Below are 57,671 nucleotides of genomic sequence, written 5' to 3'. Positions count from 1 at the left end.
GCAGCAGTATCATGCCCACCAGATTGGCGGGAAGCGGCAGATGCAGCCATTGCACCAGGTATTGCGCAAAGATAAACAGCCCGGCATAAAGCAGCACCTGAACCGGAACCTGCAAGCGGCGCACAAGGGCAGGCGTAACACGGCTTAACGCCACGTCCATAACGATTTTCCATCAAATAAGCAGGCGGCCAGTATAGAGAGCCCCAATGCGCTACTGAAATGAATTAAACTCATCGCATACATAGTTCTAAGGAATAATTATGGACATCAGAACGCTGCGCTATTTTGTGGAGGTGGTACGCCAGCAAAGTTTCACCCGCGCGGCGGAGCGCCTGTTTGTGACGCAACCGACCATCAGCAAGATGCTGAAAAACCTTGAAGATGAGCTGAACTGCACGCTGCTTATCCGCGACGGGCGCAAACTTTTACTCACCGACACTGGCCGTGTGGTGTATGAGCGCGGCATCGCCATCCTCGCGGAGTTTCGCCAGTTAGAAACCGAACTTGGCGACATCAACCACCTGAACAAAGGTATTTTGCGCCTCGGCATTCCGCCGATGGTCGGTATGTTGATGGCCGGGCCAATCAACCTCTTCAGCCAGCGCTACCCCGGCGTGGAGCTGAAAATTGCCGAATTCGGCGGTCTGACCGTGCAGCAAGCCGTGAGTAATGGCGAACTGGATGTGGCGATGACCGCTCTGCCGGTTGAAGAAGAGAGTGGCCTGGCTACCCTGCCGCTGTTCAGCCATGCGATGTGCGTGCTGGTGCCGCGTTCCGGCAATTGGCTTGAGCGCGACGTCGTGACGCCGGAGGAACTCGCTGAACAACCGCTGCTGATCTACAACGAAGATTTCGCCTTGAGCCGCCAGCTCATGCTGCTGTTTCAACAGCATGACGTGAAGCCGCGTATCGCTGTGCGTAGCGGTCAGTGGGATTTTCTCGCCGCCATGGTGCAAGCAGGCGTAGGCATTGCCATTTTGCCGGAGCCGGTCTGCCAGCGGCTGGATAAAACCACGCTGCGCTGGCTCCCGCTGCAGAGTGACTTGCGCTGGGAACTGGGGATGATTTGGCGCGAAGGCGTTTACCTTTCGCGCAGTGCGCAGGCATGGCTGCAATGTTGTAAAGGGTTCTGGCTGGATGAGAAAAGCGAGTAGCGGGGTTAACTGACCGGGCAGCGCATAAACGGCTGCCCGGCGCAGGGTTTACTTATTCTCTAACAGCAGCGCTTCCAGCAGGTCGAGATCGTGCAGCAGTTTTTGCAGCGTCTCGTTGCTTATCTGCCGGGTTGCGCGCAGATGGTAAAGCTCGGCGCGCTCTGAGCGCAGTGCCGCCAGGCGGAAACGGCGTTCCAGATTCTCTTCCTGCAGGGAACTCTCAACGTTATTACGTCCGTCTGCGCGGCGGCGCAGGTTACCAATTACCCGCGAACTCACTTCCGTGAGTAACTGGTTATCGATGTTCTCTTCGGTGTCTGCCGCCAGGCGCTCTTCCATCTTCTGAATCGCCACAATCGCCACGTCCGCCGTTGCCGCGCGCGCCATCCGTTCCTCTTTGTACTGCTGCGCGTGGTCGCGCACTTCAACATGCTGCAACAGCGCAGGCAGCGCGATTACGCCAACAAACAGCGAGAACAGAATCACCCCGGCGGCGAGGAACACCAGCTCATAGCGCGCCGGAAAGACATCGCCGCTCGGCAATAACAGCGGAATGGAGAGCACACCGGCAAGTGTTATCGCCCCGCGCACCCCGGCAAAGGTGGCAATCAGCAGCTCGCGGTCGCTCCACGAGGCGAACTCCATCGGTTTTTTCACCAGGAAACGCTGGCTGAATCTCTTCATCGTCCACAGCCAGCCAAAACGCACCAGCATCAGCGCGGCGTAAATCAGCACAATATCGGTAAACAACATCCAGGTTTCGACATTTGGATCGGCTTCTGCCGCCACCAGCGAAGACTCAAGAATGCCCGGCAACTGCAAACCTAACAGCAAGAACACCATGCCGTTAAAGACGAACTCCAGCATCGCCCAAGTGCTGTTGGCGCGCAGACGCATCGCCAGCGGCGCGGTGCGCATCACGCCGGAACGGGTGATGGTCATCCCCGCCGCGACCGCCGCGAGGATGCCGGAAAAGCCGATATGTTCCGCAATCAGATAGGAAGCAAACGGCAGCAGAAACAGCAGCACGATTTGCGTTGCTGGTTCATCGCCGCCCCAGCGGCTGAGAAAACGCAGCGAGCGGCCATACAGCCAGCTCACGACAAACCCGGCCAGCAGACCACCAATCGCCACTTTGAAAAACTCGAGCGTTGCGCCGCCCACGGTGAACACCATGGTGCCCATCACGACCGCCACGGCGAATTTCAGCGATACCAGGCCCGAAGCGTCGTTCATCAGCGCCTCGCCCTGCAAAATGCCCATGATTTTCTTCGGAATGCGCCCTTCCCCGACAATGCCGGAAAGCGCTACGGCATCGGTTGGCGACAGCACGGCCGCCAGCGCAAAGGCGGGCACCAGCGGAATGCCCGGCACCATCCAGTAAATTAAGAAGCCGATCCCGACCACGGTGACCACCACCAGAGCCAGCGCCAGGCCAAAGATTTCGCGGCCATGCTCGAGAAATTCGCGCGTGGGTGTTTTCCAGCCGTCGGCGAACAGCAACGGCGGAATAAACAACACCAGGAACAGTTCCGGGTCGAACTCCACATGCAGGCCAAAGGTGGGAAAGGCGAGCAACGCGCCGATGGCGATTTGCATTAGCGGAAGCGGGATTTGAAATGGAAGAACACGAGTCACGACGCCAGAAAGCGAGACGACAAGGGTCATGATGAGAATGGTAAAAAATATTTCCATGCGTTCCCTGTTTGCGATGTGTTGTTATAAAGGCCTCAGACCTTGATGCCAGAGCCTTCAGCTTAACGCAAAGAAACCGGGCTGTGGGCAAAAAAATGGGCAACCGAAGCTGCCCATTGTGTAAAGATTTACGCTCAACGTCCTCTACCCACAGGAAGAGGAAACGCGATGTCAGATTGCCCAGCCGCCCGCATAGAAAGCCACCAGCGCGATGGCAATCACCACGGTACCGATGTTCAGCTTGCGCCACTCACCGGACACCACGCGGCCAATCACCAGCGAAGCAAAACCGATCATGATGCCGGTTACGATGTTGCAGGTCAGCACGATAAACACGGCAGTAATCAGGCCCGCCATCGCGTCGACGAAGTCGGCAAAATCGATTTTCGCCACGTTGCTCAGCATCAGCAGACCCACATACATCAGCGCCGGTGCCGTTGCGTAAGCCGGCACCAGGTAAGAGAGCGGAGAGAGGAACAGGATCAGCAGGAACAGCACGCCCACGGTGATCGCCGTCAGGCCGGTTTTACCGCCTGCTGCCGTACCTGCCGCAGATTCGATATAGACCGCTGCCGGTGCCGCGCCCACCAGACCGGAGAAAACGCTGCTCAGGGAATCGGTGGTCAGCGCTTTGCCGCCATCAATAATCTGGCCGTCTTTGCCCAGCAAGTTTGCCTGGCCCGCTACCGCACGGATGGTGCCGGTGGCGTCAAACACCGCCGTCATCACCAGCGCCAGCACGCTTGGCAGCACTACCGGGTTCAGCGCGCCCATGATATCCAGGCTGCCGATCAGCGAGTTGCCTTTGTCATCGCTCAGCGATGGCATGGCGAAGATGCCAGAAAAATGCACGCTCGGGTCGAAAATCAGACCGACAATCGACACGCCGATAATGGTCAACAGAATGCCGCCCGGCACTTTCAGTTTTTCCAGACCGATAATCACCGCCAGACCAATCAGCGACATGATCACCGGGAAGCTGGCAAAGTGACCGAGAGTCACCGGCAGGCCATCCAGCGGGTTCTTGATAACCAGACCCACGCCGTTCGCGGCGATCAGCAGCAGAAACAGGCCGATACCAATACCGGTACCGTGCGCAACGCCTTGCGGCAGGTTGCGCAGGATCCAGCTACGAATGCCGGTGGCAGAGATAACCGTAAACAGCACACCCATCAGGAACACCGCACCAAGGGCGACCGGTACGCTGATATGCTGGCCCAGCACCAGGCTGAACGCGGTAAAGGCGGTCAGAGAGATAGCACAACCGATAGCCAGCGGCAGATTCGCCCACAGACCCATCACGATGGAGCCAACACCGGCTACCAGGCAGGTGGCGACAAACACCGCAGCCGGCGGGAAACCGGCTTTACCCAGCATGCCAGGTACGACGATGACCGAATAGACCATCGCCAGAAACGTGGTTAAACCGGCAACGATTTCCTGACGAACAGTGCTGCCACGGGCAGAAATTTTAAACAGTGCGTCAAGCGAACCGCCGGTACGCGCAGAAGGCGTAGACATAGAAACATCCCCTGAGAATTTTATTGTGCGTTGGCATGCGTGGTGGACAGTCCACTGCCGGTTAAACGTCATCTCCCTGTGCTGCGTTGTGACAAGGGGCCACAAAAAAGCAAACGTTTAACTCCGCGCATACAACGGTTGGTCAAAAAAAGGCAAACGATTATCCAGCGTTTATATGGCGCTTTTCAACTGAACTTTGCCGCTTTTCGCTAAATTTCGCGCGAAGCGGCGAAGAAGTGGCCGGCGGATGCGCAAACGTTATCGTCGGTGCGCAACTTTGCAACATTTGCCGATCATTTTTAGCTGCCAGGCAGATCAAATGGCCCACCCTGCACAATGGCGCGCTGCCATGCCGGACGCATCTCGACCCGTTTTTTCCACGCACGTAAATTGGGCAAATTCTCCACGCCGCCGCGAGCCAGCAGCGCGAACACCGGAAAACTCATCTGAATATCGGCCATGCTCAGTTGGTCTCCTGCAAACCAGCTTTTCTGCGCCAGTTCACCTTCGATAAAGCGCGCATGGTTTTCAATTTGCTGTTTCAGGAACGCTTTATCGACCCCCTTCGCGAGGAGTTTGCCAACACTGCGTATCCCAAACGGCACCGGAGGTTTGCCCAGGCTGCTCATCACCAGTTTCATTAATAGCACAGGCATCAGCGAACCCTCGGCATAGTGCAGCCAGAACCGGTAATCCAGCTTCTGTTTTGTCTCCTGCGGTTTAAAGCGCTGCTGTGGATCGTACGTTTCCTGCAAATATTCGAGGATTGCCCCGGATTCGGCGAGGATCAGCCCGTCATCTTCCACCACCGGCGACTTGCCGAGCGGGTGCACTTTTTTCAGGGATTCCGGTGCCAGCATCGTTTTTTCTCGCTGGTAACAGACAATTTGATACGGCACGCCCAATTCTTCTAAAGCCCAGAGCACGCGCTGGGAGCGCGACTGATTAAGGTGATGCACCGTAAGCATATTTTTCTCCAGAGAATTCATACACATTAACTATAGAAAACCCACACTTGCAGCGGTGAAAAAAAAGACAAAAATAATTGCTCAAAAAAGTAGCAGTTTCGCGATACTGGCCTACACTAAAAGTGTCAGCACAACCCGGAACCTCCAACATACTGAGGGGTGCTGGTGTCGGGGGAAACCCTCCCGTAACAGAGCGGGATAGAGAGAAAGACAAAGACCGGAAAACGACTAAAGCGCCCCAACGGGCGCTTTAGTTTTTTGTACGTTTCAGTCATCTTCCAGCAAGCGCGCGCCGGTGCCCTGCTGCCCAAGCTGGTCTCCGGGGTTACGCAGCGGACAATCGCTACGCGACAAACAGCCGCAGCCGATACAACCATCCAGCTCATCACGTAATGCCACCAGCGTGTGGATGCGCCTGTCCAGCTCTTCGCGCCACTGTGACGACAACTGTTTCCACTCTTTCTTGCTTAGCGTATGCCCTTCCGGCAGCACACCAAATGCGTCGCCAATGGTCGCCAGCGGAATACCAATGCGCTGAGCAATTTTGATGATTGCCACATAGCGCAGCACATCACGCGTATAGCGCCGTTGATTGCCGGTATTACGGGTACTTTTGATTAAGCCTTTGCTCTCATAAAAGTGCAGCGCAGAGACGGCAACCCCGCTGCGCTTCGCCACTTCACCGGGGCTGAGTAAGGCTTTAATACGTGGCGTTTTCTTTTCCATAAAACCTCTTTACCTCAAGTTAACTTGAGGAATTATACTCGTTCCCAGACAAAACGACGAATCGGGAAATGAGGAAGCCATATGTCCCATCAGCAAATTATTCAGACACTTATTGAATGGATTGATGAACATATCGACCAACCAATGAACATTGATGTAGTCGCCAGAAAGTCAGGTTATTCGAAGTGGTATTTACAGAGGATGTTCCGCACCGTGATGCATCAAACATTGGGTGACTACATTCGCCAGCGCCGTTTACTGCTGGCAGCGGAAGCGCTGCGAACAACGCAGCGGCCTATTTTTGATATCGCGATGGATTTGGGATATGTCTCGCAGCAGACATTTTCACGCGTCTTTCGCCGGGAGTTTGATCGCACACCCAGCGATTACCGGCACCAGGCCTGATGGCCTATTACTTTAACGAAGGCGGCTGCTGTACCCAGCGTTTAAATTCCTGCGACGGCAGCGCCTTTGCAAAGTGCCAACCCTGACAAAACTGCACGCCGCGTTTTAACAGCCACGTGACCTGCTCCGCCGTCTCAACCCCTTCCGCAATAATCTTCAGACGCAAGCTCTGCGCCATCTCAATAATGTGTTCAGCAATCAGATGACTGGTGCTGTTAGTCGTCAGCGTATCAATAAAAGATTTGTCGATTTTCAGGATATCGACATTCAGCGAGTAGAGGTTGTGCAAATTGGAATAACCGGTACCGAAATCATCAATCGCCACTTCGTAACCCGCCTGGCGAAACGCCTGAATAACCGGCGTGGTTTTCGGCACATCAATAAACCCGCGCTCGGTCACTTCAATCTTAATCTGCTCAGCGCGCACCGCATGCATTTGCGCTTTATTGGCAATCAATGAGATCAGTCGCGAGGAGTGAAAATCAGCGGCGGAGAGGTTAATCGAGATATAAAGGTGCGGCACCATTGCCAGGAAATCGCCCAAATCGCTGAACAATTCATCGACGACATAATCAGTAATACGCTCAATCATGCCCTCTTTTTCTGCCAGCGGAATAAACTCCGCCGGGCTCATGACCGGCCCATTAAACCCCGGCCAGCGCAACAACGCTTCCGCGCCAACGCAGGTGCCATTTTTGATATCGATAATAGGTTGGTAATGAAGGCGAAGCTGGCGTCGGGTTAACGCCCGGTGGAGCATACGGCGTGGAGAGTTAAACTCCTGCCGTGTTCGCGACCATATTAATAGCAGAATAACGCTACCAATCACGCCCAGCGGCAGCGTTAATGTGGCCTGGTGATAAAGAGACTGAAAATAGTGGTCACTCGATGTCGAAACAATAATCGCGATCGGACGATTCTCCGAACGCGCAATGGTATAAAAGCGCTGATCTTGCTGGAATGTTAAATCGTCGGTGCGTAACAGCGTAGCTAACTTATCAAGGTGGGCATTCTGGCTGACAGAAAAAAACTGTCGCGTAACGGTGTCGTAAATACCGTAAGCCAGATCAGTATTGTCTGATGCCACATCGCTGTAAGTGAGCGGATTAATCACCGCGACATAATTTCCGCGCTGCATGTACACCATCTTGTAGCCTGCGTAAAAAGGCGTATCACGATAGTAATAAATGGCGATATCGGGCGCGCGTTTATAATCCGCTGGTGAAATAGCATACGATTGTGTGGGCGTTATTACGCTCGAACATAAAAAGTGATCGCCACGAGCATAAATTAAATCCGAAACATACATGCTGCTGCGGACGATATTGAGCATGGCCGCGCGATGTTCCGGCGCACAAATTTGTCCGTGGTATTTTTCCGCCGCGCTACGAACTGTATCAACTTGCTGGATAACGCGTTCCGTTTTATTTAGCGCTAATTGGGCAAACGATTGAAGCTGGGCACTCGTTTCTTTCACCGCACGAATATGCGCAAACCATAGCGACAACACCAGCGGTAGAAGAACTACCGTGATGAGCACGACGACGCTGAGCATCTTGCGACGCACGCTATGATTCATGTCCGCCTATATCCATGCATTTAAAGTGCCTTTTTAATGTTTGGCAGGATGCTTTGATAAACAGGTGATTACGTTGCATGAATCAAACGACATTAGCAACTGACTTTTCTCATTAAAAACCTAATATTTGGTTATGACCGAAATACGCGACCATAAAGCAAACTCAGAGTGTGCCCAATGTTTATATTAAGGAAAATATTAATCCATTCGTATGGGGGTGTTTTAAGTTAATACAACAGAGTATCGTTGATTAAGCCAAACTGGCCGCAGGATAAAAAAAAGGTGCGCCATTCGGGTATTTTTTCATCTGTCGTTGAGAAGTCTTCATAATTTCTTCTTTATTTATAAAAAAGCGCCAACCACCACGGTTTTACTGCGTCCTGCACGTTTCGCATCGTACAAAGCGTTATCCGCAAGCGTAAGTAAAACTGAAGTATCGGACTCTTCACCGGTGACGAATACTAAACCAGCGCTAAAGGATAAGGCTATCTTTTCACCATTGCTAAACAATGGATTTCGCGCCAGTGACGCGCGAATCTTTTGGCTAAAACGCAGCGCCATTTTACTGTGGGTATGCGGCATTAAAATCAGAAATTCCTCACCGCCTAAACGACCAAAAATATACGATGGATCGCAATGTTCGCGGATCTGATCGCAAAAATGGATCAGTGCGGCGTCGCCCGTTAAATGCCCCCAGCGATCGTTGATATTTTTAAAATAATCCAGATCCAGCATCAGCAGGCTGAAGTGGCTGCGCGGCTCGTCCGGCCGACACGCCACCAGCGCCTCTTTTAACTTCCTCAGCATGGAAAAACGATTATAGCAGCCGGTCAGATCGTCAATGGTGGCTTTCATTTCCAGTTGTCGCTCCGCTTTTTTACGCTCGGTAATATCAAGCCCGATGCTGAGAACCGAGTGATCTGGCAGTTGAATATTCGACCAGAGTACCGTCAGCACCTGGCCATCACGGCGTACCGGGTGCCATTCGTGCATGTCGACGCTCGGCGATGTATTAACCGAAGCGCGAACTTTTTGCCGAACCTCGGGATCGGGGAAAAATAACGCTAATGGATCGGCCTGCTGATTGAGCTCATTGATGTTCCAGCCAAATACGCGTTCGCACTCACCATTCCATAATACGCAGCGGTTACTTTTATCAAAAGAGTTCATTAAAACCGGAGCGCGTTCAAATAGTGCTTTATATTGTGTCACTATGCGCTGCATCTCTTTTGCTGTGCGTTCTCGGGCGACAATTTCAGCAAGATAGTTTTTTAGTTTTTCGACCAAAACAATAACGACATTTTTCACAATCGATAAAGAGCTCAAGGGCTGCAAAAATGCCAAAAAGAAATAACCTTCGAGCCCCGACTCTTTATAATGCAGCTTACACAAAATACCGCTGCGTAATTTTCTGGCGGATATTTCTTGATGCGGAAATAATAAATCGCCGGCATGCCGTCGCCAGCAAATGACTCGCCAGGCACGCTGATGTCGTTGCAGTTGAGACTGTTCAAGAAAGGTTTGTACATCCTGCAACGTGCAGCCTGGCGCACCTGCGCTGACGAGCTGCCACGCGTCATCCTGCCGGATAACCACCCACGCAAGCGTGGATCCAAGTGCCGCATTGATTGCGCGTAATATCTCTTCCATCGAACGTTGCGCGGTGAGCCAGGGCATCAGCCTTACCAGAACCGACAACGCCGCATCGGCATCCTCCGGCGGCACGGCGGAATTTTCTATTTTCATATTTTTTCATTCGCAGGTTATAAGACGCGAAACCAGCTTCAAATGATGTCATCAGGAAAAAAGAAGAGGCGGCCATCAATTCAGTTAGCGCAACTGCACGCGCAAATATCTTCCTCACGCATGAGAAACGTGATGAAAAGAATATATCGATAAAGATCAAAACCCTGAATCATCATTCACAGGCTAATAAGATTTTCCTCAAAAGCATAATATATGCGACACAAGCTGTAAACGTTGTAGCAATTAGGATGCTAAATATCACTCAAATGTATCAGATGGGAAAAACATTAATTCCTCCGCACGCATAAATATATCGGCAATATATTTACGAATGAAACACAACTATCACGATGCAAAAAGCACGCTTTTTGCACTGGCGAATAAATCAACAAATGTGATATAGTTCACATATTCTTGAAACGAAAAACACCGTTTCAATTCGTTGTGTTATTCGCGGATGTTCAGCATTGCCACTCGCGCAACATGCTTGTCCGCCCGGTATTCGGTTCTTTCTGAGGATGGTTTGATGGCTACCTTTACCGCCAGCGTCGTGCTTCTCCGCTGGCAGTTGCTGAGTGCAGTGTTGATGTTTATGGCCAGTACGCTGAACATTCGTTTCCGTCGTGCTGATTATATTGGCCTGGCGGTGATCAGCAGCGGCATGGGCTTAGCGGCGGCATGCTGGTTCGCTACTGGTTTGTTGGGCATTACGGTGATAGATCTCTCCACGACCTGGCACAACCTGCTCGTCGTGATGGAAGAGATCGCGCAAAAAGCGCCACCCGAATGGCCGATGATCGTAACGTGATTGTTTAAAGCGCCTGCGGGCGCTTTTTTATTTGTCCTGGTGGTCATTTTTCTCTTCGAAGCACTTTCGCATAAATATACATAACGACTCTGCGCCAGCGGCCGATCTGTACCTGAATTGGCATAACGGCTCACCGGCGCGTAAAGAGGCTAACAGCTATTCCTTTGCAAAACGGATCGGGCGGATAAGCCGTCTTATTGCCAGCCAGGGTTGGTAAACGGGAATGCACACTCGCCGAACCAGGGCGTAAAAAAGAGATGCCCGCTAAGACTCTGCTTCGCGGGCATCTGCACTTTTACTTCAGCACCATGATTGTTTTATTCAAGGATGCGCGCTTCCCACGGTCGCCAGAGCGGGTGGAATTTCTGTGGTTGATAGTGCGTCGTTTCTCGCTTGCCGAAATGAAACAGCGCGTCCATCTCATTTTTTATCACTACCATATTTGAACCGTCCGCATGCCCGCCAACGGTGACCGAACCGTGATAGCCTTTGACCGGCACGCCGGTGTAATTCGCCAGTTTTTGTGCGAAGGAATCAATGCCGCCTTCCGCACCGTGACAGCTTAAGCAACGAATGTTCTTAAACCGCACATCGCCAGCCAGTTCCAGCGTATCCAGCGCCACATCGAACGGCGCTTTGATACCACCAGCGACCTGCATGCCGGTGGTGCTTTCGCCGTTTGGGGTAAAAATGCCATGGCCAATGATATTCAGCCGCGGCCCCCCCTTATAGCTATCGGTGAAAAACATATACATATTCGGGTCATTTAATGGGCCGTCGCGACGCACAATATTGATTTCGCCGGATAATGTCACCGCCCCCATTTCTTTTTCACCCACATCCGCGCCAACTTTAGAAATTTCAGCGAATTGTTTGATATTGAGTTTTGACGACGCCATGGGTTCGGAAAAATTTTTTCCTCCCGCTTGCGGTAATGACACCTGCAATAAGTCTGGCCCGGAGGCTTCGGGTATGGCGTGACTTAGCGGCTTACTGCCAGAAACATTCGCTTCCGTTGCTGGTTTAAATGGTCTTGCCATCGCCATCTTCGGTTCCGCAACAACGGGGTTGATCTCACCACGTAACTCTTTAGAGGCGCCGGAAGGTCTTTCAGTCAACCGCGCGGCGCCCGCACCGGAAAGTGACCGCAAGCCACCAGGGTATTCTGGCAGTGGGCCACCTAAAACTACGCCCAGAAAAACCTCCTGCAAACTTTCACCCAACGTGGGCAGCGGAATTTTTCCTTCGTCTTTCGGTATCCGGGAAGCGTCCGGTTTTTTATCACCGGTCCGCCACGAATAATGCCGCTGTTGAAAATCCTCAAAAGATTCCCTGGAAGGTGTATAGGCCGGTTCCTGCTGAACTGCCCTTTGCGTTTTGTCTTCGTAGGGTGAAATATCATAAGGTTTAAATACATCAATCGCTGCCGGGCCTTTGATATCCATACGTTTTCCTCCGACTGTTGCCGTCTTGTTTTGGCTTGTAGCTTTGCACCACAGCTATCTATTAAGTGGCCCGGCACGCGCCTTTTCGTGACGTCGTCAGATAATTATTTCCCCAGTTTCGACAGCATCTCCGGGCGCATAAATTTATGAATAACCAGCATAAACAACACCGATGGCACCAGCAGGATCAGCGCGGTAATGGATGACACCTGGTAGTTGCCCGACATACTGGCGGTATAGAGCAAAATGGGCAGCGTGGTGATATCCGGCGCGCCAACAAAAAAGGTGGCAGTAAACTCATCCAGCGATTCCAGAAACACAAAAATGCTGGCGGCAATCAGCCCGGGCGCGGCCTGCGGCAAAATGATATGGAAAAACGTGTAAACCGGCCCGGCGCCCAGGTTGCGCGAGGCGCGCGCCAGCAGCGGATCGAGTGAAGCGAACGCCGCCACGCTTATCCAGATCGAGTACATCAAGCCGTGAACGCTGTGCACCAGCACCACGCCTACAACCGTGCCGTTAAGCCCCCATTGATAAAACAGCCGCGCCACGTTCATATACACCGTCAGGTTGGGAAACGCCTGCGGGATGAGAAACAGCAGCATAAAGAAGGCGCGACACGGCATGGAGCGGTGCGACAGCGCGTAACCCGCCGGAATAGAAATCAGCAGGCAAACCAGCACCGACAGCACGGCGATCAGCACGCTAATGGAGAGCGATCCCGATACATCGCTGTAGGGGCTAAACACCTGGCTCCAGTACTTTAATCCCCACTGGCTCGGCAAGGTGTGCGGGAAAAACCAGCTCTCCGCCACCGTCCAGATAAGCAGGTTCAACAGCGGGCCAAACAGCACCAGCACCAGAAAAGTGAGCAACAGAGTTTGCAGCAGAAAACTGCCGTGGAGTTTTTGTCGAAACGCGGTCATCACTGCGCTCCTTTCGCATGCAGGCTGTGGCGTAAATAGAACCAGGAGAGCGCCGCGCAAATCAGATAGGAGATCACCCCCATCGCATTCGCCACCGGATAATCGCCGTAAGAGTTAACGCGAAACGCCATATCGACGGTCATCATGGTTGGCGTGCCGGTGCCAATCATCAGCGGCACGGAAAGCACCGACATCATCGTCACCGTGGAGAGCACCATCGCCACACCAATCGTCGGCAGCACCTGCGGCAAAATGATGTCGAACAGGATGCGTAAACGCGACGCACCGAGGTTTTTTGCCGCCAGAATATGCGACGGATCCACCGCCGACATCGCGCCGCAAATCAGTAACGTCGAGAACGCCATCTGCTTCCAGACAAAAGTAATAATGATCCCGCTCCAGCCCAGCAGCGAAGTGGTGTCCACCGGCGTTAATAGCCCGCCTGCCACCAGCACATTGTTCATCAGGCCGTTTTTGGCGAGGAAGGTGCGCATCATCTGCGCGGTAACAATAAAGGGAATAAACAGCGGCAGGCGGTATAAAAACGCCAGCGCCTTAACGATGCCGTGAAACGGCGACAGCACAATAATGGCGGAAATCGTTATCGACAGCAGCGCCAGTATTGCCAGTGAAACCAGCACGATAAGCACGGTAAAGAGAATATCGTTCGAATAGAGCGCAAAGACTTTATCAAAGTGCGCCAGCGTGAATGTCTGCGTATCACTGGTGAACGCCGAGATCAGCGAAAAGCCCAGCGGCCAGAGGAAAAAGACGGCTATCAGCAGCGTCGCCGGGCCAACCAGTAAGAAGTATTTAAAGGCGTGTCGCATGGTGAACCTGAATAATCACAGCAAAAAAAATGCCCGGGCGAAATGCCCAGGCATATCCGTCAATCAGTTAGAAACCTGGCTCTCATAGCCCTCTTTGATATCGTCAAAGTACGGCGTGATCGGGAAACTTTTGCCATATTTGGCTAAATCATCCGGCGAAATTTCCGCAAACAGTTTCTGCCAGGTCGCGGCGTCCAGCTTCTCTTTCACGTATTTCGCGTCAATACCTGGATACCAGTTGAACTGCTTCACAATCCCCTGCGCCTGCACGTCCGGGCTGGTCGCCAGCGCAATAAACTCCTGCGCCAGTTTGGCCTGCGCGGCGTGTGCCGGAACGACGTAATACATCGGCTGGCCCGGCATCCCCGGGGAGATTAACGCCAGTTTGATCGACGGCGGTACTTTGCCCTGATCTTTCCAGCTATAGAACATATCGACCCACACTGGCCCCATAGTGATTTCACCCCGGCTAAGCATATCCAGCGTCCCGGCGTTACCCGGCGTAAAGGTAACGTTTTTATTGAATTCTTTCAGTCTGGCGAACGCCTGGCTCCAGGTTTTTTCTACGCTTTTGTCATACGGCAGCGCGGAAAGACGGGCCGCGTCGGTGCCGTAAGCATAAATCCAGCCGACCACGAAGCTGACGCCGGACATGCCATTTTTAATGCCGTTATAGCCAAAGGCTTTCGGTTTTTTCTGCGACCACTGCACCAGCTCGTCGTAAGATTTCGGCGGCGTTTTAATCAAATCGCTGTTATACGCAATGGCGGTCTGGCTTAAAAACATCGGCATCACATAGCCATCAACGTTTACGCCCAGCGCGTTTTTGGCGTTTTCTGCCGTCACCATCGAACCGGTGTTGATGGACGAGCGGTATTTCTCCAGCAGCCCTTTTTCCACCAGTTGCCCCCCCGCCGCCTGGTGCACAACCGCGACGTCGATATCCCAGCTTTTCGCGCCACTCTGCTGTTGCGCCGTCAGTTTTTCGACAATCTTGTTCGAGCCCGCATCGCCCGGCCCGGTGCCGACCACCTGCACTTTCACGCCCGGATGCGCGGCTTCAAACTTTGGCCCCAGCCAGGTTTTAACGTAGTCGACCATATTTTGATCGCCCGCCGTCGCCACATTGAGCACCGTTTCGGCGCTGGCGGTGTGAACTGCACCCAAACAGAGTGCGGCGATGACAGCAAGTTTCGGTTTTACTGACATGATAATCCCCAGGAAAAGTGTGTGTTGGTTGGCTTAAGAGGTTGCAAAAACATGCAGCGCCGTTTCCGGCACATGCAAAATCACCGGCGTTCGGGCAGGCCAGAACTGTGTGGAATCGGCGAGAAAAACCTGCCCATCGCAGCGCACGCTGTGGCGATACTGATGGCCGAGAAACGCGCTCTCTTCCACCACGCCATTCAGCACCAGCCCCGGCTGCTCCGGTGGCATTAACGGGCGGTGCATATTGACGTCCGAACTGCGGAAATAGAGCGTTTCCCCGCCCGCATCAGCCCGCGTCATGCAGTTATCCGCGCCCATAAAATCCGCGACAAACGGCGTGGCCGGGCGGTGATAAATATCTTCCGGCGTGCCCATTTGTTCGATGCGCCCGTTATTCAGCACCGCAATTCTGTCGGCCATGACCAGCGCCTCTTGCTGGTCATGCGTGACGATTAACGAGGTGAATCCGAGCTTTTTCTGTAGCGCTTTGATCTCATGGCGCACGTTGAGGCGCACTTTGGCGTCCAGGTTCGACAGCGGCTCATCAAGTACCAGCACATCCGGCTCAATGGCTAATGCGCGCGCCAGCGCCACGCGCTGACGCTGGCCGCCGGAAAGCGCTGTCACTTTTATATCCGCATAATTTTCAAGGTTGACGATTTTTAATAATTCCTGCACGCGTTGCGCAATCGCCTCTTTTTTAACGCGCCGGACTTTTAAGCCATAACCAATATTTTGCGCGACGGTAAAGTGCGGCCATAAGGCGTAACTCTGAAATACCATGGTAATATTTCGCTGCTCCGGCGTGCTGTAAGTAATATCTCTACCGTTAACGGAAATACCACCAGAACGCACCGGAATAAAACCGCATAACGCATTGAGTAACGTGGTTTTTCCGCAACCAGACGGCCCAAGCAGCGCAATCATTTCGCCCTTTTCCACAGCGAGATGAATATCGTGAAGAACGATATTTTCGCCATAGCCAATTTTCAGTTTTTCAATCTGTAAATAACTCACGGGCGTTCCTTTCTTCAACTTTTCTTTCACCGATGAACACGTGTTCATTTATTTGCAAAAAAAATGCAACGTTGCACCGACATTATGTGAGCCTACTTTGTCGTCTATTTGTGACAGTTTGATTAAGTGCGCAATAATTTTGGTGGGGCGAAATGAAAATAGATGTTCTGGGCTGTGGTAGCGCCTTCTCATTGCAGCAAAACACCTCGGCAATCCGCGTTATCGATAACGAAAACCGACAGTTGCTGATCGATTGTGGCCCGACAATCCCGCGCGCGCTGTGGCAACGCGGCGGCGACGTAAACGACATCGATGCCATTTACTTCACCCACGTTCACCCGGATCACTGCACCGGGCTGACGGCGCTGCTGAATTACTGGAAAAGTTTTCAGCGCCGTAAGCCGCTGATCATCTGGTCGCAGCGCGAGCAGCGCCCGGTACTGATAAAACTGGCAAGCCTCGCTAACTGGCCGGAAAACAATCTCTGTTTCGACATTGACTGGCGCGACAGCGAAGCCGAATGGCAGTGGCAAGGCTGGCAGATGCGCACCGCGTTTACGCACCATGAACTGCCTAATCTCGCCCTGCGAATCGAAGCAGACGGCCACACCCTATTCTACAGCGGCGACGGTCGCCCAACGCCGGAAAGCATCGCGCTGATGCACAACGTCAATCTGGCATTTCAGGAGTGCGCATCGGCAACGGCACTGCCCAATGACGCCTCGCACGGTGACTTTCCCGGCTGCCTGGCGCTGTTCGAACAATTGCGCTTACCGCGCCTGGGGTTGTACCACTGCAACGATGCCGCCTTGCCCGCGATTGAGCAGGCGTGCACGGCGTATCCGGGTTTGTTTCTCAGCCACGATGGTTTCGCCACCGATCTCAGCCGCCGCGCGGAGGAGAAAGTGTGAGCCAGACGTTACGCAAACAAGCAGTAACCGCCGAAGACGTGGCGAAGCGCGCGGGCGTGTCCCGCGCCGTGGTATCACGCGCGCTCAGTAGCAACGGCAGTATTTCGCCCGCCACCAAAGAGAAAGTGCTGCGCGCCGCGCAGGAGCTTGGCTATCAGGTCAATTTCCTCGCCCAGGGGCTGAACCGCCAGCGCAGCCACCTGATTGGCGTGATTGTCGCGCGCATTGGCGACCCGTTTCGCAGCAGCCTGCTGGAAGGCTTGCTGCATGAAATTCAGCGCCGTGGTTACCAGGCGCTGGTCACGGAGATCACCGGCGAGCAGGATCTGATCACCACGTTGCGCCGTTTTACCCAGTTTCGCGTCTCGGGCGTGATCGTCACCTCCGGCCAACCGCCAGAAGCGATTGTCAACGAATGCGTCAGCCAGCGCATTCCGGTCGTCGGCATCAACCGCCACCCGGATATTCCGTTGGTCGATTTCGTCTGCTCCGACAACGTATCCGGCGCGCGCCAGGCCGCCGAGCAGCTTTATCACGCCGGTTGTCGCCGTTTTGGCTGGCTCAACAATTGCGGATCGACCTGGGCGGGTATTCAGCGCGGCGAGGCTTTTTTCCAGGCATTGCAGCAACTCGGCGTCGATACCCAGCAGCAAGTCCGTTGGTTTGACGCGCGCGAAGAGGGTTACGACGGTGGTTTTCAGGCCGCGCAGGAGAGCGATACGGATCTACCAGATGGCATATTTTGCGCCAACGCGCAGCTGGCCTGCGGTTTTCTCGACGGTATGCGCCAGCGCGGCAAATCCGCGCCAGCCGATTTTCACCTGATAGGTTTTGATAACACGCCGCAGAGCGGTCAGTTCAGTTACCAGTTAACCACGCTGCATCAGGATGTGGCGGAGATCGCGAACCGGGCGCTGACACGCCTGCTGGAGCGGGCGAAAAATCCTTTACAGCCTTCCCGCGTTGAGTGGGTTAAGGTGAAACTGATCCACCGACAAACATCGCCACAGATTGGCTAAGAGTCCAGATATGAGAGAAGAGTTTACCCAGGCGCTGTGCGCGCTGATTCGTCGTCTCGGTCAGGAGGCGAAACAGCTTCGTGATAACGGGCTAACCATCGAACAAAAAGGCCGCCAGGATTTTGTCTCCCAGGCGGATGTGTATGTCGAAACCGAACTGCGTGCCTGGCTGAAAGCCGAACGCCCGCAGGACGGTCTGCTCGGCGAGGAGCGCGGGCTGGAGCCGGGCAGCGACGGCGTATGGGTTATCGACCCGATTGATGGCACCACCAACTTTATTCTCGGCATGGATTACTGGTGTATTTCCGTCGCTTACGTGCGCAATGATGCTATCAAACTGGGGGTGATTTACGCCCCGGATCGCGACGAGTTTTTCGTCGCCGAAAGCGGCAAAGGGGCGTTCTTAAACGGTAAACGCCTGAGCCTGAGCGAGCCGGATGCCGATGCGGTAGTGCTTGGCATTGGTCGCTCCAGCCGCAGGCCACCGCGCGAATATACGCAAACCATCGAAACGTTGTTTAAACACGGCGTGGAACATCGTCGTTTTGGTGCGGGCGCGTTAATGCTGGCGCATGTTGCCGCAGGCCAGGTGCATGGTTATTTCGAAGCGCACCTGCACAGTTGGGATGCGCTGGCAGGACTGGTGATTATTAAAGAAGCGGGCGGCATGCATAACGATTTTCTTGCCAACAACGGGCTGACGCAGGGCAATAACGCCTGGGCGGCAACGCCGCAAGTGTGGCAGCGTCTGCAACCCGTTTTGCTGCCAAACGGCTAAACACGGTTTGATATGTCACAATCCGCCTTCGACGAAGGCGGTATTGATGGCGCTTTCAGAGACATTCGAAAATAAGCCCCGCCTCGCCCAGCGAGCTGCCAATCCATGCAATGCAGAGCTAAAACCGGTTGATGACCACCTTCAGCGGACAACTTTTCAATGAGCGATAAAACGGTTTCCGCGCGCCGTTATGTTTCCGGGTATGCGTAGTGAATCGCCAGCCAGATGGTCGGCGGTTCGGCCTGCGTCCAGTTCACCCGATGGCGGCATTGCGCGGGAATATTGACGAAATCGCCCACTTGCAACACCCGCTCTTGCGCTTCACCTTCCAGTTGTAAACCCGCAGCCCCCTGCACTACCAGCACCCATTCGCTTTGCGGCTGGCAGTACCAGAAATCGGGCGGGCTGGCCTGCCCGGTGGAGGTAATGCGCTCAATTTTCACATCGGGGCGCGAGAGCAGAACGTCAAATGTCTCTGCCTCGCCCGCGCTGGCAGCAGCCGGGAAATCACGCAACACGTTGGTTAGCATCGGTTTTAGCGTATTCACAGAGCGCCTCAATGGTCAGTGAGCATCCTGGCAGGTTTTATACAGAACTTTTATTACTCGCGGTGATGTGAAGATGCATAAAACCGCAAACGGCTCCGCAGAGCCGCTTGCCAGAGGTTCCTAAGACTAAAGCGTTTTTTTACCGACAACATACAATTCAGATGCATCAGTCAGCCCACCGGTGGCGTCAACCAACTCACCACCACCATTTAGCGAGATATTGCGATGAACACCATTATCTCTCACATCCGTTACCCAGCAAAAATAATCAGAAATAACGCCTGCATTCGCATACACAGAGCAGTCTCCCCATTCTGACCATAAGTATGGCCCCGAATATCGTCCCCCTGAAGAATAAACAACATCAGCCTTGGAAGGCATCTCCAGACCATTTTCCTTACACCAGGCGTCAGCATCCGCCCAGTTTTTTTGCGCCCCGCCCGCTGTAACAAACCATTTACTTACGGTAAAGGTATAGACATACCTCGCCGCCCCTGTATCAATGGGGATTGCTGTGATGGACACCGTATTATTGGTGCTGTCCGGCGTCTCAATAAAAGTGACATTGGCTTCACTGTCTATACTCACCCACGGCTGATCAACTGACCAGTGGTAAGCGCTGTTGTTTGACGCATCTCCGTTGAAACAAACCAAAAATTTCGCACCAATTATACCTGTTACCGGGAAACGAGTGCCTACATAGAACTCGTATCTGTTCACCAGGAGCTTCGTGCTAGAAGGCATCAATTCAGCGACAGGTAGAATGTGGAAAATAGTCGAAAGACCTTCAAGGACATTACCGTTAACGGCCACCGTAAGAGTAATATCACCTCGCGTTTTGCCACCTATCATCGCGTCATATGAACCATCTTTTCTGTCAGCAAACCCGGAATGAACAAGTTCAGCCATGCTACTGATAAGCTCAATGCTCTGCCCTGAGATCAAGTTGCCATAAATATCTTTTAATATCAGTGTGAGGGTTGACATGTCGTAACCCAAATCATCGATATAGCTAGGGTTTGCCACCAGTGTCGACAAGGTTGGGCTCAGGTGGTTAACATCACCCGTGAAAGTGACAGTTGCAGAAGCTTGATGACCATCGCATATAGCGTCCACCGCATATTGTCCGGCAATAGTACTGGTCACGACTGCCGTTACACTACCATCCGCCCCGGTGCTCTGCGTAAGCGGTTCAATGCTAACTTCGCTATCGCTGCTCAATGTCACAACTTTACCAGCCAAAGGATCGCCATACGGATCATAGGCTGTAACTTTGATGGTGTTGCCGCCTGTTTCACCTACTACAGCATTGTTGGCAACGATGGTTATTTCAATCCACCAGTCTGACTTAACGCCGAAAATATCATTTTCATCTTCGCTAACCACAAACCACGGCGTGTAAAGCGTGCGCCGCTGGTAGCCTTTGGCAGTTAGCACCTCTCTTTCACGTCCAAGAGGATCAAAATAGTGCGTATCGGCATATAGATCAGTGCGCGCGCTGTCGTCTTTCACCCACTGCCAGCTATTCAGAAAATAGGGTTGATAGGTGCGAATGGCCTGACCTTTGTTGTCGTACTCCGTGCGGCCACTTACCGCCCAGCGGGTGTCTGTATGTGCAGTTTCCGTGACCAACGTTCCATCACCCGCACGCTGCCAGGCGTCTCCTGCTTCAAAACGCACTGAGGTTTGCAGTAATCGCCCAAACCCATCGCTGAATTGGACGGTCTGACGGATCTGCTGCTCGTCGCTGCCTTCCCCCTGATCATACCGATCGGTCGTGAGCGTCATCACATGGGGGGGTTGTTTGGCATTCACGTCCCAGTGATTTACATATACCAAACATTGCGCCACCGGTAATGGCGGAGTTAGTGCCAGTGCTTCGTCAACATCGGCTGGCAGGTAGAAGTCCGTATCGCTGTAACCGGCTGCCACGCCGTTTTCTGTGCCGCTAAAGCGCTGACTGGTCACCCGTCCCAACCCATCCAGCGTGATTTGATGGATGTTGTTGTTCACATCGGTGATTTTAACCGGCGTTAAGAATCGCCAGTCATACTCGGCCTGCGTGGTTAGTCCGGCAGCATCCACTACTTTCGTAACAACACAGTCGTAAGCATCGCGGGTCAGGGTGATCGCTCCCGTGAGCTCAGAATCCCGCACCGTCTGCGGCAGCCAGAAATGTTCAGCCGGGCCATAGGTGGTGAGGTTACGATGCACCACCCACGCCCCAAGGAATGAGAGCCAAATATACCCGGCCTGTTGCAGTACGCTGTCGGTCAGATCCTCTTTCAGCGTCGCTACCATTTCTGCATCCAGCACAGCTGTTTCGATCAATCCGACACGTGGAGGGAAGGCTGGCAGCTCAGAAGTGGGATTGTTATTCCCGTCCAGATACCAGGGTTGGTGCCAGCCGGCAAAAGCCTGGCTGGCAGGAGCTCCCAACGGCGCGCCGGAAATACTCAGATCTTCGAGCGTTAATCCAGTTTCCGGGGCGGAGGAGTAGAGGTAAACATCGCTTCTTATCGCATCCTCCAGACCGTTAACCCAGATACCGGAAGCCATATCATCGATGCGGTACCAGTGGTTTTCCTGACGGGTCACCACTAGTTGCTGCTGTTGATCATCGTAGCTGGAATCAAACAGCGTATCGGGTAGCGTATACGGGTAGGGGCTGGTTGCCGGTTTGGCGCGGCGCGGGTAATTCAGGGTCATCACATATAACGGCTGACCATATTGATCGACGGACAAGGTTACCTGCTGGCTACACTGCGGATCGTTGCTTACCCGTTCATAGACATAGGATCGCGTTTCGGCGTTTATCGGCAAGACCACCGGATACCGGGCATTGCCTGCGGCTGTCACCAGGCGCACTTGCGGGCGCGATTCACTGACTTGATACGGAATGGATTGCAGATTGCTGTCATCAAGTGCGTATAGCTCGCTGCGTAACAACATGCCTTTCGTGGCGCGGCGTAACCAGAATGCTTCATCCTCATCCGCGGTATAAGCTTTCTCATTGCCGCTATCGCCACGGGTAAAACGGGCGGAATAATGCGCGAACGCACCGATATCGCCGGACCACCAGGCTTGCGACATAGCGTTATCAATGACTGCCATACCGGTGGCAAACCAGTTACGCGTTAAAGACGGCTGGCTAATTTCCGTCGTGGTGCCCTGGCTGGTTAGCGTGTCTGTGTCCTGTATTTCAACAAAGCCGAAACCACGGAACTCTCTCTCTTTGCCATCCCACGCCCCGGAACGGTAGCGGGCGGTGCTGACCAGTTTATTCCCCGTGATTTCATCCGTTACATCTGTGCGTGCAAGAAGATGGAGCGGAAACGGCAAATAACTGGCGGGAATGGCTTCTCCCGCTGCCGCTGCCTCTTGTTTCTCATCCAGCCAGAATTGAGCCGAACTGCGGTAGGTGAAATTATGCCGCGCCCCCATACTGTTATCCATTTGGTTCAACAACCAGGGTTTGACCGAGGCGATATTGCAAACATAGTGCCGTGGTTTTGGGTGCGGCACGGTCAGTATTATGCTCGCAATACCCGAGCCATTAATATCCGCGACATGCAGCTCGCAGGTATTGTCATAACGCACTCCATCAGGGAGTTCGAATTCAAAAGGTGGTGCGAAACTGTTACCGCTCTGATTGATTAAAATAATAAGATAATTTTTCACCGCAATAATCACATCTGATGTGCCGGAACCATCAATATCAGCCAGGAAAATATTCGCCGGTATAAACGTATCCGGACTCCACCACCCCGTCATCGTTATCGGCGCGCCAAACTGGCCATGCCCCAGGTTCGGCCAATAACGTAAACTCTCTTCTTTTATCTCCACCAGATGCTGCTGCCCGCTGCCGGCCATATCGCTAAACGCCACCAGCACCCGCTCATTGGTTCCTGGAACTGGCAGTTGAACGCCCGTGGGTTGCAGCACATTGAGTGCTTTTTCCCAACCATCGCCAGTGCCGGCGTAAAGCCGCACACTTTTCGGCCCGATTAACGCCAAATCCGCCAACCCCGCGCCGGTAATATCCGCTATCAACGCACGCGGGTGTAGGTACTCTACTGGGTAAGCAGAAAGCGGTGTGAAATTCAGCCATCCCCGCTCCGGCGTACGCGCATAGTAGCCATTGACGCCTGCGGAAGTGACGACCCACTCCATATAACCATCGCCATTAAGATCCGCTAACATGCTATCGCCACGTAACGCGGGGACAGCCGGTAATCGCGCGGGTTTATCCCAGGTGACAGCATTCTGATCGCCACCTGGCTGGCGAACCGGCGCACGGTACCACCATGCACCGCTATCATGGTACAAAATTCCGGCTATCCCTTCGCCATTGAGATCGACCATCTGATACGGCTGGCGGCTATTCATATTTGCCAGGTCTGCGCGCTCTTGCCACGTGACCGGCCATATAATCTCCCCCGTATTGGCTTCAAATCTGCTCCAGATAAATGCCGTCTCAGGCAGAGACGTGAACGTACCATCGGAATTCAGCCCCGACTGCTGTACCCATGTAAGCGTGGTTACAATGGGTGACTCTTGATAATTCAACACGAGGCGGGACACCAGTTGTGGTGTGCTTTCGCTGGTGCTGCCGCCTAATGTCCCGGTAAAGTGATAACTCAATACCTGCCGACAAAGGCGACGTGTGCGCACTTCAAAGCCATACTCCCAGCTCGAAAAACAATCCTGGCGGCGAACCCAGTCACCCGATCCAGGTGCTACCCAATCCGGAGGTGTAGCGGTATCTGTGGTGCGCTCGCCATAATCGAACACAACCATAAACAACCAGTCCGTCAGCGCGGGGGTGGTTGTCAATCCCGGTAATACGCGCCCGGCAACGCGGTTGCCATAGCAGACGGCCGCCAGGTAACGTTGGGCGGTTGCATTAGGATGCGCGGCAGTTTCTGCACCGTCGCAGCCCGTATCGTCTTCACTACGGTAAAGCCAGTAGATCTGCTCACCAGTTGCCGAAACGGATGACTCCAGCAGCCAGATGCCTGTATTCTGGGGAGTTTCGGGATGACTAACGCGCGCCTGCGCGGTGCTGCCATAGAGACACACCTGCCCATCCGGCGTGTAGAGGAGCCAAAAGTCACGCGCGCCGGTTGCTGTTCCGACCCAATACTCAAGCCGGCTAAAATCACTCTCCACGCGATAACGGTAGCGGTGAACGGTAAAGTCGCTTCCGAGATCAACACCAAGCAGCGTATTGGCAGTACGCGTTATCGCCGAACCGTCGTCGGCGAGAAACGGCACGATCACTTCGCCGTTCGGTCCAAGGAACTCATCCGTATCGTTATAAGTTGGTACCCCTTTTTTCGTACGCCTACGGATGGCCGGTGAATCCACACTCCAGCCCATACCAAAGGGGCCATTGCCGGAACGGCTGTAATAACTTAGCGCCAGGGAAGGCGCATATCCTCTACCGGCATTAATCGGTAGTGGTATCGACAGGGAATTTGCTCCATCTGGCCCGGCTCCCGCGACATCGCCTTTTAACCCGGTGATCGCGCCGCCGCCTTTGGGCAACGTGAGGGTTTCAGGTCTGACAATCTCTGTGTTTTGCATGGCTGTGCTCCCACAGGCTCCCCGCAGGGAGCCTGAAATAAAGACATCGATTTAGCCGGTAATGGTGTAGCGGATGTGCAGAACGATATCCGCCAGATTGAGCAGAAGATCCTTTTGTTCGCCCGCCACATCCGGGAAGCTGAGGGTCAGCGTGCCGCTGTCATCCACCGGGATCCCTTCAAACGGCAGGCAGCGACCATCATTAAAATCAAGCTGGAACTGGCCACTGTCGTTCATGCCGTGCGAAACCACTACAGCATTGCACCCCTGCGGTAACACCACGCTGCCGCCATAACTCAGCACAGCCTGAACATCCTCATAGGGCCCCACGGGCAATGCTAGCGTGACGCTTACCTGCCTGATACGCCGCCGCGCGCCAAGCCCGGCGGGGTAATCGTCGTGAATGTTCAGATCAGCGAGATTGACGCTGGCTTTCAACTGCCCGTCAGCTATCGACAGTGTGTTACCCCCGCTGCCGACGCTGCCCGACCCGTTGCTGACCAGGGATGAGGCCTGATCGGCGAGGCTGAACGACCCGCTGTAAAAATCTGCCAGCGAGACGGTTTTGTTCACCTCCAGCATCCGCGCATCCTGCTCGATCCACGCCTGCGACATCCGCTCCAGCTCCAGCATCAGCGTCTCCCCGGCCATAAAGCCCAGCCAGCTTCCCTGCCACGCACCCGGTTTGATAAAGGTCGTCGCCTCGTCGGCAAAGTGCAGTTGCCACGCCCGCTGTGCCAGCAGGCAGCGCGTCAGCGACACGTCATAGAACTGGTAGTAAATCGATGACAGCGTACCGCGCAGCCAGCTGTACAGCGCCTGACCGGTGAATTTGCCCTGCAGGTAATCGAGCTGCGCCTGCGTCTGCGCCAGCTGCGTTTCCACCTGCGCTTTCTGCAGCGCCAGACCCTCGCGACGGACACTCAGCGACGCCAGTTGCGCGTCCGCCAGTTTGTTCTCCGACTCCGCGTTATTACGCTGGATTTCCCACTCCTGACGACGTCGGCGGTAGTACTCCGATTGACTGACTTTATCGGCAGCAATGCGCTGTGCGTCGGAAGCAATCTGGACGCCGATCCCCACCGCCGTCAGTATCGCGCCATACCGGCTCCCCCCTACCGCGAGACCGTAGATATTGGGCAGCATATTCAGCGCCGCGGCCCCCATATGCAGGGCGTTGGCCCCTTCCGCCGTGATGGAGGCGGAGAGCTGCAGACCCATGGCCTGAATCTCCCCGGCATTGATGTTTTCGTCATACAGTTGCCGGTAGCTGTTGCGCCGCTGCTCGGCGGCGGCACGGCTTACCCGCAGCGCTTCCCTGTCAGCATCCAGCTCCGTCAGCGCATGCTCCTGTACCGCAATATTCTGGCTCAGCAGCGCCAGCCCCTGGTTCTGCAGCAGCACCGAGAGCGCCTCCGCGTCCTGGCGTTCGGTGATGGCCTGCATCGCGTTGCCGAACTGGATAAGCTGGCCCACCACCCCGCGTGCACTCTCCAGCAGCGCCGGGAAACGCAGCAGCGGCAGCGACACCGTCGGCAGCGAATCCCCCCCGCTGGCGGACATCACCGCCGCGCTCAGCAGCGCCGACGGGCTGGCCGGCGTCGCGTACACCGGCAGATACAGCGCCTGGCCATCAATCGACAGGTTATGCCGCAGGTTGTACAGCCGCTGGCGCAGCGTCCGCCAGTAGCCACTCAGCTTGTCGTTAAACTGTGGGTAGAACAGCCCCAGCAGCGAGTTCGCCGTCCGCGTTTCCACATCGTCTTCTGCTACCGTTTCGGTACGGGTCCTGAGCAGCTGCAACTGGTAGGCCTGCTGCAGCGTCTGGCTGGCCGCGGCGCCCAGCACCGGATTCGACCAGCTTCCCTGGCCGTAAACCAGCGAGTCATAGGGTTCTTCCCCCAGCAGGTTCAGCGCCTGCGCATACCACATTTTGGCTTCGTTCAGCGTGTCGCGCTCCAGCAGCCGGAAGGCCGCGTCGCCGCGCGCTATCAGCAGGTCCAGCACGCGCATAAAGATGGCGACCTTGTAGTGCATCGGGTCTGACTGGGCCACCGCGTCCGGGTCGACAGAATCGAGCGGGTTGGGGTTCCATGAAGTGTCCTCTTCCAGCGGGCGAACGTTCCACGTCCACGGCGCTGGCGCACCATTGCTGCCGTAATAGCCGGCCGGGTTCCAGATGTATTTCATCCAGGTGGTGGCTTCGTCGAACTTGCTCTCCTGCAGCAAACGCTGGAACACCATTGCCGGCACGTAGAAGAACATCTCCCAGAAATAGAGCGCGTTGGCACCGGCGAAATCCATCGGTTCGGTGCTTTGCATGGTCAGAACCGTGATGGAGACATCGCGCGTGGCATTAGCCCCCGAATCAGGTGTAAAGCCCGTCAGTGACAGGTCGGATTGCTGGATAGCTTTAAAAACACCCTGATAAAACACGCCCTTCTGGCAGGTCAGGAAAACCGCCATCCCGGTATCTCTGTTCTCCGGGAACTGAATCAGATCGCCATAACCTGTTTGCGATGTCGGAATAAACAGTTGCACCGTTATCGGATTTGCCTGCAATACCCCCGACCAGAATGTGTAACGGGTGGAGTCCGTGGACGAAGAGTTAGGAGAAATACTAAACGCCACATTCGCGTTTGTACCATGCACATCCGCGTTGTACGCCGGGAAAGTCACATTGATATAACTGCCTTGTCCCAGCTTCGGCTCCTGCAACAACTGGGTTTCCATGGACAGCACCGCGTCCAGCCCCTGGTTGGCACGCGCGACTAGCTGGCGGGCGAACAGGGTATTAATACGCACACGGTATGGCCCGCGCTGTAAATACTGCACACCGGTATCGGTTCGCGAAAGGGACATTTTACGTGATTCAGCCCCCTGATAAATTGTTAGGGTGGCGGTTTGAGCACCCAGTGATTGCCCCAGCACATTGTTTGCATGAAAGCTAATAACCAGATCCATCCTCCCGTTTTTAAATTCAGAGAGGTTAAAGGTGGTATATTGGGTAAAAGTATAAGTGGTATCCCACCCTGGCGTGGTCATTCCTGCATTACCGTTGGAATAAGCATAATGTCCGCTGGGACTTGTTATCCTAAAACCAACATCCCCAGGATTAACCAGAGTGGAATAATAAATGGGATCACTAAAGGAACTTATGAGATGCACGCCATAACCATCATATAAACCTTCTATATTATTCATGTCACTTTCAGTGGCTTTTAAAATCCACATATCAGACGCACCGCCATGCGTATAAAAACTCTCATAGTCAATCCAATCGCCACCTTTCAAGCGAATGGAAAAACAGTAGATTGGACTATTGGAATGCAGTAAATAATTCGGCCCAAAATTATTGTCATCTTCAAGCGCACCGATAACAATCCCTTCGCCGTTAAATCCCTCGTAATTATATAGAATCGGATTTTTGTAAATTACATATTTATGCCCAACCCCCTGAACTAATTTTATTAAATTAATCCACTCCCGTCTGTTATTACCAAAGGTACCTTTATCATTTCCTTCAAAAGAATAAGAGACGCTCATGGTATACACAAGCTTAACATAAGAATTATTATCTTCTAACGTGAGGTCAAGAACTCTATAACTACCGTTACGCATTATGGCCAGGTTTTCATAACCCCACTCATAATTCAGTGCTCCGGCTTTATACGTTAATGCGGGTAGAATTAAAAAATTAACCCGCTTTTGACTCTGAGTATCATATTCCCGCCAGATATAGCCGTGGTAGTAGTTCACATCCGCCATAGCCGCCAGTTTATGCTCTGCAGAGATGGTTACCCCGGATACCGTAATGTTCTGATTCAACGATTCGCTGGTTCCAGGCGTATAAAACACCACTGCAATCTGCGCGTTGTCCTTATTCGTATTCGAACAATAGAGATGTTTTGTTGACAACGCGCTGATATCCCCGGCCGGCAGGTAATCCGACAGTTTGCCGTTCAGCGGCGTGCTCCAGGTGCCGTCATGGCGCAGGTACGAGAAGCTGAGAAAGTGATCCGAAGTCTCCGTCACCGTGCCACTGTTGTCCGTCGCCGTTGGCTGCTCCGTCACCCACACCACATACAGCCGGTCGTTGAACACCACCGGATGCACCATATTGTTGTACGCCGCAATACCCGTGCCGATCTCCAGCCATTCACTCCACGCCGTCGCCGGGTATTTCCCGTCCGTCAGCATGTTCTGTTGCAGTGTGCGCCAGTAGTATTTCTCACCTTCCGCCGTGTCCTTACCGATAAACCACGTTTTCCCCTCCTCAATGCTGGCGTTGTCGTGGTACGCGCTCACCACCTCCAGGTTCGCCACCTTCTCAAACTGCGTCATGTACCCCCGGAACGCATCCCCCACCGAGTCCGAACTCAGCTCACTCTGCCCGATGGTCGCCAGCATATTGTCCATCATGCTGGTCTGCCCGGTGCGCACCGTCGGATCGATATAATTTTCCGGGTAGTACACCAGCTCCGACACCCCCGCCCACGTGCTGTAGCGCTTGTTGTACCGGTCCCAGTCCGTGAAGAACTGCCGCGTCATCACCGCCAGCTGCACCTCCGCCTCCTGGCCGTTCAGGCAACGGTTGGCATACAGCTGGATACTGGCAATCGCCTCCGCCACCCGCGTGGTGGTCACCTGCGACGACACCTGACCGTCAATCAGCAGCCACGCGTACAGCTGCTCGCGGTTGGTCACCCCCGCCGTGGCCGCTGTCTGGATGTAATAGCTGCTCAGCGCCGCGCTGGTCAGTTCGTCCAGCTGACGGTGCAGCGTCACCGTCTGCTCCGCGCTCAGCCCCGACATCAGCAGGTTGCTCACCGTCAGCCAGCCGGCATACCCCTGCGCCGTGTCCGGCCCGGTGTTGTCATATTTCAGCGCCACCACCGCCGCCACCGCCGACGGCGTGCAGTTCAGCGCCGCCGCAAAATCCAGCCACTGCAGCGTCACGTCCAGCGTTTTCAGCGAACGGATAACCCCGCCCGACCCGCTGTCCGCCAGCATCAGCGCCTGCTCCACCGCCTGCGGGGTCGCCCCCAGCGCCTGCGCCAGCAGGGCGGTGGTCAGCGTCCCCGCCTCCAGCGCCGCCAGCACCTGCTGCGCGTAATCCCCGGTCTGCAGGATACGCCGGTTCATCCGTCCCAGCAGGCGCAGCGACTCGATATCCAGCGGTATCACGCTCACCCCGCCGGCGAACCGCGACGGGTCGCTTATCAGCATCGACAGCAGGTAGTCGTTGATACTGGCCTTACGCACCAGCAGCGCCAGCTGCCCCAGCGCCTGGCAGAATGCCACCAGCTGCGCCGTCTCCGCGTCGCTGCGGTTATCCTTCAGCACCAGCGTGATAAATGTTTTCACATCCGTGCCGCCCGGCTTCAGCTGCTCCAGCCAGCGCAGAATGCTCTCCGCCCGCCCGGTCTGGTTCAGCTGCCCGGCGGCAGCCACTACCGGGGCGAGGGCGCGGACAAGCGTCTGTGTGTCCGCATCCGCCGAGCTCACCGCCCCGCGCAGGGAGGCCACCAGGCTGCTGATTTCCGGCGTCATCACCGTGCTGTAGTCCGTGGTGGTCATCAGGTACAGGTCGCTCACCGTCCAGTCCAGCTGCTTCAGCCAGCGGGTGGTGCTGTAGACAAAGTTCACCACCGCCGCGAAACCGGCGGTATCCAGCGACGACAGCGGCACGTCCTGCCACGGCGATACCGCCAGCAGCAGCGCCAGCTCAGCCGCGGAAAGATGATGAACCTCCGCCAGCAGCTGCGTGCGGTAGAGCAACGCCAGGTTATCCGCCGTGGTGGTGAATGCCGTGCTCTCCCCCGCCGCCAGCTGCCACAGCACTTTCAGGTCGGCACCGCTGGTGTGGAAACCGCGCTTGATAACGCTGGTACGGAACAGGTGGTCCACGTCCTGCGAATCCCAGTCCACCGGCGCGCCGTCAGCGGTGAAGGTCCGGTTGTTGAGTGGCGGGGTGTTGAACAGGGTGGTGAAATAACTGGCCTGACCGTTCACCCCCGCGGCGCTGATGCGCCCCCCGGCCAGTACCAGCGCATCCTCAAAGCGCAGGCTGTAGCGCTGCGAGTAGTAGTAACTGAGGAAGCTCAGCCCCAGCATACCGGTCGCAAACGGCTCCGTGCCGGGGTGGTTGTAAATCAGCAGGTACATCTGCTCCGCCGTCAGGCGGCAGGCCTTGTACAGGCGGATGATTTTGTTCAGGTACAGCAGGTACTGCTCTGCCGACAGGGTGTATTGCCGGAAGGTGGCCGAAGCATAATGATAAGAACCCGTATCGTTCCTGATCCTGGAAATACCGATGTTGACGCCCGCAGTGAGCCGTTCTGCCGTCAGTGTGACCGGGATGCTGTAATGCTGATTTTGTACAGGAGTGAGTTCCCCTTTATATAAATCTGAGCTACTACCGCCTCCGGTACCTATCTCTAAAATCGACCTGTCAGCGAGCGTTGAGTTGAAACTGAAATTCAGCAGGTAGCTGTCACCGCCCTGTGGCAGCAGCTCTATATAATTAAGCTGGTTGGTCTGACCGCTACGGACAATCTGTACCACCTCTCCGGCAGAACTGTCACTGGCTGACACCATCGTGGTCAGTATATTGTTGACGTAGTACTGCACCGGCTCGGAAAAATCATGCTGCGCCAGCAGGCTGGTCAGGGCCGTCAGATCTTCCACGCCCACATCGTAATACCCGGCCAGCATATAGGTGTTCATCAGCGCGTCGGTGGTGGTTGCGCCAAAGTTATTCGCGTACAGCTCTGCCGCATTCCCGGCGCTGATCTCCTCGGACAGGATGCGGTACAGCTCCGGCGACACATCCGCCACGATCGCCAGCAGCGAGTTGAGATCCACCTGCTGCGCAATCACCGGGTTATCTGCCAGCGCGTCCAGCATCGGATCCTGCAGCAGCACCGCCAGCCGTGCGCTTTCATACGGCAGGTGGTACGGCGTGTTGCCGGAGAAACGCCAGGCGGCGAGTTTTTCCATCACCGCATCGCTGTCCGTCCCTTCCCGGCTGGCAATGGTGTTCAGCACGATATCGTTGGCGATGGCAAGCGTGGTGAGTTCCACGTCCATATTGTCCTGGCTCAGCGCCAGGTGAGCCAGATCCGGGCGGCGTTTATCCAGATGGCGCGCATGATCGGTGGTGTGCAGGTCGCGGGCTTCGCGGTACAGCTCGGTCAGGTAACCGGCAGGCGAGAACATTGAGGCCACCGTACCCGGCGAAACGTATAATTGCGCCCGGTTGCCGAATGCAGAGTTGTAATCCCGCAGATTCTGGTTATGGGTTCCGGCCAGAGTTTGATTCTGAGAAATGCCCAGCCGGATGGCACGGGTCAGTTGCGGGTTGGCACGGCTCAGAATTCGAGCTTCGGTTTCTTTATTTTTTTTCTGAGTGTCGCGGACCACCTGGTCAAGGAACCGGGCCTCGCCCCATGATAAAACATCCTGGTAGCTGGCCCAGATCTCAGCAAATGAGCTGGGCATCAGCGAGGCGAGCAGGGAATTTTCATCCACCGAACTGGAACGGGACGTGTTGATTTTACTTAATATCGTTTCGGTATCGTAATAAGAATCGTACATAAGGTATCCCTCAACTTTTTAAATAGGGAAGGCTAGTTAGATACAGATGAAAATTTACGTTGCGAGCAGCCACACCATCATTAATTAATGCTGGCAGATATAACCCCAGATAAAGACATGCTATTTTCAGCTTACCGGGATATGCATTCAGGCGCTTCGAATGCGCTTACAATGAATTACCGTTAAATAGCCTCGTAATAAAGCGGATAGAAGAATACGCCGCCAGAGGAAGATGAAATACAGCGTAGGATATCCTTCCGCATGACTCCAGCGACAATACTCACGAGTCAAAACGCGGAAAAAAAGTGATAAACGAGAGCATTTCAAGGGGATAGAAATACGAAAGGATAAAAAACGAATGGCTCTTTAGAGTTTTATTCTGCCTTTTTTAAATAAAAAAATCGCCATAAACCGGATGTGAATTTTAAAGGAATATAAATACCTAGGATTTTTCACAAAAACATTAAAAACACAAATAGGACAATTCACGAAAAATAAAAATAACCCAGGATTCTTCATGATCATTTAGTGCTAAAATATATTTTAGAGCAGAGTAATATGGAGTAAAAATATATCTTATTTAATAATAGGGGTTATTTAGCGAGGCGCTGATTGATCTCATCTTTGCTGTGCGAGCAACTCTTTTTCATCGATTAGAAGTCCACCTGTTGTAACGTCTCAGAATCCAACAGCGGCTCTATGCTCTCGTCAAATAAGCTGCAGAATTTTATGATTTTTAACGCAAACATAGCCGGCACACGTTCAACGGAGTTTACGTCAGCAAGGAACAATTCTTCGATACTGCGATTCTTCTCAAGGACAGCGAGCCCCCGCAATGCGTTGTATTTTTCCAGATAGCTCGCGGAAAGATTATCCAGCTTATTGATTTCAGAAATAGATTTTAAATGGGGGCGATAAATCAGACTTAGCGACGACAGCGCTGGGGCGGCGATAATTCCCGCCTGGCTGGTTACTTTCGTTCTGCTGATCCGCAACGTTTTCAGCTTTTTAAATTCATTAAAATCATTACGGTCTTTTAAATAGGGCATAGTCAGTTTTTTTAACTTCGCCATACTATAAAGCGGTGAAATATCGATGTCTTTTAATTTCACATCATCAGTAATATAAAACAAGACGGTTGTGTCGTTATTGATCAATGGCGATAAATCTGGCTTTGCCGCGCTCGATTTTATAGGATTGATCAATTTTATTTGATCAAACTTTTGCTTGCGGATTACGCAATCCCCTTAGCCAATAAAAGAAAAGGAACATCCAGCTCATGACTATTTTCGTTACAGACAATATCTTTCATATATTATCTTAGCTACGAGACACAGAGGTTAATATATAAGACACGCCTGGTGAGATAAGTGTATTAAAAAGAAGTGAAGCGCAAAGTCTTCACTTCTGTAAGGATCAATGTTGTGCCAGATATTGCTGTACCAGCTCGTTACCGGCAACGCCCATCACATTGAATTGCTTGTATTCGCTCTTATCAAGCACTCTGACGTACTCATCGCCATTGTACAAATGTCCGGCACTGTGGAATATTTTCAGCTCGTTTTTCCACTCCGTCAGCGGGATATTACCGATGATTTCCCACTCACCACTTTTGAGGCTATCAACCGCCGCAAAGATCACATTGGTCATGCCCCTTGAGTTTTTAAACTTCAGAAACTCATCGTGTTGCGGAATGCTTTTATCGGCCTGAATGCTCAGCACACCAAATGCGAAAGCCTTTTTAAAACGCCCTTTCAAAGCACAGACGATCTGGCACACGGCAAACCGACCATCGGCAGTTGGGATCAGAAAGATATCACCTTCCTGGTATTTTTGACTCATAGGCTACCCCTTATGATAGACAGCGCGTCTTGTAAGATTTCTTTACCCCATGCTGAGCTATCGCCAGCGATTTTATAGGTGGGTGCGTTTTTATTTCCGGGGCGGTAAGACCGGATATCATTCAATAAATTCGTTAATGGATTCATCGATTTAGCGCCACCATGCATCCCAATAAGTTTCTCTTCCAGATATTTAGCTTCAGCTTTGGTTAAGTTGTTGTCAAAAATGATCAGCTGTTCCAGATGCGATTTACCCGGTGTTTTTGCATGGGCGTTTAAACGGGTTGGCGCATCACCGCGCCCAACGTAACGGATTTTGCCATTCTCATGCAGAATATATAACCCTTGCCCTTTGGCGCGGTTGTATTTCTTCTTCGAGCCACCTGGCGCGCGCGTGGACGGCAGTCCCAGGCAGCGCTGCAAGCCGAGCGGATCGCTCCATGCCAGCGGATTTGGCGCATATTGATACACGCTAACCCCCGCCACCATACCCACGGGATCCTGGCTGATATAAGCCGCAATATTCGGGTCGTAATAGCGGTAGCGGTTGTAGTGCAGCCCGGTTTCGGCGTCGTAATACTGCCCCTGAAAACGCAGCGGGTTGTCAATGCGGCTAGCGTAAACCTCGCCTTTCTCGCCCCAAATGCCGCTTTTCTCCGACCAGACAATCTCCCCTTGTGGCGAGGTCAATCTGACCGGCGCACCGTTGGGATCGCAGTGGTAGTGCCAGCTCTGTTTTTCTCCCCTTTCTTGCGTCAGCAGCGCCAGCGGCCAGAAACTGTCGGGATAGTAGATATATTCCCGCATCTCATTGAACAGTCTGGCCTGCGCTTTTTGCCGTTTTAACCTGCCGCCGGTATCGAAAATACTCAGCGCAGCCAGAGGTTCATGCTGCCTGGTGACCGTTTCACCCGCCAGCACATCATCCTGCCAGTAGAACCAGCGAGTTTCGTTCGCCGTCTGCTTGAATACCCGTCGACCCAGGCCGTCATAGCCATAACGCACCAGGCTGTCGCCTTTACGCACGGCGATCAACTGGCGGTTGTCATCCCAGACAAAATCCTCTTTTTCGCCTTCGCACTGGCTATCCCGGCGTTGACGTAGCTCGCCGGCACGGTCAAACACATAGCGCACGCCGTGGTGAATACCTTCGCGAAACCAACCGCCCGCGCTGTCATTCACCTCATGCGTTTGCGTCTGCAACTGATTACCGGCGGCATCCTGCACAAATTGACGTAGCGCGCCATCGGGTGCCGTGTGCGTTGTCAACCGTCCCAGCGGATCGTAGCTGTAGCGATCGCTGCCCCACAGGCTATCTTCCCGTAACGTCAGATTCCCCGCGCGATCATAAGCAAACCCGCTGGCAAACAATGGTAAATCGTGTTGCAGCACCTGCTGGGTACTGAGTCGCCCCAGTCTGTCGAAACTAAAGGTACGCAGGACATCGGCGGAGAGCTGTTCGCTCACACATCGCCCGGCCTCGTCATAGGTGAACAGAATGGGCGCATCGTCGTTAAGCTGTATCTGGCTGAGCCGTTCATGCTCATCAAGGTGATAACGCACCTGGTGACCACTGTCGCTTTCGCGTTTGATCAACACACCGCGTTCGTTGTAACCGTAGCGCAGTTGAAAACCATCCTGATCTTCGAGCAGAACACGCCCGGCATCATCATAGCGCCAGCTCAGCCGCCGCCACGGGTTTTCACACAGCACCATCCGCCCGCAGGGATCGTAGTGGTATTTAACCTGTAATGTGTCGCCGCTGCGCCGCTCCGTCAGCCGCCCTCTTTTGTCATAGCCGTAGCGCACTTCGCGACCAAGCGGATCCTCACGACTTATCAACCGGCTGGCCTTATCCCAACCGTAACGCGTCACCTGCCCCCAATAATCATGCTCTTCCGTTACCCGCCCGAGCGCATCGCGCGTCAGTTGCCAGCGTTGGCCATTTTGATTCACCACCGTCACCAGGCGATCTTCCGCATCATAAATAAAGCTCAGCGTCGCGCCGTCCGGGGTTTCGCAGGCCGTCAGCATACCGCTGCCGTTATAGCGAAGCTGCGTAGTTCGCCCCTGCTCATCGGTGTAACTTACCGGGTCATCTTCTCGATCGTAGACAACACGTATTTCCCCGCCTGCCGGATCGGTGGTCGCCACCAGCCGGTCTTTTCTGTCCCAGTGAAAACGGGTTATCCCCCCGCTTTCGTCAATACGCTCCAGCAGTGTTCCACGTACCGAGTGGCGAAGCTGGAGCGCGCCCGCGCCGGCCTGTTCAATCCGTTGCGGAAAGCCATAACGATCATACTGGTAGCGCGTGGGCGAAACACCGGGCACATTCGCCGCGCAAAGCTGCCCAAACGCGTCGTACTGATAATTCGTGGCGACACCGGTGGGATCGATTTCGCGGGTAAGATTACCGGCCTCGCTGTATTCCGAGCGCCAGACCGCGCCTTTCTCATCAGTAAGCGCCAGTAATTGCCCTTCATCGTCATAAACCGCCTGAATCACGCAACCATCGGGCATCTGTTCGGCAGTCATGCGCCCTTGTTCGTCATACTCCCAGCGATGGGTCGCGCCATCCGGTTCTGTCACTTCAACCGTGCGGCCAAAATCGTCATAGCGGAACACAGTGTTGCCACCCAACGGATCGATTTCCGAGACGGGCAGGCCATTTTCATCAAAGGTGATACGCGAAACAGCACCCTGCGAGTCGGTGACTTCCACTTCGTTGAGCAGCGCGTGATACGCAAAGTGGTAATCCCAAACCCCGCCGTCGCCCCAGGCGTGGATAACCTGCCAGGCCGCGTTGTACTGGTAGTGAAACCCTTGTCCGTTACGGTCAACATGGCTGACCATACGTCGCTGCTGATACGCAAAACGACGCGGATGCGATAGCGCATCGATCTCCGCACTCAACTGGCCGTGGGTGTCATATTCGTAGCGGGTAAGCGGCGTGACCTCACCGTCCAGCGCATTATGCAGACGCAGAGTATGCAGACGGTTTCTCTCCTGCGTGACGAGGATGTCGCGCCCGGTCATCCCGGCATGGGTGAACTCGCGAATTTTCCGTAACTCGCCCTCTTCCCGCTCAAATCGCCAACCGTTGCCGCTACGATCGACAATATCGCGAATCGGCAGCGCGCCTTGCTTACCGCTAAAATGCAGCAGCGGGCCACTTTCCTGATCCACTACCCACAGCACCTCGCCATCACGGGTTTCCCGCCACAGGCGGCTGCCCTCCGGCAAACCGTGAATGGCATGTTCGCGTCCGTCGCTTTGCGGCAACGCAGCAAATAATGTCATCCCTTCCGGCTGCGTCAGCAGCGCGACGCCCTCTTCCGCCAGCACATCGAGGCGGATATCTGCCGGGGTTGACCAGCCAAAGCCGCACAGCCCTTCGACCTCAATATCTGCCGAAGAATAGCTCCGCGACCACGCCAGCGGCAGACGGCCCGCTAACAGGAAATCCTGTTGTTCCAGGCTGACGCTGCCGTCGCGAATATCCACTGGCTCAGCGCGCAGCACCCGGCACTTGAGGAAGCCGGAGTCCATATTACGAAACAGCTTCTGGCGCAGCTTGCGAAAGCGGCGCATAAAAAGCCGCCACTTCGGCGTTTTCTTCAGTTTTTTGAAGCCTTTACCCAGCCCGCTTAACCCGGCGCGCATCAGCAGCGCCATCAGGTTGATGGTCGGCGGGCCGCCAACCACCACGTTATTGGGAATGGCGAGGTTAAAGGTGAGTGGGAGTGTGAGAGAGAGCGGTTTTGGCTTGGTGGCGCGCTTGAGGCGAAACGGCGGTACAAGACCAATAATGTTGCAGCTCAACACCGGCATGCCGATGCGCGAAAACGGCTCGCCGTCCACCGAGACGGTTTTGCTGCCCATAAACAGCTCGTCTTCAATCTGTGGGCCGCCCGGCGCGCGCAGCGGCGGCACCCACACGCCGCCGACCGGAATATGCACCGCGATGCCGCCCGTTCCTGCACTCGCGCGCTTGATACTGTTGACGTGCACCGTGGTGCCAATCAGCGGCAGGTAATCGAACACGTCAAAAACAATGCCGATATGCGGCGTTGGCAGCGGCCACGGGTAGGTATGAATATCCAGCCCGAGCTGCGGATCGAAGTGCGCGCCGGAGTGCATAAGTCTGGCCTCAGAACATGGCGCGCAGTAACGCGCGTAAGAACGTTCGAACCTCTGTCGCCAGCTCGCTATCAGAAAGACTTAAAAACAGCAGTGCGAGCAGCGTGACGACAACAATAATAATGATGCGATTTTTCATAGCGGGTTGCTTCCTGCAGTGTCAGATAACGATGCATCATGGTTGCCCCAGGCAGGCAGGTTTTGCCACTCGCCAGGGGGCGCATCAAAGGGGTGAGCGATCTCCGGCAGGCCGTTCCAGTGCGGGTGTAATTTCTCCCGCGCCAGCCGGATAACACGGCGAAAACTGTCATCACCGCGACGGATCAGATTTTCCCGCTCCTCGCGGATCACGGTAAACATGGCCTCAAGTTGTAACTGCAAGCGGCTTTCGGTCTGCTTAACCTGCGCGACGGTCGGCTCACTAGGCAGCGCCGCTTCCGCCTGCTGGATCAGCCGCTGTTTTTCACGTTGCCAGCGGGTGGCACAGGCTTCTAGCGCCTCGGTGCGACGCTTATCGTGCATACGGAGTAAATCCTGAAACACCAGCGGCAGCGTGGTCTGGCTGCGTTCGGGCAGCGGCACGCTTTCCGCCGCCTGCACGGCACGCGCGTACTCCTCCATCGCCGTCGGTCGGTGTCCGGCGAGCCACAGGCAAAAACCGGACATGCGCCAGCCTTCCATCTCAAATACCGGATGGGGAATGGCCTGCGCTTCCAGCGCCGCCTGGCGATACCCTTTCGCCGCTTGCAGATGGTCTTTCTTCGCGAACCACGCGCCCGCTTCACCAAAGGTGCTTTGCGTGCGTAACTGCCCTTTCAGCGCCGGATCAGCGATCTCACCAGAGAAGTTTTGCGCCTGTCGGTAGTGAGTGACGGCCTGCGCATGGTCGCCGCCTTTTAGCCAGCCACCGGCTATCAGGTTGTGCATCATCGCTTGTTGATCCGTCCAGCCGCGCCGCTGCGCAATGCCCAGCGCCAGCTCGCCGCGTGCGGCGACTTGTGCGGCACTGCCTTTTTCCAGCAGCAGCATCGCATCCGCCAGATAGCGGCGAAACAGCAGCCGGTCGGCATCGTTGTCCGTCTGCTGCTGCGCGGTCTGGTGCATCACCCGCATGCCATCGACTTCATCGACAATCAACTGCACCTCGCGCGGATGCGCCTCATATAACGGCTGCCAGATCGGTTGTTCCAGCGTATCAATCAACAGCACACGCGGGGCACTCGCATTCTGCTCCAGCCAGCCTTGTAACCAGCGCGTCAGCGCACTTTCATCGCTGACGCCAGAGGGTTTAAGCACCAGCACCAGGTAACGGAGATCCTCGGCGAAAGCCTGCGCGAAGCTCTGCAATAACGTGTTCAGCTGCGCCGGGGAGTAACAGGGCAGCCAGGGTTCCGCGTTCCATGCTGCGGCATTTTCGGTGGCTTCGTACTGTTCAACAAACTCGCGTCCCAGCGCGTCGCTGTAGCCATAACCGGTTTCAAAAGGAGTAGTCAGCCCAAGAAACAGATCCGGCAGTGTGCGGCCTTCCGCGTGCTGTTGCAGGGCGATAAAGGCATCCAGCAGCGATTCGCCGCCTGCCGGAACGCGCCAGATAAACAGGCGGGTACGCACGGTGTTCTCGCTGGCATCCAGCCAGCTTAGCTCCAGCTCACTCATCACTTTCTCTGTGGGATTCTTTGCCGCGCGCATTCCATGTCCTTATCAGGCGTTAAGCTCGATTTTCTTGCCATTGACCATCACGCCTGCCGCGTTAATGGTGATGGTCGAGCCGCCCGCGGTGATCTCCACGCTGCCGTTGCCAATCAGAATGCCGCTTTCGCCGACGTTGATCTGGAAGGTATCCGTTGCGCTGTCCGCCACGCTGCCCTGGGTAAAACGGGTGTCGCCGCCGGTGATGCTCAGCGTGCGCCCGGCACCGATATTCACCTCTTGCTTTTGCACCACCGTGCGCACTTCACTGCTGCTGATAGTGACATTGCGGTTGCCGGTCACTTTCAGTGTCTGGTCGCCGGTGACCTGCACGGTGCGGTTTTGCTGCACGCTCACCTTTTCGTTGCCCTGCACGGTGCGGGTTCTGTCCTGCACCACGGTCAGCGTCTGGTTGCCTTGCACGGTGCCGGTGTTGTTGCTCTTCACTGTGGTGGTGTGGTTGCCGGTAATGGTCTCATCACGGTTTTGATCGACACTGAGAGTTTCATTGCCTTTCACGCTTTCGGTGCGGTTCTGCTGCACGGTGGTGGTTTCGTTACCGTTGATGGTTTTGCTGCGATCCTGGCCGATGGTGACGGTTTCATTGCCGTCCACTGTGCGGGTACGGTTCTGTTTGATGTGGCTGGTTTCGTCTTTGCCCACGGTTTTGGTGCGGTTGCTGCCAACATCATGGGTTTCGTCGTTTTCAACTTCGGTATCCATGTTGCGTTCGGCATGCAGCCAGAGTTGCTCCTCGCCGGGTTTATCTTCAAAGCGCAGGGCGTTAGCGTTATCCGGCGAACCGTCTTTCGAACGGCTCATAAAGCCCATCTGCGTGGCCGCCGCCGGCAGCGCCCACGGCGGCATGCTGGCTTCGTTATAAACGCGGCCAATGATTATCGGTCTGTCCGGTTCACCGTTAATAAAATCGACCACCACTTCGTCGCCCACACGCGGGATCTGCACACCGCCGTAGCCCTGGCCAGCCCACGCGCTGGAGACACGCACCCAGCAAGAGCTGTTCTCATCGCCCTGGCTTTGTCGATCCCAGTGGAACTTCACCTTCACGCGGCCATATTTATCCGTCCAGATCGACTCACCTTGCGGCCCGACCACGCGCGCCGTTTGTGGGCCATACGTGCGCGGCCAGTCGGTGACCGATGCCGGGCGAAAAGGCGTTGTCGCCGGAATAACGGTAAAGGCGATATTGTGCTGTGAGCTGAATGGCCCACCGGAGGCGTACTGATTCTCTTCAAACGCATACTGGGCGCCAATCACCAGCCACTGGGCGTTATCGGCGAAGTTGGGCGCATTGGTAAGCCGAAAAAGATAGCCGGGCGCGATACCGGTCGCGGTGCCGGAGCCTTGCATTTGCTGCTGCTCCGCTTGCCAGGCCTGCTGGCGAATACGCGCGTATGATTCACCGTCGCCATGCTCAACAAAGCGGCCAGGCCAGTCATAGACATCAATTTTCCCTGGGCTTGGCGAAACGGGGTTTTGCAGGGTTTGCAGCATCCAGGCATGCGGCTTTCGGAAATCGTAGTCATCGGTGCTGTACAGACCCGGCGTAACGACATGGCGCGCCAGTAACTGGCTGATGCCCTCTTCGTTGACCGCGCCGCCGCCGGTTTGCGCGTGCCAGGGAATAGTGTCGTAACCGGGAAACGCCTCCGCCTGCGAGTAGTCGTCCATCAGCACCAGCGTGTGCCCCTCTTTGCTGTGGCGAAACAGATAGCTGATGCCTTCAAGCTCCAGCAAACGGCTGATGAAGTGGAAGCTGCTTTCACCATACTGCACGCTGTAATCCCACTGGCGGTAACTGCGCGTCAGTTTGTCTTCAACCCTGACGTTGTATTCGGAAAACAGCGTTTTGGCGATATCCGGCACACGCTGCTGCTGGAAAATGCGGAAGTTGCGATCGCGCATCATCGGCCAGAAATCAGGTTCAAGTGTTGCCTGATACGCCGCATAATGCGTGCCGTCCAGCTCTTCGGTACGCACCGAAACAGCAGTCACTTTGCCGGAAAGATAGCGTTCGCTGCCCGGCATCTGGCACGGGATCACCACCGTCATCTCCTGCCCGAGCAGTTTTTGCCGATCAAGGGTGAAATCTTTGCTCAGCAGGTCAACCTGAAAACGAAAAGGGGTAGAAAGGTGTTCTTCCCCTTTCAATTTCCAGAACAGGAGTGAATCACTGCCAACGGATGACAGGACGGTTATCCGGTTAACCATACGTATTCCTTGGTAGCGGCGGCGGATATTTCGGGAGAAAACGATTTGCGGGAAATCATTCAAAAGAAACTTATACGCGCGCGTATTATTTACTAACGACCAATGATTACGAGTAATATTATCTTCAGTTCATAAAAACAACAGTTAAATACACCTCAGAATCGTCTTATTTTATAATTAAAATAATAACTTATTTAAAATCAATTCGATGAAAATTACCATAATAAAAAAGAGGGCTTCAGGTTATTCGATTCAGCTAACAATTAATAATAACGCATCATATATTCTTCAATTTACAATAATATCTCCCTAAATGAAATTTGTGTATTTTAAATTAAAAACAGCCGTCAGTTGGTCAGCATTTTTAAACTTCGGTGCGGGCTATGGCATCCACCGTTGCCGGTCTGCGGTTTCGCAACAGTCCGCTGCCCAACAGTTGTCCGCTGTCGCACAGCCAACGGCCTTTAGCACATTTGCGCATATTCTTATCCGGATATATTGGTTTTCGTCGCAGGTGCAACGAATATAATCCGCTTAAATACGGTAGCAGAATGAATAATTGAAATATTTACATAGCATTCTGCCAGCTTTTCCTGGCAATAAATGGTGTGCGGAAGGTGTGTAGTGCCAACATGGTTACCCTTAGCGATCGATTCGTTCTGGCCAATGCTTTCCGCCGGGCTGAAATTTACCATTCCCTTAACGTTAAGCGCATTTATTCTTGGTTTGGCGCTCGGTTTTATTGTGGCGTTATTGCGTTTATATGGCCCTGCATTTTTAAAACCGATAGTCAGATTTTACGTCTGGTTAATTCGCGGCACCCCGTTATTAGTACAGCTATTTTTAATTTTTTACGCATTGCCCAGCGCGGGAATTACTATCGATGCATTCCCGGCGGCGGTAATTGGTTTTACGGTAAATATTGGTGCTTATACCTCGGAAGTGATCCGCGCCACCCTGCTCGCCGTGCCTAAAAGTCAGTGGGAAGCCGCGCATGCCATCAGCATGACCTGGGCGCAGGCGCTACGGCGCATTATTCTGCCGCAGGCCGCGCGTATCGCCGTGCCACCGTTATCGAATACCTTTATCTCACTGGTAAAAGACACCTCGCTGGCCTCGGTAATCACCGTCCCTGAGATGTTTCTCGCCGCGCAGCAAATTGCTGCGGTGACTTACGAGCCGTTAATTTTATATAGCGAGGCCGCGGTGATTTATCTCTTATTCAGCTCTGTCTTATCGCATTTACAAGAGAAGCTGGAGCGAAAATTAGCTGGCACCACCGTTAAGGAGCGAGCAAATGATAACGCTCTGCAACATTGAAAAAAGCTTTGCTGGTCACCGGGTGCTGCAAAATATTCATTTAACGGTAGCAGAAGGCACCGTCACCGCTTTAATTGGTCCCTCCGGCAGCGGGAAAAGTACGTTATTACGCTGTATTAATTTGCTGGAAATTCCCCAGTCCGGAGAATTAACCATCGGCAAAGAAGAGATGGTATTTACGCCAGGCGCCCGCATTAAAGGCCAGGATATTCGCCGGATGAGCCGCCAGACCGGAATGGTTTTTCAAAACTTTGCGCTGTTCCCGCATATGACGGCTCTCGACAACATTACCGAGGGGCTAATTACGGTGCATAAATGGGACCGTGAGCGTGCCCGCAAACGCGGCGAGGCGCTACTGGAGAAGGTCGGCATGCTGCATAAGCGTAACGCACTGCCAAATACGCTTTCCGGCGGCCAACAACAACGCGTGGCGATTGCCCGCGCACTGGCACCTTCGCCTGCGGTGTTGCTGTGCGATGAGCCGACCTCGGCGCTCGACCCGGAACTTTCCGGCGAGGTGGTCGCCGTCCTGCGCCAGCTGGCACATGAGGGCACCACGATGATTATGGCCACCCACGATCTGCGCTTAGCGGCCCATATTGCAAGCCAGGTGGTATTTCTCGAAGCCGGAGAGATTGTCGAAACGGGCAGCGCCAGCACCCTTTTTTCACAGGCGAAGAAACCGCGAACTACGGAATTTATCGCCTCTTTAAGCACAGCGTTTTCGGCTATCGAAGCGCATCAATAACAATATTTACGGGGTAACGCAGATGAAGGCATTCGCAACACTGGTGATAGCAGGCGTTATGCAGCTGGGCTTTGCTCACGCGGCGCTGGCGCAGGATGATCTGGCAAAAATTCAGTCCGCCGGGGTGTTAAAAATTGGCACCGAAGGGACGTATCCGCCGTTCACTTTCCATAACGCCGCCGGCAAACTGGAAGGGTTTGATGTCGAAATCGGCCAGGAGATCGCCAGGCGCCTGAAAGTGAATGCCCAGTTTGTTGAAGGCAAATGGGATGGCCTGATCGCCGGTATCGATGCCAACCGCTACGACGCGGTGATAAACCAGGTGGGCATTACGCCGGAACGCCAGAAAAAATATGACTTCTCCGAGCCGTATATCGCCTCTAAAGCGGTGCTGATCGTCAACAGCAAAAACACGGCGATCACCCGTTTCGAGGATTTAAAAGGCAAAAAATCCGCCCATACGCTGACCAGCAACTATGCGCAGATTGCCCGCAAATATGGCGCGGAGATCGTTGCTACCGACGGCTTTAACCAGTCTGTCGATTTGGTGGTGCAGGGACGCGCCGATGCGACCATCAACGACAACCTGTCATTCCTGGATTTCAAAAAACATAAACCAGACGCGCCGGTGAAAATTGTCGCCACGCAATCTGACGCGGAGAAATCCGGCGTGTTGTTCCGCAAAGGCAACCCGCAACTGAAAGCCGCGATTGATAAAGCCCTGGAAGAGATCAAAGCCGACGGCACTTATCAGCGCATTTCGCAGAAATACTTCGGCGCGGATGTGTCGAAGTAATGCGTAGCCGCTGAATGGTAAACCCCACAACGCGGGGTTTTTTATGCCGCTGGAGCCTTACGCACTGGCACCCGTTTTATTTGGACTGGTGCTCGACACCACGCAAAGCTGGGGCGCGGCGTAATGGGTGCTTGCTGCAGGCGGCGTGAGTTGCGGCTACCCTTTCGGCGTTACTGCTGCGCCAGTTCAGCAGGCGTTGCGCATAAAAAAACCCCGCCAGGCGGGGTTTTTACGTTTGCGGAGTGACGCAAATCAGAACGGAATGTCGTCGTCGAAATCCATCGGCGGTTCGTTAGACGGCGCCGGTGCGGACTGCTGCTGCGGGCGAGACTGCGCGCCGCCGCTGAACTGATTGCCGCCCTGCGGCTGTTGAGGCTGACCCCAACCGCCCTGCTGCTGGCCGCCGCCTGCCGGTGCGCCACCACCCTGACGGCCGCCCAGCATCTGCATGGTGCCACCAACGTTAACCACCACTTCAGTGGTGTATTTTTCCTGACCGGATTGATCGGTCCACTTGCGGGTGCGCAACTGACCTTCGATATAAACCTGAGAGCCTTTACGCAGGTACTCGCCGGCCACTTCCGCCAGCTTGCCAAACAGCACAACACGGTGCCATTCGGTCTGCTCTTTGGTTTCGCCGGTCTGCTTGTCACGCCAGGATTCGGAAGTAGCCAGCGTAATGTTGGCAACTGCGCCACCACTCGGCATATAGCGTACTTCCGGGTCCTGGCCCAGATTACCGACGAGAATCACCTTGTTTACGCCTCTGCTGGCCATATTGTGTCTCCTGAAAACGTTGCTTGATTCTTAGTAGTGTAAACGCGCGATTGTAGCATTACAAAGCCACACTTAGATAGCTGCGAGGAGGATTCCAGATTATCGCCGCGCGCCATAGTTTGACATACCCGAAGCGAATATGCATGCGAATACTGTATATTCATTCAGGTTAAATTGTGTCATAATTAGCCGTTTCTGACCGCTGGTTGTCCTTCAAACACACCAGGCAAAAAAGTGTTCCTCCGGGTAAAAGGTGAATGGATTGGATAAGATAGAAGTACGGGGCGCCCGCACCCATAATCTCAAAAACATCAACCTCGTCATCCCTCGCGACAAACTGATTGTCGTTACCGGGCTGTCGGGTTCTGGTAAGTCCTCCCTGGCTTTCGACACACTCTATGCCGAAGGGCAGCGTCGTTACGTTGAATCGCTCTCCGCGTATGCGCGTCAGTTTCTGTCGCTGATGGAAAAACCGGACGTTGACCACATTGAAGGTTTATCGCCCGCCATTTCTATTGAACAAAAATCGACATCCCACAACCCGCGTTCCACCGTCGGCACGATCACGGAAATTCATGATTACCTGCGTCTGCTGTTCGCTCGCGTCGGCGAACCGCGTTGCCCGGATCACGACGTTCCGCTGGCGGCGCAAACCGTAAGCCAGATGGTGGATAACGTGTTGTCGCAGCCAGAAGGCAAGCGCCTGATGCTGCTGGCGCCGGTTATCAAAGAGCGTAAAGGCGAGCACACCAAAACGCTGGAAAACCTTGCAAGCCAGGGTTACATCCGTGCGCGTATTGACGGCGAAGTGTGCGATCTCTCCGATCCGCCAAGCCTCGAACTACAAAAGAAACACACCATTGAAGTGGTGATTGACCGTTTTAAAGTGCGCGAAGACCTCGCCCAGCGCCTGGCGGAATCGTTTGAAACCGCACTGGAGCTTTCCGGCGGCACGGCCGTGGTTGCCGATATGGACGAGCCGAACGCTGAAGAGTTGCTGTTTTCCGCCAACTTCGCCTGTCCGATTTGCGGCTACAGCATGCGCGAGCTGGAACCGCGTCTGTTCTCGTTCAACAACCCAGCTGGAGCATGCCCGACCTGCGACGGTCTGGGCGTGCAGCAATATTTTGATCCAGATCGCGTGATCCAGAACCCGGAGCTGTCGCTGGCCGGTGGCGCGATTCGCGGCTGGGATCGCCGCAACTTCTACTATTTCCAGATGCTGAAATCGCTGGCGGAACACTACAAATTCGACGTGGAAGCGCCGTGGGAAAGCCTGAGCGCCAACGTGCAGAAAGTGGTGCTGTTTGGTTCCGGTAAAGAGTCGATTGAGTTCAAATACATGAACGATCGTGGCGACACTTCCGTGCGTCGTCACCCGTTTGAAGGCGTCCTGCATAACATGGAGCGTCGTTACAAAGAGACGGAATCCAGCGCGGTACGTGAAGAACTTGCGAAGTTTATCAGCAATCGCCCATGCGCCTCCTGTGAAGGGACGCGTCTGCGCCGCGAAGCGCGCCACGTCTTTGTTGAAAACACCCCGCTGCCGACCATTTCCGATATGAGCATCGGCCATGCGATGGACTTCTTCAACAACCTGAAACTTTCCGGCCAGCGGGCAAAAATCGCCGAAAAAGTGCTGAAAGAGATTGGCGATCGCCTGAAGTTCCTGGTCAACGTCGGCCTGAACTACCTGACGCTCTCGCGCTCGGCGGAAACGCTCTCAGGCGGTGAAGCGCAGCGCATTCGTCTGGCAAGCCAGATTGGCGCGGGTCTGGTAGGCGTCATGTATGTGCTGGATGAGCCGTCAATCGGCCTGCACCAGCGCGATAACGAACGTCTGCTCGGCACGCTTATTCATCTGCGTAACCTCGGTAACACGGTGATTGTCGTCGAACACGACGAAGACGCCATTCGCGCCGCCGACCATGTCATCGACATTGGCCCTGGCGCGGGCGTACACGGCGGCCAGGTGGTGGCCGAAGGGACGCTGGATGCCATCATGGCGGTGCCGGAATCCCTGACCGGGCAGTACATGAGCGGCAAACGTAAAATTGAGCTGCCAAAACAGCGTGTGAAAGCCGATCCGGAAAAAGTGCTGAAGCTGACCGGTGCGCGCGGTAACAACCTGAAAGATGTGACGCTGACGCTGCCGGTGGGCCTGTTCACCTGTATCACCGGCGTTTCCGGCTCCGGTAAATCGACGCTGATCAACGATACGCTGTTCCCGATCGCCCAGCGTCAGTTGAACGGCGCGACCATTGCCGAACCTGCGCCGTATCGCGATGTGCAGGGGCTGGAGCATTTCGACAAAGTCATTGATATCGACCAGAGCCCGATTGGACGCACGCCGCGCTCCAACCCGGCCACCTATACCGGTGTCTTTACGCCGGTGCGCGAGCTGTTTGCTGGTGTACCGGAGTCCCGCTCGCGCGGTTACACGCCGGGGCGCTTCAGCTTTAACGTGCGCGGTGGTCGCTGCGAAGCGTGCCAGGGTGATGGCGTAATCAAGGTTGAGATGCACTTTCTGCCGGATATTTACGTGCCGTGCGACCAGTGCAAAGGCAAGCGCTACAACCGCGAAACGCTGGAGATCAAATACAAAGGCAAAACCATCCATGAAGTGCTGGATATGACTATTGAAGAAGCACGTGAATTCTTCGATGCGGTTCCGGCGCTGGCGCGTAAGCTGCAAACGCTGATGGATGTTGGCCTGACCTATATTCGTCTTGGACAGTCGGCGACAACGCTTTCCGGCGGTGAAGCCCAGCGCGTGAAGCTGGCGCGCGAGCTGTCGAAACGCGGCACCGGGCAGACGCTCTACATCCTCGACGAACCGACCACCGGCCTGCACTTTGCTGATATCCAGCAGTTGCTGGACGTGCTGCATCAGTTACGGGATCAGGGCAACACCATTGTGGTGATTGAGCACAACCTGGACGTGATTAAAACGGCGGACTGGATTGTCGACCTCGGCCCGGAAGGCGGCAGCGGCGGCGGCGAGATTCTGGTCTCCGGCACGCCGGAAACGGTCGCCGAATGCGAAGCCTCTCACACGGCGCGTTTCCTCAAACCGATGCTGAAATAATTACACGGAGAGTTGCTGTCGGACCTGTTCCGGCACCAACTCAATCGCCTGCTGATACGACGCATCCACCAGGTAGTAAATCTGCGAATCCGGTAACGAACCATCCAGGTAAACGGTGCTCCAGTGCGCTTTATTTAAGTGACGGCTGGGGCGCACATCTGCATGCTGCTGACGCAGCAAATCCGCCAGTTCAGGGCTTGCTTTCAGCGATGCTGCTGGCCGCCCTTCCACCTCTTTCACCATTGCAAACAGCACATCCGCAACTTTGATTTGTGTTGCTTTCCAGTCGCTATGCACGCTCTGTTCAGCGCCAGGCTTCGCCATGCAATATTGCAGTAACTCGGAAATTGTCACTTTTGCTTCTCCTTGTCATGTCGTGGTGGGATATCGCGATCGGCATAAATACGTCATTTAAGCGTAGTGTATGGATAAAAAAATCGTGGGCCGTTACAAAACCTGACGATTAACACAACCTAAACAGAATTGAGAACGCTGGAACCTTTTGTGATTTAGAGTGACAAATGGTTACAAATAGAAAGTAACAGTTGTTTTTTTTAATTTTTTCAAAGAGATAAAAGAAGCGCATTGATGTGCAATTGATTACGGATTAAAGAGAAAACTCCCGGAGATGCCTGATGAGCATATTACATGGCGAGAAGAAAACCGTCCTTGTCGCTGAAGATGATAGCGATATAGCCGGTGTTATTATTGCTTACCTTGAACGCGACAAGTTCGCGGTGATTCATGCCCCTGATGGTGAAAAAGCGGTCATGATGGCCGAAAAATATCAGCCTGATTTTATTATTCTGGATATCAAGATACCGAAAAAGGATGGCTGGCAAGTACTGATGGAGCTACGCCAGAAAACCGATACCCCGATTATGATGCTGACCGCATTAGACGCCGACACGGATAAAGTTCTGGCATTAAAAACGGGTGCTGATGATTACGTGGTAAAACCGTTCAACCCGGAGGAATTAGTCGCCAGGGTGCATGTTATTTTAAAAAGAAGCCAGCAATATCATGCGCGAGAAAATCTAAAACTGTATAAAACAAGAAACATTGAAATTAATAAAATAACGCACCAGGTTTACGTTGGCCCGAAGAAAATGGATTTATCTACAGACTTAACCTCAACAGAATTTAAGATCTTGATGCATTTAATTCGCTATCCGCAGCGCGTCTTTACGCGCGAAGAAATCATGAATGCTTGCATGCCAGAGGGTAATGCCTGCGATCGCACCGTGGATAGCCATGTCAGCAAATTAAGAAAGAAGCTCCAGCAGGCGGGCATTATCAATGTGCCGGAGTGCGTACGCGGCTTCGGCTACCGGCTGGGAGATTGATGTAGTAAGCAGGCTCCCGGCGGGGGATAAGCGCCGCCGGGAGCCTCCGTTAAAATAGCGTCCTGCCCAACGGCAGAATGTCGCACCACTGTTTTTTATAGCTCCAGTAATCTTTATAGACCCCGAGAGAGAACTTAAATTTTTTATCTTTCGCGGTACATAATTCTTTCGCTTTACAGATATTCACCCACAACAAAATACTGCCCAAATTAAATTCAGGATAGTTTTGCGAATATCCACCATTAATATCATCAAAATAAAAATAGCCATCACATTCCGACATAAAAATGATATCAAATGCGCAGGGGCGACCATGAATAAAAAGCACAGCACCAAAGAGTAAATGCCGCAATGCAGCAAATGTTCTGATTAAGTCATCACGTGTAAAACAGTAAATTTTACCCTGCCAGCGCTGTTTGAACACGTCGATATAAATATCGGCCAGTTCGCTATCTGAAAAGTCATCAACCCACCGAAGTTCACCGCCACAGGCAAGAAACTTTTTCCTTTCGCCGTTGCGTTTTTTCTGTGACGCTTTCGAGAAGCTCTCTTTGACGTAGCAGATCTTGTTTTTTAAATAACCGCTGAATAAAACATTGAGAAAATCTGTGCGATGGTGCGGCGACAGCCGCTTGGTAACCACAGGTAAATACCCCACCTTTTTCGTTTGCAGCGGCAGCATGATGTCATCAAAAACAAAGGGATAACGCCGGTCCTGTAGCGATAGCGAACCCTTCATCGCGTAACACGCGCCAATGTATACCTGCTTGCGACGAATGACGTAAAAATCCAGCTTCGCCCCCGTTTCAGCACTTAAAAATTGCAGCACATCCGGATGTGTACAGACAGAACCGCCAAATTGTTGCCAGACCATTTTGTAGGTGGCGAAATCGCACGGTTCCCAACCGTACAGCCACGCGAAAACATTCCGTAAAACCATAACTACCCCGTGTTATCAGACGCACCCACACGTCTTTATGCAGGCTTATAACCGGGGTATATGGAGGTTTGATGGAGCGGCTACTCTCCCTGCAGCGTGGCGATGATTTTTCGCGAGCCACCGTGAATGCGGTGCTCGCCAAGCCAAATTCCCTGCCATGTGCCCAGCACCACGCGCCCGTTTTGCACAGGTAACAGCAGCGAAACGCCTAACAGCGAGGATTTAATGTGCGACGGCATATCATCCGGCCCTTCGTAATCATGCTCATACGGCGCGTTGTCCGGCACGGCTTGTAGAAAATGCTGCTCCATATCGTGGCGCACGGTGGGATCGCAATTTTCGTTCAGGGTGAGCGAAGCAGAGGTATGTTGCAGCAACAAGTGCAGCAAACCAACGTTAATGCGGGAGATATCGCGAAGTTGCCCAAGCACTTCGTCCGTCACCAGATGAAACCCGCGCGACTTCGCGCCAAGCGTAAGGGTTTGTTGATACCACATGCCTATCTCCTGTCAGCAAGATGAACTCTTGTCAGTGTGGCAGCATGTTGCCAGAACAGGAAAGCCAGGGCTAATACTCGGAGTTCACAATCACTTCCTCGCCCAGCGCACCCGCCTGCGGTAAAGGGCGATAGGTCGAGTTTGAAGCGCGTAGCACGCGAATTGGCCGGGCTTCGCTTTCTCGTGCCGCGGTGATATCGCTGTCTGAATCGCCATAGAAAATGCGGATTTTATTGGCTTTCAGCCACTGGGTTTTGCTGTTCTGTCCGGGCTTATCGCCGGCGAAAATCACCGGGTTCATATTGGCCGCAGGAATAAGAAAATCGTCCTGTAGCGTTTTACTCACCGTTTCCGTTTTTGTCGGGCTACGGCCGGTGATGAAAAAGATGCTGTCACCGCGCTTTACATGCATCGCGATCAGATGGCGAGCCACTTCTTTCGGAATACTGAACTCGTCCCAGCCGTTGTTCATCTTTTCCCAAAACGCCGGGTTTTGCAGATAAGCTTCGCTCTCCGGCGACCAGGTTTTTTTACCGCGCCAGAAACCGGGGCTGGAAAATAGCACCGTGTCGTCAATATCAAACCCGACCGCCATTGGCGGGCGTTCGATCAGAGAATTTTCAATTTGCGCCACAGAAACCCAGTGAACAGGTGCCTGTTCGGCGAGCCTGGCAACATTGGTGCCTTCAGATACCGGCGTGGGTGCCGATGCGTAAACCGCGCTGCCAAACGTCATCCACAGGCAGACCGCGCCGAGCGCGCGTATGAACTTTCGCATATTTATCCCTAAATTATCAGTTCGTTATATTTTATAAATGGTGCGAATGGTCAAAATGTTACCAGACCATACCCTGTGAAGCCGATGAAAAAAAGGATTTTTTGCAGATTATTCAGAGAATAAGCGAATGTTGAGGCATAAATAATCCCCTGCCAGGACGCAGGGGATGGGAAAAAGTAAGTGGGTGCTTACATTACTGCGGCGAATGCTTGCGCCACGCGGTGGACATTGCGGCTGTTAAGACCGGCAACACACATCCGCCCGCTGGCGATGAGATAAACGCCAAACTCTTCACGCAGACGGTCAACCTGCGCTGCGCTCAGGCCGGTATAACTGAACATGCCGCGCTGTTTAAGCAGATAATCGAAATTCCCGCCTGGTACTGCCTCTTTCAGCACGGTGACCAGCTCCTGGCGCATCGCCAGAATACGCGTACGCATGGCTTCCACTTCCGCCAGCCAGGAGGCTTTCAGACCGGTGTCGCCAAGCACTGTCGCGACCAGCTGTGCGCCAAAATTCGGCGGGCTGGAGTAGTTACGGCGCACGGTGGCCTTGAGCTGCCCCAGCACGCGGCTGGCGGCGTCCGCATCGTCACACACCACGGAAAGCCCGCCAACGCGCTCGCCATACAGCGAGAAAATTTTCGAAAATGAGTTGCTGACCAGCGCAGGCAGCCCGGCGCGGGCAACGGCACGGATGGCATAAGCATCGTCTTCCATTCCGGCACCAAAGCCCTGATAGGCGATGTCGAGGAATGGGATCAGATTGCGCGCTTTCAACACCTCAACCACCTGATCCCACTGCGCGTGAGTGAGATCCGCACCGGTTGGGTTATGGCAGCATGGGTGCAGCAGCACAATGCTCTGTGCGGCCAGGGTGTTCAGTTTTTCCAGAAATGCTTCAAAACGCACACCGTTAGTAGCACTGTCGTACCAGGGGTAAGTACTCACTACGAAGCCAGCACCTTCAAAAATGGCGACATGGTTTTCCCAGGTCGGGTCACTGACCCACACGCCGGAATCTGGAAAGTAACGTTTCAGAAAATCTGCGCCGACTTTCAGCGCACCGGAGCCGCCTAATGTCTGGATGGTGGCAACGCGTTTTTGCGCCAGTACCGGATGTTCTGCACCGAACAGCAGCGGAGCTATCGCGTCGCGATAGCTGTTTAGCCCTTCCATCGGCAGATAGACCGACGCACCGTGCGGCTGTGCGTTCAGGCGCGCTTCGGCCTCGGCAACCGCCTGCAAACGCGGGATGATGCCGTCTTCGTTGTAATACAGCCCGATGCTGAGATTAACCTTGTCGCTGCGGGGATCTTCTTTAAAGCGCTCCATTAACGACAGAATCGGGTCGCCGGCGTAGGCGTCAACTTTCTGAAACACGCGTGTACTCTCCAGGTTTACAGTAGGCAAGAACCACCACAATAAACCGGAAGCAGAGGAAGATCGAGAGTAGTAACAGCGGTGTTAAAAAATAAGCGCTTTAGCCGCGCAGCGCGGCGAGAATTTGCGCCACGCGCTCGCTTACCGAACCGTGTACACGCAGAAAGGGAATGCCGCGTTGCGTCAGCTGTTCGTTGTACCAGGCCTGCTGGCGCTGGCGGAAGGTTTCATCCTGGCGGGTGCCATCCTGTACAAACGGGAAATCGTCGTCACACAGCACCACGAGGTGGTAGTGCCGCTGCGCCAGTGCATAGAGCGCATCCGGCGCGTGGTCAAACATCGCCAGCGTATAGAACAGCGTCGTCAGCGGGGAGGTGTCGCACACCAGCCACTGCCGGGCGTCGGCAGCATCTTCGCGCTGCACCTGCGTTTGTGCAATCGGCAGCATATCGTCATAAACCAGTTCACCGCCCTTTTCATCCCAGCGTTCGCGACCATATTCCGCCACATACGCCGTCTCAAGCTCCTGCGCCAGCGCAACGCTCAGGGTGCTTTTGCCGGTCGATTCACCGCCCAGCAGACAAATGCGCTGCACGAAATCCCGGTAAACAACGGGCGCTAACATCTGCCGCCAGCGATGAACATCACTGCGGATCAGCGTGCCGGAAGGCGCTTGCTCCCCCTGCTCACGCTGCAAACGCACATGCGCGACAGGGCGTGCAAAGCGTTCACTGAGTACGCGGGCAAAGCCGTCGCCGTAATCCTCAGCGGTAAATACCGCCTGCGGCCGGCAGTGCAGAATCTGCAAACAGATATCGGCCATGTAGTGGCGGTGCAGCTCACCGTCGGCATCGTTATGCGGTGGTGCGCTCAAGCCATAATCAGCGAGACGCTGGGGGGTGAGAACCAGAATGTCGCATTGTGGGAAACGCGCACGCAGCCAGCGTTCGCGTTTTTCAGGCTCACAGCCGGGTAATTCCGGCAGGGAATAACTGACTATCCAGACACGCTCGCACTGTTCCAGCGCGGCATTGATCAATCGCTCGTGGCCGCAGTGTAACGGCGCAAATTTTCCGACAACCAGACCGCTGGCAAAGCGATTCATCGCGCGGCCATCGCTTTGCGCCACTGATACAGACCATGCCAGGCGTTACACCAGAAGACAAGGTACAACCCGGCGGTGAGCCAGAGATCGCGCGCGGCGTACAGCGGCACGGCAATGGTGTTGACCAGCAGCCAGAAATACCAGCTTTCGAGCCTGCGCCCCATCAGCATAAATTGCGCGAGCACGCTGAAAACCATGATGGCGGAGTCCAGCCACGGCGACCACGCGTTGGTAAAGCGGTGCAACAGCCAGGCGTAGCATCCGGCGACAACCAGCGCGCCCGCTAACATCAGCAACAAATGGTTAAGCGGCGTTTTGCGCACCGCCAGTTCGCTGCCGTGGTTGCCTTTTAGCCAGTTGATCCACCCGGCAATACTACTGGCAATAAAGAACAGTTGCAGCGTGACATCGGCATAGAGCTGTACGGAGTAGAACACCCAGCCATACAGCACACAGCCGATAATCCCCGTCCACCAGGTGTGCATATTATTGCGCGCGGCAAGCCATACAGAGAGGGCATAAGCCAGACAGGCGGCGATTTCCATTGGCGACAAGGCGCAATCCTTTTAGTCGATGTATTTTAAAGTCGCCCGCGAAGTCAGGCGCGTGATAAGTTCGTAAGCACTCACTTTTGTAGCTTCAGCAATGCGTTCAACGGGCAAACCTTCTCCCCACAGCACCACTTCATCACCGACTTTGTCTTGCGCATCCGGGCCGAGATCAACGCAAATCATATCCATTGCCACACGCCCGACAATCGGCACTTCGCGGCCGTTGATCAGCACTGGCGTACCCGAAGGTGCAGCGCGTGGATAGCCGTCGCCGTAACCCATTGCCACCACGCCTAAACGCGTGTTACGCGTACTTTCCCAGGTGCCGCCATAGCCCACCGCATCGCCCGCATTATGTTCGCGCACCGCAATCAGTTGCGAAGTCAGCGTCATGACAGGCTGAAAACCGAAATCCTCGCCCCAGGGCTTATTCTCAAGCGGCGAAACGCCGTACAGGATAATGCCTGGGCGAACCCAGTCGAAGTGCGATTGCGGCCACAGCAGCGTACCGCCGGAAGCGGCAATGGAACGCAGACCAGGTTTGCCGTCAGTAAAGGTGGTGAAGATATCAAGCTGGCGCTCTGTTGCGCCGCATTCCGGCTCGTCGGCGCGGGCAAAATGGCTGGCAATGTTGACCGGCTGGCGCACATTTTTGCACTGCGACAAACGCGCATAAAACGCCTCAGCTTCGTGCGGATGTACGCCAAGGCGATGCATGCCGGTATCGAGCTTCATCCACACGGTAACCGGCGCTTTCAGCGTCGCGGTTTCCAGCGCTTCCAGCTGTTCAAGGCTATGAATCACCGTATGAAGCTGATGTTCAGCCACCAATGGCAGGTCGCTGGCGGCGAAGAAACCTTCCAGCAGCAAAATCGGTTGTGTGATACCGCCCGCGCGTAATTGCAGGGCTTCTTCAAGACGGGAGACACCGAAAGCATCGGCATCGGGGAGCGTTCGCGCGGTCTCGAGAAGACCGTGTCCATAGGCGTTCGCTTTCACGACCGCAACCACGCTGCTGGCGGGAGCCAGTTCACGCAGGCGTTGCAGATTGTGTCGCAGAGCGCGGCGGTTAACTACTACGGTTGCCGCTTGCATTTACATTACCCTTTCAAGCAATCGTCAATATCATTCGTGTGCAGGAAGACGACAAGCCCGGCGATCCCGACGGTTTGTTAAACCAGGCGACCAGGATCAGCGGAGGCAGTCAACGCCCCTGTAATGCGAAGGATGAAGAGGATTTATTCGTCGTCGTATTGTGGCCCTGCATAATTATCAAAGCGCGACCACTGCCCGTTAAATGTCAGACGCACGGTACCTATCGGCCCGTTACGCTGTTTACCAATAATGATTTCTGCAATGCCTTTTAAATCACTGTTTTCGTGATAAACCTCGTCACGATAAATAAACATGATCAAGTCGGCGTCCTGCTCGATGGAGCCAGATTCACGCAAGTCGGAGTTTACCGGACGTTTGTCGGCGCGCTGCTCCAGCGAGCGGTTAAGCTGCGACAGCGCCACCACCGGCACTTGTAACTCTTTCGCCAGCGCTTTTAGCGAGCGGGAGATTTCGGCGATTTCCAGCGTACGGTTATCCGACAACGACGGCACACGCATCAGTTGCAGGTAGTCGATCATGATAAGCCCAATGCCGCCATGCTCGCGTGCGATACGCCGCGCACGGGATCGGACTTCCGTCGGCGTCAGGCCGGAAGAGTCATCAATATAGATATTGCGTTTTTCCAGCAGGATGCCCATGGTGCCGGAGATGCGCGCCCAGTCTTCATCGTCCAGTTGGCCGGTACGAATGCGCGTCTGATCGACACGCGAAAGTGAGGCCAGCGAACGCATCATGATCTGTTCGGAGGGCATCTCAAGACTGAATATTAATACCGGTTTATCCTGCAACATCGCCGCGTTTTCAACGAGGTTCATCGCAAATGTCGTTTTACCCATCGACGGACGCGCGGCA

The 57,671-nt window shown here is 54.3% G+C and carries 43 protein-coding genes (2 of these 43 cut by a window edge); 11 read left to right on the top strand and 32 right to left on the bottom strand.

Translation table 11 applies throughout. The features are described from left to right. On the bottom strand, positions 1–160 hold the beginning of the coding sequence (locus tag JKP81_RS12855; RefSeq protein ID WP_131407096.1) for a CidA/LrgA family protein. It extends 251 nt beyond the left edge of the window; 160 of the gene's 411 nt are visible here — the first part of the coding sequence; the start codon lies at positions 158–160; its stop codon lies off the left edge, out of view. A 100-nt stretch (positions 161–260) separates the two neighbouring features. Here JKP81_RS12855 and JKP81_RS12850 point away from each other — a divergent pair, with 100 nt between their 5' ends. Continuing rightward, on the top strand, positions 261–1,154 hold the full coding sequence (locus JKP81_RS12850) for a LysR family transcriptional regulator (protein ID WP_200552058.1): 894 nt from the start codon (positions 261–263) through the stop codon (positions 1,152–1,154). Between the two features lie 48 nt (positions 1,155–1,202). Here the strand turns inward: JKP81_RS12850 and JKP81_RS12845 are convergent, their stop codons facing one another. From JKP81_RS12845 to soxR, 4 genes are all read right to left on the bottom strand, one after another. Continuing rightward, complete coding sequence (locus tag JKP81_RS12845) at positions 1,203–2,849, bottom strand: Na+/H+ antiporter (protein WP_017459482.1); 1,647 nt, start codon at positions 2,847–2,849, stop codon at positions 1,203–1,205. A gap of 171 nt (positions 2,850–3,020) precedes the next feature. Next, positions 3,021–4,370 carry a guanine/hypoxanthine transporter GhxP gene (gene ghxP, locus JKP81_RS12840; RefSeq protein ID WP_131407090.1) on the bottom strand — a complete coding sequence of 450 codons (1,350 nt, stop codon included), beginning with the start codon at positions 4,368–4,370 and terminating at the stop codon, positions 3,021–3,023. Between the two features lie 299 nt (positions 4,371–4,669). Beyond that, positions 4,670–5,338 (bottom strand): glutathione S-transferase family protein, encoded by a 669-nt coding sequence (locus JKP81_RS12835; RefSeq protein ID WP_200552057.1) that lies wholly within the window; start codon positions 5,336–5,338, stop codon positions 4,670–4,672. A gap of 267 nt (positions 5,339–5,605) precedes the next feature. Next, positions 5,606–6,064: a redox-sensitive transcriptional activator SoxR gene (gene soxR / locus JKP81_RS12830; protein WP_017459479.1), complete on the bottom strand. Its 459-nt coding sequence runs from the start codon at positions 6,062–6,064 to the stop codon at positions 5,606–5,608. 81 nt (positions 6,065–6,145) lie between these two features. Between soxR and soxS the strand changes: the two genes are divergently transcribed. Next, positions 6,146–6,469, top strand: coding sequence for a superoxide response transcriptional regulator SoxS (gene soxS / locus JKP81_RS12825; RefSeq protein WP_017459478.1), 324 nt, complete (start codon positions 6,146–6,148; stop codon positions 6,467–6,469). A gap of 7 nt (positions 6,470–6,476) precedes the next feature. Here the strand turns inward: soxS and JKP81_RS12820 are convergent, their stop codons facing one another. From JKP81_RS12820 to JKP81_RS23605, 3 genes are all read right to left on the bottom strand, one after another. Next, positions 6,477–8,048, bottom strand: coding sequence for an EAL domain-containing protein (locus tag JKP81_RS12820; RefSeq protein WP_200552056.1), 1,572 nt, complete (start codon positions 8,046–8,048; stop codon positions 6,477–6,479). Between the two features lie 342 nt (positions 8,049–8,390). Continuing rightward, a complete protein-coding gene (locus JKP81_RS12815) occupies positions 8,391–9,584 on the bottom strand; it encodes a sensor domain-containing diguanylate cyclase (protein WP_234455630.1) in 1,194 nt (397 codons plus the stop codon). A gap of 40 nt (positions 9,585–9,624) precedes the next feature. Continuing rightward, positions 9,625–9,954: a hypothetical protein gene (locus JKP81_RS23605; RefSeq protein WP_234455629.1), complete on the bottom strand. Its 330-nt coding sequence runs from the start codon at positions 9,952–9,954 to the stop codon at positions 9,625–9,627. A 366-nt stretch (positions 9,955–10,320) separates the two neighbouring features. Between JKP81_RS23605 and JKP81_RS12810 the strand changes: the two genes are divergently transcribed. Then, positions 10,321–10,602: a YjcB family protein gene (locus JKP81_RS12810; protein ID WP_200552054.1), complete on the top strand. Its 282-nt coding sequence runs from the start codon at positions 10,321–10,323 to the stop codon at positions 10,600–10,602. 317 nt (positions 10,603–10,919) lie between these two features. On the opposite strand, the gene JKP81_RS12805 is transcribed toward JKP81_RS12810, so the two are convergent. The 5 genes from JKP81_RS12805 to JKP81_RS12785 all read right to left on the bottom strand — a co-directional run bounded on the left by JKP81_RS12805 (position 10,920) and on the right by JKP81_RS12785 (position 16,029). After that, positions 10,920–12,047, bottom strand: coding sequence for a hypothetical protein (locus tag JKP81_RS12805; protein ID WP_200552053.1), 1,128 nt, complete (start codon positions 12,045–12,047; stop codon positions 10,920–10,922). A 104-nt stretch (positions 12,048–12,151) separates the two neighbouring features. Next, positions 12,152–12,973 (bottom strand): ABC transporter permease, encoded by an 822-nt coding sequence (locus JKP81_RS12800; RefSeq protein WP_200552052.1) that lies wholly within the window; start codon positions 12,971–12,973, stop codon positions 12,152–12,154. Next, positions 12,973–13,803, bottom strand: coding sequence for an ABC transporter permease (locus JKP81_RS12795; RefSeq protein WP_200552051.1), 831 nt, complete (start codon positions 13,801–13,803; stop codon positions 12,973–12,975). Before JKP81_RS12795 ends, JKP81_RS12800 begins: the two co-directional genes overlap by 1 nt. Before the next feature lie 63 nt (positions 13,804–13,866). Then, entirely contained in the window at positions 13,867–15,012 is a 1,146-nt protein-coding gene (locus tag JKP81_RS12790; RefSeq protein WP_234455628.1) for an extracellular solute-binding protein, read from the bottom strand. Between the two features lie 33 nt (positions 15,013–15,045). After that, on the bottom strand, positions 15,046–16,029 hold the full coding sequence (locus JKP81_RS12785; protein WP_200552050.1) for an ABC transporter ATP-binding protein: 984 nt from the start codon (positions 16,027–16,029) through the stop codon (positions 15,046–15,048). 152 nt (positions 16,030–16,181) lie between these two features. On the opposite strand from JKP81_RS12785, the gene JKP81_RS12780 reads away from it, so the two are divergent. From JKP81_RS12780 to JKP81_RS12770, 3 genes are read left to right on the top strand one after another with little or no spacing between them, the layout of a single operon-like run. Next, positions 16,182–16,940, top strand: coding sequence for an MBL fold metallo-hydrolase (locus JKP81_RS12780; protein ID WP_200552049.1), 759 nt, complete (start codon positions 16,182–16,184; stop codon positions 16,938–16,940). Beyond that, complete coding sequence (locus JKP81_RS12775; RefSeq protein ID WP_200552048.1) at positions 16,937–17,959, top strand: LacI family DNA-binding transcriptional regulator; 1,023 nt, start codon at positions 16,937–16,939, stop codon at positions 17,957–17,959. Before JKP81_RS12780 ends, JKP81_RS12775 begins: the two co-directional genes overlap by 4 nt. 10 nt (positions 17,960–17,969) lie before the next feature. Next, positions 17,970–18,737 (top strand): inositol monophosphatase, encoded by a 768-nt coding sequence (locus JKP81_RS12770; protein ID WP_200552047.1) that lies wholly within the window; start codon positions 17,970–17,972, stop codon positions 18,735–18,737. Positions 18,738–18,925: 188 nt separating this feature from the next. Here JKP81_RS12770 and JKP81_RS12765 read toward each other — a convergent pair whose 3' ends face one another. From JKP81_RS12765 to JKP81_RS12730, 9 genes are all read right to left on the bottom strand, one after another. Further along, positions 18,926–19,267: a cupin domain-containing protein gene (locus JKP81_RS12765; RefSeq protein WP_200552203.1), complete on the bottom strand. Its 342-nt coding sequence runs from the start codon at positions 19,265–19,267 to the stop codon at positions 18,926–18,928. 144 nt (positions 19,268–19,411) lie between these two features. Continuing rightward, on the bottom strand, positions 19,412–24,874 hold the full coding sequence (locus JKP81_RS12760) for a SpvB/TcaC N-terminal domain-containing protein (RefSeq protein WP_200552046.1): 5,463 nt from the start codon (positions 24,872–24,874) through the stop codon (positions 19,412–19,414). A gap of 51 nt (positions 24,875–24,925) precedes the next feature. After that, positions 24,926–32,473: a neuraminidase-like domain-containing protein gene (locus tag JKP81_RS12755; RefSeq protein ID WP_200552045.1), complete on the bottom strand. Its 7,548-nt coding sequence runs from the start codon at positions 32,471–32,473 to the stop codon at positions 24,926–24,928. Positions 32,474–33,126: 653 nt separating this feature from the next. After that, on the bottom strand, positions 33,127–33,630 hold the full coding sequence (locus tag JKP81_RS12750; RefSeq protein ID WP_200552044.1) for a hypothetical protein: 504 nt from the start codon (positions 33,628–33,630) through the stop codon (positions 33,127–33,129). Between the two features lie 259 nt (positions 33,631–33,889). Continuing rightward, positions 33,890–34,315 (bottom strand): immunity 26/phosphotriesterase HocA family protein, encoded by a 426-nt coding sequence (locus JKP81_RS12745; RefSeq protein WP_200552043.1) that lies wholly within the window; start codon positions 34,313–34,315, stop codon positions 33,890–33,892. Further along, positions 34,312–38,454, bottom strand: coding sequence for an RHS repeat-associated core domain-containing protein (locus tag JKP81_RS12740; protein WP_200552042.1), 4,143 nt, complete (start codon positions 38,452–38,454; stop codon positions 34,312–34,314). The genes JKP81_RS12745 and JKP81_RS12740 overlap by 4 nt, the downstream gene beginning before the upstream one ends. Positions 38,455–38,464: 10 nt before the next feature. Next, positions 38,465–38,593 (bottom strand): hypothetical protein, encoded by a 129-nt coding sequence (locus JKP81_RS23720; RefSeq protein ID WP_020456137.1) that lies wholly within the window; start codon positions 38,591–38,593, stop codon positions 38,465–38,467. After that, positions 38,590–40,143, bottom strand: a complete 1,554-nt coding sequence (locus JKP81_RS12735; protein WP_200552041.1) for a hypothetical protein — start codon at positions 40,141–40,143, stop codon at positions 38,590–38,592. The genes JKP81_RS23720 and JKP81_RS12735 overlap by 4 nt, the downstream gene beginning before the upstream one ends. Before the next feature lie 12 nt (positions 40,144–40,155). Further along, a complete protein-coding gene (locus JKP81_RS12730) occupies positions 40,156–42,375 on the bottom strand; it encodes a type VI secretion system Vgr family protein (protein WP_200552040.1) in 2,220 nt (739 codons plus the stop codon). A gap of 624 nt (positions 42,376–42,999) precedes the next feature. Between JKP81_RS12730 and JKP81_RS12725 the strand changes: the two genes are divergently transcribed. The 3 genes from JKP81_RS12725 to JKP81_RS12715 are packed head-to-tail and all read left to right on the top strand — an operon-like array spanning position 43,000 to position 45,239. Further along, positions 43,000–43,695 (top strand): amino acid ABC transporter permease, encoded by a 696-nt coding sequence (locus tag JKP81_RS12725; protein WP_200552039.1) that lies wholly within the window; start codon positions 43,000–43,002, stop codon positions 43,693–43,695. Beyond that, positions 43,673–44,443 (top strand): amino acid ABC transporter ATP-binding protein, encoded by a 771-nt coding sequence (locus JKP81_RS12720; protein ID WP_200552038.1) that lies wholly within the window; start codon positions 43,673–43,675, stop codon positions 44,441–44,443. The genes JKP81_RS12725 and JKP81_RS12720 overlap by 23 nt, the downstream gene beginning before the upstream one ends. A 22-nt stretch (positions 44,444–44,465) precedes the next feature. After that, positions 44,466–45,239: an amino acid ABC transporter substrate-binding protein gene (locus tag JKP81_RS12715; RefSeq protein ID WP_200552037.1), complete on the top strand. Its 774-nt coding sequence runs from the start codon at positions 44,466–44,468 to the stop codon at positions 45,237–45,239. Positions 45,240–45,491: 252 nt separating this feature from the next. Here the strand turns inward: JKP81_RS12715 and ssb1 are convergent, their stop codons facing one another. Continuing rightward, the gene (ssb1, locus tag JKP81_RS12710) at positions 45,492–46,016 is read right to left on the bottom strand and encodes a single-stranded DNA-binding protein SSB1 (protein WP_017459456.1); all 525 of its coding nucleotides are present in this window, start codon (positions 46,014–46,016) and stop codon (positions 45,492–45,494) included. A 262-nt stretch (positions 46,017–46,278) separates the two neighbouring features. Between ssb1 and uvrA the strand changes: the two genes are divergently transcribed. Continuing rightward, positions 46,279–49,104, top strand: coding sequence for an excinuclease ABC subunit UvrA (gene uvrA / locus JKP81_RS12705; RefSeq protein ID WP_200552036.1), 2,826 nt, complete (start codon positions 46,279–46,281; stop codon positions 49,102–49,104). On the opposite strand, the gene JKP81_RS12700 is transcribed toward uvrA, so the two are convergent. Next, the gene (locus tag JKP81_RS12700) at positions 49,105–49,458 is read right to left on the bottom strand and encodes an MmcQ/YjbR family DNA-binding protein (RefSeq protein WP_200552035.1); all 354 of its coding nucleotides are present in this window, start codon (positions 49,456–49,458) and stop codon (positions 49,105–49,107) included. It abuts the gene before it with no gap. Positions 49,459–49,739: 281 nt separating this feature from the next. Here JKP81_RS12700 and JKP81_RS12695 point away from each other — a divergent pair, with 281 nt between their 5' ends. Beyond that, positions 49,740–50,450, top strand: coding sequence for a response regulator (locus tag JKP81_RS12695; protein ID WP_200552034.1), 711 nt, complete (start codon positions 49,740–49,742; stop codon positions 50,448–50,450). A 49-nt stretch (positions 50,451–50,499) separates the two neighbouring features. On the opposite strand, the gene JKP81_RS12690 is transcribed toward JKP81_RS12695, so the two are convergent. The 8 genes from JKP81_RS12690 to dnaB all read right to left on the bottom strand — a co-directional run. Next, positions 50,500–51,390, bottom strand: a complete 891-nt coding sequence (locus JKP81_RS12690; RefSeq protein WP_200552033.1) for a transcriptional regulator — start codon at positions 51,388–51,390, stop codon at positions 50,500–50,502. 80 nt (positions 51,391–51,470) lie between these two features. Then, positions 51,471–51,887 carry a secondary thiamine-phosphate synthase enzyme YjbQ gene (locus tag JKP81_RS12685; RefSeq protein WP_200552032.1) on the bottom strand — a complete coding sequence of 139 codons (417 nt, stop codon included), beginning with the start codon at positions 51,885–51,887 and terminating at the stop codon, positions 51,471–51,473. Between the two features lie 70 nt (positions 51,888–51,957). Beyond that, positions 51,958–52,665 (bottom strand): acid phosphatase AphA, encoded by a 708-nt coding sequence (gene aphA, locus JKP81_RS12680; protein ID WP_200552031.1) that lies wholly within the window; start codon positions 52,663–52,665, stop codon positions 51,958–51,960. Between the two features lie 188 nt (positions 52,666–52,853). After that, positions 52,854–54,047: an aromatic amino acid transaminase gene (gene tyrB / locus JKP81_RS12675; RefSeq protein ID WP_200552030.1), complete on the bottom strand. Its 1,194-nt coding sequence runs from the start codon at positions 54,045–54,047 to the stop codon at positions 52,854–52,856. A 100-nt stretch (positions 54,048–54,147) separates the two neighbouring features. Then, positions 54,148–55,152, bottom strand: coding sequence for an AAA family ATPase (locus JKP81_RS12670; protein ID WP_200552202.1), 1,005 nt, complete (start codon positions 55,150–55,152; stop codon positions 54,148–54,150). After that, positions 55,149–55,706, bottom strand: a complete 558-nt coding sequence (pnuC, locus tag JKP81_RS12665) for a nicotinamide riboside transporter PnuC (protein WP_025263765.1) — start codon at positions 55,704–55,706, stop codon at positions 55,149–55,151. The genes JKP81_RS12670 and pnuC overlap by 4 nt, the downstream gene beginning before the upstream one ends. 12 nt (positions 55,707–55,718) lie before the next feature. After that, entirely contained in the window at positions 55,719–56,798 is a 1,080-nt protein-coding gene (alr, locus tag JKP81_RS12660; RefSeq protein WP_200552029.1) for an alanine racemase, read from the bottom strand. A gap of 143 nt (positions 56,799–56,941) precedes the next feature. Then, positions 56,942–57,671: the 3' portion of a replicative DNA helicase gene (gene dnaB / locus JKP81_RS12655; protein ID WP_017459445.1), read on the bottom strand. The gene runs 677 nt beyond the window's last position; 730 of the gene's 1,407 nt are visible here — the last part of the coding sequence; its start codon lies beyond the right edge, outside the window; its stop codon occupies positions 56,942–56,944.

Source organism: Kosakonia sp. LAM2021, from assembly GCF_016620385.1.
GTDB lineage: Bacteria > Pseudomonadota > Gammaproteobacteria > Enterobacterales > Enterobacteriaceae > Kosakonia > Kosakonia sacchari.
This window is presented reverse-complemented; position numbering and strand designations above follow the sequence as displayed.

Coding starts and splice junctions, on each gene's coding strand:
- JKP81_RS12850 (WP_200552058.1), top strand. CDS start 261: ATGGACATCAGAACGCTGCGCTATTTTGTGGAGGTGGTACGCCAGCAA.
- JKP81_RS12845 (WP_017459482.1), bottom strand. CDS start 2,849: ATGGAAATATTTTTTACCATTCTCATCATGACCCTTGTCGTCTCGCTT.
- ghxP (WP_131407090.1), bottom strand. CDS start 4,370: ATGTCTACGCCTTCTGCGCGTACCGGCGGTTCGCTTGACGCACTGTTT.
- JKP81_RS12835 (WP_200552057.1), bottom strand. CDS start 5,338: ATGCTTACGGTGCATCACCTTAATCAGTCGCGCTCCCAGCGCGTGCTC.
- soxR (WP_017459479.1), bottom strand. CDS start 6,064: ATGGAAAAGAAAACGCCACGTATTAAAGCCTTACTCAGCCCCGGTGAA.
- soxS (WP_017459478.1), top strand. CDS start 6,146: ATGTCCCATCAGCAAATTATTCAGACACTTATTGAATGGATTGATGAA.
- JKP81_RS12820 (WP_200552056.1), bottom strand. CDS start 8,048: ATGAATCATAGCGTGCGTCGCAAGATGCTCAGCGTCGTCGTGCTCATC.
- JKP81_RS12810 (WP_200552054.1), top strand. CDS start 10,321: ATGGCTACCTTTACCGCCAGCGTCGTGCTTCTCCGCTGGCAGTTGCTG.
- JKP81_RS12805 (WP_200552053.1), bottom strand. CDS start 12,047: ATGGATATCAAAGGCCCGGCAGCGATTGATGTATTTAAACCTTATGAT.
- JKP81_RS12800 (WP_200552052.1), bottom strand. CDS start 12,973: ATGACCGCGTTTCGACAAAAACTCCACGGCAGTTTTCTGCTGCAAACT.
- JKP81_RS12795 (WP_200552051.1), bottom strand. CDS start 13,803: ATGCGACACGCCTTTAAATACTTCTTACTGGTTGGCCCGGCGACGCTG.
- JKP81_RS12790 (WP_234455628.1), bottom strand. CDS start 15,012: ATGTCAGTAAAACCGAAACTTGCTGTCATCGCCGCACTCTGTTTGGGT.
- JKP81_RS12780 (WP_200552049.1), top strand. CDS start 16,182: ATGAAAATAGATGTTCTGGGCTGTGGTAGCGCCTTCTCATTGCAGCAA.
- JKP81_RS12770 (WP_200552047.1), top strand. CDS start 17,970: ATGAGAGAAGAGTTTACCCAGGCGCTGTGCGCGCTGATTCGTCGTCTC.
- JKP81_RS12765 (WP_200552203.1), bottom strand. CDS start 19,267: ATGCTAACCAACGTGTTGCGTGATTTCCCGGCTGCTGCCAGCGCGGGC.
- JKP81_RS12760 (WP_200552046.1), bottom strand. CDS start 24,874: ATGCAAAACACAGAGATTGTCAGACCTGAAACCCTCACGTTGCCCAAA.
- JKP81_RS12755 (WP_200552045.1), bottom strand. CDS start 32,473: ATGTACGATTCTTATTACGATACCGAAACGATATTAAGTAAAATCAAC.
- JKP81_RS12745 (WP_200552043.1), bottom strand. CDS start 34,315: ATGAGTCAAAAATACCAGGAAGGTGATATCTTTCTGATCCCAACTGCC.
- JKP81_RS12740 (WP_200552042.1), bottom strand. CDS start 38,454: ATGCACTCCGGCGCGCACTTCGATCCGCAGCTCGGGCTGGATATTCAT.
- JKP81_RS23720 (WP_020456137.1), bottom strand. CDS start 38,593: ATGAAAAATCGCATCATTATTATTGTTGTCGTCACGCTGCTCGCACTG.
- JKP81_RS12735 (WP_200552041.1), bottom strand. CDS start 40,143: ATGCGCGCGGCAAAGAATCCCACAGAGAAAGTGATGAGTGAGCTGGAG.
- JKP81_RS12730 (WP_200552040.1), bottom strand. CDS start 42,375: ATGGTTAACCGGATAACCGTCCTGTCATCCGTTGGCAGTGATTCACTC.
- JKP81_RS12720 (WP_200552038.1), top strand. CDS start 43,673: ATGATAACGCTCTGCAACATTGAAAAAAGCTTTGCTGGTCACCGGGTG.
- JKP81_RS12715 (WP_200552037.1), top strand. CDS start 44,466: ATGAAGGCATTCGCAACACTGGTGATAGCAGGCGTTATGCAGCTGGGC.
- ssb1 (WP_017459456.1), bottom strand. CDS start 46,016: ATGGCCAGCAGAGGCGTAAACAAGGTGATTCTCGTCGGTAATCTGGGC.
- JKP81_RS12695 (WP_200552034.1), top strand. CDS start 49,740: ATGAGCATATTACATGGCGAGAAGAAAACCGTCCTTGTCGCTGAAGAT.
- JKP81_RS12690 (WP_200552033.1), bottom strand. CDS start 51,390: ATGGTTTTACGGAATGTTTTCGCGTGGCTGTACGGTTGGGAACCGTGC.
- JKP81_RS12685 (WP_200552032.1), bottom strand. CDS start 51,887: ATGTGGTATCAACAAACCCTTACGCTTGGCGCGAAGTCGCGCGGGTTT.
- aphA (WP_200552031.1), bottom strand. CDS start 52,665: ATGCGAAAGTTCATACGCGCGCTCGGCGCGGTCTGCCTGTGGATGACG.
- JKP81_RS12670 (WP_200552202.1), bottom strand. CDS start 55,152: ATGAATCGCTTTGCCAGCGGTCTGGTTGTCGGAAAATTTGCGCCGTTA.
- alr (WP_200552029.1), bottom strand. CDS start 56,798: ATGCAAGCGGCAACCGTAGTAGTTAACCGCCGCGCTCTGCGACACAAT.